The 54,301-nt window shown below is 70.6% G+C and carries 60 protein-coding genes and 1 pseudogene (2 of these 61 running past the window's edge); 25 read left to right on the forward strand and 36 right to left on the reverse strand.

Annotation, left to right across the window (positions count from 1 at the left end):
* The 3 genes in view from arsB to IEY69_RS02780 are tightly spaced (at most 41 nt apart) and all read right to left on the reverse strand, a layout consistent with a single transcriptional unit that may run on beyond the window.
* A protein-coding gene (gene arsB, locus IEY69_RS02770) for an arsenical efflux pump membrane protein ArsB (protein WP_189071610.1) crosses the window boundary here: on the reverse strand, nt 1–854 show its 5' portion. It extends 433 nt beyond the left edge of the window; the window shows 854 of its 1,287 coding nt (coding positions 1–854); the start codon lies at nt 852–854; the stop codon falls past the left edge of the window.
* A 41-nt stretch (nt 855–895) separates the two neighbouring features.
* The gene (locus IEY69_RS02775) at nt 896–2,158 is read right to left on the reverse strand and encodes a hypothetical protein (protein ID WP_189071611.1); all 1,263 of its coding nucleotides are present in this window, start codon (nt 2,156–2,158) and stop codon (nt 896–898) included.
* Nucleotides 2,155–2,820 carry an ABC transporter ATP-binding protein gene (locus tag IEY69_RS02780; RefSeq protein ID WP_189071612.1) on the reverse strand — a complete coding sequence of 222 codons (666 nt, stop codon included), beginning with the start codon at nt 2,818–2,820 and terminating at the stop codon, nt 2,155–2,157. The genes IEY69_RS02775 and IEY69_RS02780 overlap by 4 nt, the downstream gene beginning before the upstream one ends.
* A gap of 50 nt (nt 2,821–2,870) precedes the next feature.
* Here IEY69_RS02780 and IEY69_RS02785 point away from each other — a divergent pair, with 50 nt between their 5' ends.
* Complete coding sequence (locus IEY69_RS02785; RefSeq protein ID WP_189071613.1) at nt 2,871–3,947, forward strand: endonuclease/exonuclease/phosphatase family protein; 1,077 nt, start codon at nt 2,871–2,873, stop codon at nt 3,945–3,947.
* Between the two features lie 65 nt (nt 3,948–4,012).
* Here IEY69_RS02785 and IEY69_RS02790 read toward each other — a convergent pair whose 3' ends face one another.
* Nucleotides 4,013–4,432, reverse strand: a complete 420-nt coding sequence (locus IEY69_RS02790) for a hypothetical protein (protein WP_189071614.1) — start codon at nt 4,430–4,432, stop codon at nt 4,013–4,015.
* A gap of 244 nt (nt 4,433–4,676) precedes the next feature.
* Between IEY69_RS02790 and recO the strand changes: the two genes are divergently transcribed.
* The gene (gene recO, locus IEY69_RS02795; RefSeq protein ID WP_058976403.1) at nt 4,677–5,411 is read left to right on the forward strand and encodes a DNA repair protein RecO; all 735 of its coding nucleotides are present in this window, start codon (nt 4,677–4,679) and stop codon (nt 5,409–5,411) included.
* A 10-nt stretch (nt 5,412–5,421) separates the two neighbouring features.
* Here the strand turns inward: recO and IEY69_RS02800 are convergent, their stop codons facing one another.
* Nucleotides 5,422–6,135, reverse strand: coding sequence for a 16S rRNA (uracil(1498)-N(3))-methyltransferase (locus tag IEY69_RS02800; protein ID WP_189071615.1), 714 nt, complete (start codon nt 6,133–6,135; stop codon nt 5,422–5,424).
* Entirely contained in the window at nt 6,132–6,944 is an 813-nt protein-coding gene (locus IEY69_RS02805) for a 50S ribosomal protein L11 methyltransferase (protein ID WP_189071616.1), read from the reverse strand. Before IEY69_RS02805 ends, IEY69_RS02800 begins: the two co-directional genes overlap by 4 nt.
* A 79-nt stretch (nt 6,945–7,023) precedes the next feature.
* Between IEY69_RS02805 and proC the strand changes: the two genes are divergently transcribed.
* Entirely contained in the window at nt 7,024–7,815 is a 792-nt protein-coding gene (gene proC / locus IEY69_RS02810; protein ID WP_189071617.1) for a pyrroline-5-carboxylate reductase, read from the forward strand.
* A gap of 85 nt (nt 7,816–7,900) precedes the next feature.
* Here the strand turns inward: proC and bshC are convergent, their stop codons facing one another.
* On the reverse strand, nt 7,901–9,457 hold the full coding sequence (gene bshC / locus IEY69_RS02815; protein WP_189071618.1) for a bacillithiol biosynthesis cysteine-adding enzyme BshC: 1,557 nt from the start codon (nt 9,455–9,457) through the stop codon (nt 7,901–7,903).
* A gap of 160 nt (nt 9,458–9,617) precedes the next feature.
* The gene (locus tag IEY69_RS02820) at nt 9,618–10,292 is read right to left on the reverse strand and encodes a Crp/Fnr family transcriptional regulator (RefSeq protein WP_189071619.1); all 675 of its coding nucleotides are present in this window, start codon (nt 10,290–10,292) and stop codon (nt 9,618–9,620) included.
* 104 nt (nt 10,293–10,396) lie between these two features.
* On the opposite strand from IEY69_RS02820, the gene IEY69_RS02825 reads away from it, so the two are divergent.
* Entirely contained in the window at nt 10,397–11,146 is a 750-nt protein-coding gene (locus IEY69_RS02825; protein WP_189071620.1) for a WecB/TagA/CpsF family glycosyltransferase, read from the forward strand.
* A 71-nt stretch (nt 11,147–11,217) separates the two neighbouring features.
* Here the strand turns inward: IEY69_RS02825 and IEY69_RS02830 are convergent, their stop codons facing one another.
* From IEY69_RS02830 to IEY69_RS21660, 7 genes are all read right to left on the reverse strand, one after another.
* Nucleotides 11,218–13,281 (reverse strand): peptidoglycan D,D-transpeptidase FtsI family protein, encoded by a 2,064-nt coding sequence (locus IEY69_RS02830; RefSeq protein ID WP_229783575.1) that lies wholly within the window; start codon nt 13,279–13,281, stop codon nt 11,218–11,220.
* Nucleotides 13,278–13,814 carry a rod shape-determining protein MreD gene (gene mreD, locus IEY69_RS02835; RefSeq protein WP_229783576.1) on the reverse strand — a complete coding sequence of 179 codons (537 nt, stop codon included), beginning with the start codon at nt 13,812–13,814 and terminating at the stop codon, nt 13,278–13,280. The genes IEY69_RS02830 and mreD overlap by 4 nt, the downstream gene beginning before the upstream one ends.
* Nucleotides 13,811–14,593: a rod shape-determining protein MreC gene (locus IEY69_RS02840; RefSeq protein ID WP_229783578.1), complete on the reverse strand. Its 783-nt coding sequence runs from the start codon at nt 14,591–14,593 to the stop codon at nt 13,811–13,813. Before IEY69_RS02840 ends, mreD begins: the two co-directional genes overlap by 4 nt.
* The gene (locus tag IEY69_RS02845; RefSeq protein WP_373290972.1) at nt 14,590–15,207 is read right to left on the reverse strand and encodes a Maf family nucleotide pyrophosphatase; all 618 of its coding nucleotides are present in this window, start codon (nt 15,205–15,207) and stop codon (nt 14,590–14,592) included. The genes IEY69_RS02840 and IEY69_RS02845 overlap by 4 nt, the downstream gene beginning before the upstream one ends.
* Nucleotides 15,208–15,885, reverse strand: coding sequence for a deoxyribose-phosphate aldolase (deoC, locus tag IEY69_RS02850; protein ID WP_189071621.1), 678 nt, complete (start codon nt 15,883–15,885; stop codon nt 15,208–15,210).
* A 172-nt stretch (nt 15,886–16,057) separates the two neighbouring features.
* Entirely contained in the window at nt 16,058–16,555 is a 498-nt protein-coding gene (locus IEY69_RS02855) for a hypothetical protein (protein WP_189071622.1), read from the reverse strand.
* A 233-nt stretch (nt 16,556–16,788) separates the two neighbouring features.
* Nucleotides 16,789–17,079 (reverse strand): hypothetical protein, encoded by a 291-nt coding sequence (locus tag IEY69_RS21660; protein ID WP_229783579.1) that lies wholly within the window; start codon nt 17,077–17,079, stop codon nt 16,789–16,791.
* A 240-nt stretch (nt 17,080–17,319) separates the two neighbouring features.
* On the opposite strand from IEY69_RS21660, the gene IEY69_RS02865 reads away from it, so the two are divergent.
* From IEY69_RS02865 to IEY69_RS02900, 8 genes are all read left to right on the forward strand, one after another.
* Entirely contained in the window at nt 17,320–17,805 is a 486-nt protein-coding gene (locus IEY69_RS02865; RefSeq protein WP_189071623.1) for a DUF4442 domain-containing protein, read from the forward strand.
* Nucleotides 17,806–17,924: 119 nt separating this feature from the next.
* Nucleotides 17,925–18,344, forward strand: coding sequence for a methylmalonyl-CoA epimerase (gene mce / locus IEY69_RS02870; RefSeq protein WP_189071624.1), 420 nt, complete (start codon nt 17,925–17,927; stop codon nt 18,342–18,344).
* A complete protein-coding gene (locus tag IEY69_RS02875; RefSeq protein ID WP_373290974.1) occupies nt 18,341–18,718 on the forward strand; it encodes a VanZ family protein in 378 nt (125 codons plus the stop codon). The genes mce and IEY69_RS02875 overlap by 4 nt, the downstream gene beginning before the upstream one ends.
* Before the next feature lie 54 nt (nt 18,719–18,772).
* Nucleotides 18,773–19,717, forward strand: coding sequence for an AAA family ATPase (locus IEY69_RS02880; protein WP_189071625.1), 945 nt, complete (start codon nt 18,773–18,775; stop codon nt 19,715–19,717).
* Nucleotides 19,717–22,569 carry a transglutaminaseTgpA domain-containing protein gene (locus tag IEY69_RS02885; RefSeq protein WP_189071626.1) on the forward strand — a complete coding sequence of 951 codons (2,853 nt, stop codon included), beginning with the start codon at nt 19,717–19,719 and terminating at the stop codon, nt 22,567–22,569. Before IEY69_RS02880 ends, IEY69_RS02885 begins: the two co-directional genes overlap by 1 nt.
* Nucleotides 22,570–22,588: 19 nt before the next feature.
* Nucleotides 22,589–23,083 carry a hypothetical protein gene (locus IEY69_RS02890; RefSeq protein WP_189071627.1) on the forward strand — a complete coding sequence of 165 codons (495 nt, stop codon included), beginning with the start codon at nt 22,589–22,591 and terminating at the stop codon, nt 23,081–23,083.
* Between the two features lies 1 nt (nt 23,084).
* Nucleotides 23,085–23,498, forward strand: a complete 414-nt coding sequence (locus IEY69_RS02895) for a hypothetical protein (RefSeq protein WP_189071628.1) — start codon at nt 23,085–23,087, stop codon at nt 23,496–23,498.
* Nucleotide 23,499: 1 nt separating this feature from the next.
* Nucleotides 23,500–23,799, forward strand: coding sequence for a hypothetical protein (locus tag IEY69_RS02900; protein ID WP_189071629.1), 300 nt, complete (start codon nt 23,500–23,502; stop codon nt 23,797–23,799).
* A gap of 283 nt (nt 23,800–24,082) precedes the next feature.
* Here IEY69_RS02900 and IEY69_RS02905 read toward each other — a convergent pair whose 3' ends face one another.
* Nucleotides 24,083–24,697 (reverse strand): pyroglutamyl-peptidase I, encoded by a 615-nt coding sequence (locus IEY69_RS02905; RefSeq protein ID WP_189071630.1) that lies wholly within the window; start codon nt 24,695–24,697, stop codon nt 24,083–24,085.
* Between the two features lie 42 nt (nt 24,698–24,739).
* Between IEY69_RS02905 and IEY69_RS02910 the strand changes: the two genes are divergently transcribed.
* From IEY69_RS02910 to pdxH, 3 genes are all read left to right on the forward strand, one after another.
* The gene (locus IEY69_RS02910; RefSeq protein ID WP_189071631.1) at nt 24,740–25,198 is read left to right on the forward strand and encodes a hypothetical protein; all 459 of its coding nucleotides are present in this window, start codon (nt 24,740–24,742) and stop codon (nt 25,196–25,198) included.
* Nucleotides 25,199–25,261: 63 nt separating this feature from the next.
* Entirely contained in the window at nt 25,262–26,110 is an 849-nt protein-coding gene (locus tag IEY69_RS02915; RefSeq protein ID WP_189071632.1) for a DNA-formamidopyrimidine glycosylase, read from the forward strand.
* Nucleotides 26,107–26,751 carry a pyridoxamine 5'-phosphate oxidase gene (pdxH, locus tag IEY69_RS02920; protein ID WP_189071633.1) on the forward strand — a complete coding sequence of 215 codons (645 nt, stop codon included), beginning with the start codon at nt 26,107–26,109 and terminating at the stop codon, nt 26,749–26,751. The genes IEY69_RS02915 and pdxH overlap by 4 nt, the downstream gene beginning before the upstream one ends.
* Before the next feature lie 26 nt (nt 26,752–26,777).
* Here pdxH and IEY69_RS02925 read toward each other — a convergent pair whose 3' ends face one another.
* Together IEY69_RS02925 and IEY69_RS02930 are read right to left on the reverse strand one after the other, a co-directional pair.
* Nucleotides 26,778–28,265 carry an ATP cone domain-containing protein gene (locus IEY69_RS02925; RefSeq protein ID WP_189071634.1) on the reverse strand — a complete coding sequence of 496 codons (1,488 nt, stop codon included), beginning with the start codon at nt 28,263–28,265 and terminating at the stop codon, nt 26,778–26,780.
* An 88-nt stretch (nt 28,266–28,353) separates the two neighbouring features.
* Nucleotides 28,354–28,968, reverse strand: a complete 615-nt coding sequence (locus IEY69_RS02930; RefSeq protein ID WP_189071635.1) for a TetR/AcrR family transcriptional regulator — start codon at nt 28,966–28,968, stop codon at nt 28,354–28,356.
* Between the two features lie 179 nt (nt 28,969–29,147).
* Between IEY69_RS02930 and ppgK the strand changes: the two genes are divergently transcribed.
* Both ppgK and IEY69_RS02940 read left to right on the forward strand, forming a co-directional pair.
* A complete protein-coding gene (ppgK, locus tag IEY69_RS02935; protein WP_189071636.1) occupies nt 29,148–29,996 on the forward strand; it encodes a polyphosphate--glucose phosphotransferase in 849 nt (282 codons plus the stop codon).
* A 43-nt stretch (nt 29,997–30,039) separates the two neighbouring features.
* On the forward strand, nt 30,040–30,774 hold the full coding sequence (locus IEY69_RS02940) for a sporulation protein (protein ID WP_189071637.1): 735 nt from the start codon (nt 30,040–30,042) through the stop codon (nt 30,772–30,774).
* A gap of 56 nt (nt 30,775–30,830) precedes the next feature.
* On the opposite strand, the gene IEY69_RS02945 is transcribed toward IEY69_RS02940, so the two are convergent.
* The 8 genes and pseudogenes from IEY69_RS02945 to IEY69_RS02980 all read right to left on the reverse strand — a co-directional run bounded on the left by IEY69_RS02945 (nt 30,831) and on the right by IEY69_RS02980 (nt 37,995).
* A complete protein-coding gene (locus tag IEY69_RS02945; RefSeq protein WP_189071638.1) occupies nt 30,831–31,580 on the reverse strand; it encodes an ABC transporter ATP-binding protein in 750 nt (249 codons plus the stop codon).
* A complete protein-coding gene (locus IEY69_RS02950; protein WP_189072336.1) occupies nt 31,577–32,392 on the reverse strand; it encodes an ABC transporter permease in 816 nt (271 codons plus the stop codon). Before IEY69_RS02950 ends, IEY69_RS02945 begins: the two co-directional genes overlap by 4 nt.
* A 39-nt stretch (nt 32,393–32,431) precedes the next feature.
* The gene (locus tag IEY69_RS02955; RefSeq protein ID WP_189071639.1) at nt 32,432–33,382 is read right to left on the reverse strand and encodes an ABC transporter substrate-binding protein; all 951 of its coding nucleotides are present in this window, start codon (nt 33,380–33,382) and stop codon (nt 32,432–32,434) included.
* 97 nt (nt 33,383–33,479) lie between these two features.
* Nucleotides 33,480–34,646, reverse strand: coding sequence for a sulfate adenylyltransferase (sat, locus tag IEY69_RS02960; RefSeq protein WP_229783580.1), 1,167 nt, complete (start codon nt 34,644–34,646; stop codon nt 33,480–33,482).
* A gap of 102 nt (nt 34,647–34,748) precedes the next feature.
* Nucleotides 34,749–35,432 carry a phosphoadenylyl-sulfate reductase gene (locus tag IEY69_RS02965; RefSeq protein WP_189071640.1) on the reverse strand — a complete coding sequence of 228 codons (684 nt, stop codon included), beginning with the start codon at nt 35,430–35,432 and terminating at the stop codon, nt 34,749–34,751.
* Nucleotides 35,429–36,013, reverse strand: a pseudogene (gene cysC / locus IEY69_RS02970) (adenylyl-sulfate kinase); the annotation flags it as partial. The gene IEY69_RS02965 and the pseudogene cysC, both read right to left, overlap by 4 nt.
* The gene (locus IEY69_RS02975) at nt 35,962–37,533 is read right to left on the reverse strand and encodes a nitrite/sulfite reductase (RefSeq protein ID WP_189071642.1); all 1,572 of its coding nucleotides are present in this window, start codon (nt 37,531–37,533) and stop codon (nt 35,962–35,964) included. The pseudogene cysC and the gene IEY69_RS02975, both read right to left, overlap by 52 nt.
* Nucleotides 37,534–37,542: 9 nt before the next feature.
* Nucleotides 37,543–37,995: a DUF4395 domain-containing protein gene (locus IEY69_RS02980; protein WP_189071643.1), complete on the reverse strand. Its 453-nt coding sequence runs from the start codon at nt 37,993–37,995 to the stop codon at nt 37,543–37,545.
* 119 nt (nt 37,996–38,114) lie between these two features.
* On the opposite strand from IEY69_RS02980, the gene IEY69_RS02985 reads away from it, so the two are divergent.
* Nucleotides 38,115–38,645 carry a phosphoribosyltransferase family protein gene (locus IEY69_RS02985; protein WP_189071644.1) on the forward strand — a complete coding sequence of 177 codons (531 nt, stop codon included), beginning with the start codon at nt 38,115–38,117 and terminating at the stop codon, nt 38,643–38,645.
* 110 nt (nt 38,646–38,755) lie between these two features.
* Nucleotides 38,756–39,301, forward strand: coding sequence for a phosphoribosyltransferase family protein (locus IEY69_RS02990; protein WP_189071645.1), 546 nt, complete (start codon nt 38,756–38,758; stop codon nt 39,299–39,301).
* 264 nt (nt 39,302–39,565) lie between these two features.
* Here the strand turns inward: IEY69_RS02990 and IEY69_RS02995 are convergent, their stop codons facing one another.
* A complete protein-coding gene (locus tag IEY69_RS02995; protein WP_189071646.1) occupies nt 39,566–40,453 on the reverse strand; it encodes a complex I NDUFA9 subunit family protein in 888 nt (295 codons plus the stop codon).
* Nucleotides 40,450–41,343, reverse strand: coding sequence for a MerR family transcriptional regulator (locus tag IEY69_RS03000; RefSeq protein WP_229783581.1), 894 nt, complete (start codon nt 41,341–41,343; stop codon nt 40,450–40,452). Before IEY69_RS03000 ends, IEY69_RS02995 begins: the two co-directional genes overlap by 4 nt.
* 149 nt (nt 41,344–41,492) lie before the next feature.
* Here IEY69_RS03000 and IEY69_RS03005 point away from each other — a divergent pair, with 149 nt between their 5' ends.
* Nucleotides 41,493–42,404 carry a UbiA family prenyltransferase gene (locus IEY69_RS03005; protein ID WP_189071648.1) on the forward strand — a complete coding sequence of 304 codons (912 nt, stop codon included), beginning with the start codon at nt 41,493–41,495 and terminating at the stop codon, nt 42,402–42,404.
* A 1-nt stretch (nt 42,405) separates the two neighbouring features.
* On the forward strand, nt 42,406–43,770 hold the full coding sequence (locus IEY69_RS03010) for a phytoene desaturase family protein (protein ID WP_189071649.1): 1,365 nt from the start codon (nt 42,406–42,408) through the stop codon (nt 43,768–43,770).
* 3 nt (nt 43,771–43,773) lie between these two features.
* On the opposite strand, the gene IEY69_RS03015 is transcribed toward IEY69_RS03010, so the two are convergent.
* The 7 genes from IEY69_RS03015 to IEY69_RS03045 all read right to left on the reverse strand — a co-directional run bounded on the left by IEY69_RS03015 (nt 43,774) and on the right by IEY69_RS03045 (nt 51,319).
* A complete protein-coding gene (locus IEY69_RS03015) occupies nt 43,774–44,433 on the reverse strand; it encodes a hypothetical protein (protein WP_189071650.1) in 660 nt (219 codons plus the stop codon).
* 1 nt (nt 44,434) lies between these two features.
* Nucleotides 44,435–44,857: a hypothetical protein gene (locus tag IEY69_RS03020; RefSeq protein ID WP_189071651.1), complete on the reverse strand. Its 423-nt coding sequence runs from the start codon at nt 44,855–44,857 to the stop codon at nt 44,435–44,437.
* A gap of 61 nt (nt 44,858–44,918) precedes the next feature.
* Nucleotides 44,919–46,646 carry a S8 family serine peptidase gene (locus IEY69_RS03025; RefSeq protein WP_189071652.1) on the reverse strand — a complete coding sequence of 576 codons (1,728 nt, stop codon included), beginning with the start codon at nt 46,644–46,646 and terminating at the stop codon, nt 44,919–44,921.
* Nucleotides 46,647–47,133: 487 nt separating this feature from the next.
* Nucleotides 47,134–48,705 carry an L-glutamate gamma-semialdehyde dehydrogenase gene (pruA, locus tag IEY69_RS03030; RefSeq protein ID WP_189071653.1) on the reverse strand — a complete coding sequence of 524 codons (1,572 nt, stop codon included), beginning with the start codon at nt 48,703–48,705 and terminating at the stop codon, nt 47,134–47,136.
* A gap of 71 nt (nt 48,706–48,776) precedes the next feature.
* The gene (locus tag IEY69_RS03035; protein WP_189071654.1) at nt 48,777–49,709 is read right to left on the reverse strand and encodes a proline dehydrogenase family protein; all 933 of its coding nucleotides are present in this window, start codon (nt 49,707–49,709) and stop codon (nt 48,777–48,779) included.
* On the reverse strand, nt 49,706–50,365 hold the full coding sequence (locus tag IEY69_RS03040; protein ID WP_189071655.1) for a GntR family transcriptional regulator: 660 nt from the start codon (nt 50,363–50,365) through the stop codon (nt 49,706–49,708). Before IEY69_RS03040 ends, IEY69_RS03035 begins: the two co-directional genes overlap by 4 nt.
* 486 nt (nt 50,366–50,851) lie before the next feature.
* The gene (locus tag IEY69_RS03045) at nt 50,852–51,319 is read right to left on the reverse strand and encodes an MgtC/SapB family protein (protein WP_189071656.1); all 468 of its coding nucleotides are present in this window, start codon (nt 51,317–51,319) and stop codon (nt 50,852–50,854) included.
* Between the two features lie 242 nt (nt 51,320–51,561).
* Between IEY69_RS03045 and IEY69_RS03050 the strand changes: the two genes are divergently transcribed.
* Nucleotides 51,562–51,828 carry a cold-shock protein gene (locus IEY69_RS03050; protein ID WP_046842690.1) on the forward strand — a complete coding sequence of 89 codons (267 nt, stop codon included), beginning with the start codon at nt 51,562–51,564 and terminating at the stop codon, nt 51,826–51,828.
* 114 nt (nt 51,829–51,942) lie between these two features.
* Here IEY69_RS03050 and hpt read toward each other — a convergent pair whose 3' ends face one another.
* On the reverse strand, nt 51,943–52,470 hold the full coding sequence (hpt, locus tag IEY69_RS03055; RefSeq protein ID WP_189071657.1) for a hypoxanthine phosphoribosyltransferase: 528 nt from the start codon (nt 52,468–52,470) through the stop codon (nt 51,943–51,945).
* 59 nt (nt 52,471–52,529) lie between these two features.
* On the opposite strand from hpt, the gene trpC reads away from it, so the two are divergent.
* The 3 genes in view from trpC to IEY69_RS03070 are tightly spaced (at most 58 nt apart) and all read left to right on the forward strand, a layout consistent with a single transcriptional unit that may run on beyond the window.
* Entirely contained in the window at nt 52,530–53,330 is an 801-nt protein-coding gene (trpC, locus tag IEY69_RS03060) for an indole-3-glycerol phosphate synthase TrpC (RefSeq protein WP_189071658.1), read from the forward strand.
* Nucleotides 53,327–54,160, forward strand: coding sequence for an MBL fold metallo-hydrolase (locus IEY69_RS03065; RefSeq protein WP_189071659.1), 834 nt, complete (start codon nt 53,327–53,329; stop codon nt 54,158–54,160). The genes trpC and IEY69_RS03065 overlap by 4 nt, the downstream gene beginning before the upstream one ends.
* A 58-nt stretch (nt 54,161–54,218) precedes the next feature.
* Nucleotides 54,219–54,301 carry the 5' portion of a TVP38/TMEM64 family protein gene (locus IEY69_RS03070; protein ID WP_189071660.1) on the forward strand. 616 nt of this gene lie beyond the right edge of the window, so only the first 83 of its 699 coding nucleotides appear in the window; the start codon lies at nt 54,219–54,221; its stop codon lies off the right edge, out of view.

Genomic DNA, 54,301 nt, shown 5'->3' on the forward strand with positions numbered 1-54,301 from the left:
CTGAACGCCACCACGTTCCACGGTGCGGCGCGCAGCACCGCCCGCGTCCCCACGTGCGCGCTGCGCGCCGCGACCACCCACACCAGCCCCGCGCACACCGCCACCACCGCGCTGAGGGGCACGCCCACCCCCTCGGCCAGGAACGCCCCGGCCAGCAGCAGCGGCGTGACGAGGCACCCCGCCCGGAACACGCCCCACGACCGCACCGCGCTGCCCGGCGCGGGCAGATCCGCCACGTCATACCGGCGCGGCAGGGTCCGCCCGTAGAACAGCAGCAGCGTCCCCAGGCACGCCGCGACCACGACCAGATTCACCGGCAGCATCACGCCCGCGTACCCGCCGAAACTGATCCGGAAGGCGTCCGCCGCGATGATGTTCGTCAGGTTGCTGATCGTCAGCGGCAGACTCGCCGCGTCCACCACAAACCCCACCGCCAGCGCCAGCGTCAATGTCGCCGCGCGGCTCACGCGCAGCGCGCCCGCCAGTTCCAGCACGATCGGCGTGAGGATCAACACCCCACCGTCATTCGCGAACAGTGCCGCCACCACCGCGCACAACCCCACCAGCAGCGCCAGCAGCCGCCGACCACTCCCACCCCCCCAGCGCGCCACGTGCAGCGCCGCCCAGCGGAACAGCCCCGCCGCGTCCAGCAGCAGACTCAGGACGATCAGGCCCACCAGCGTCAACGTCGCGTTCCACGTCGCGCCCCAGAGGATCGGCAGGTCCGACAGGTGCACCACACCCGCCAGCAGCGCCACCACCGCGCCCAGCGTCGCGGCCCGCGCCGCCCCCAGCCCGCGCGGCTGCCACACCACCAGCGCCACGGTTCCCAGCACGATCAGCACCGCCCACATGACCGGCACTCTAGCCCCGGCGGCGGCCCCACATGCCCCGGTCAGCCGACCAGCGTCACCCAGCCCAGCGCCAGCAGGGCCAGCGGTGCCAGTCCCGCCACTCCGAAGCCCCCCAGCAGCGCCCCGACCACCCCCGGCGCGAGGGCCGCCGCGGACGAAAATTGACCCGCCAGTGCCGGGTCTCCCACCGACTCGCCCAGCGCCGAGCGCACCCCCAGTGCCGCCCACGGCGTCAGGAGCGCCGACAGCAGGACGGGCAACCCGCCGCCCGCCAGCAACGCGCCCAGCAGCGCGGCCCCGCCCAGCGTGAGCGCCGCCGGGAGGTGCCCCGCCAGCCGCGCCCGGCGGCCCGGCAACGGCGCGAACGGCAGCTGAGTCGGCGTCCGCAGACCCAGCGCCGGGACCAGCAGCAGACCCGCCAAGACCGGATGCCCCAGCGCCGCCCCCACCCCGGCCAGCGCCGCGCCCAGCACGCCCGCCAGCAGCCGAGAACGACGGCGCGTGAGCTGCAGCGCACCCCGCCACCATACCGCCCCCAGCGGAGACGCGCGGCGTAGGGTGGGTGCCCAGCGACGCGGCGGCTGCCGCCCATCGGCGTCCACCTCCGGCACGGGCAGCCCGAACCGGCGCGCCCCGGCCCGCACCGCCTCCACCTCCAGTTGCACGAGCAGGCGCGGAGGCAGATCGTCCGCGAGCGTCCGCGCCCACTGCCACCCGGCCCCCAGCAGGGCCAGCGCGGCCCCCACCGGCAGCAGGGCCGGGTGCAGCAGGCCCAGCAGCGGCAGCGCGGCCAGCGCCGTGACCGGCCACCCAGACCACCCGGCCAGTCGCCGGACGTGCCGCGCGGCGTGCAGCATCCGCCCGCCTGCCCCCAGCCACGGCAGGCTCAGCGCCAGCGGCCACAGCGGCGCACTCCAGGCCAGCAGGACCACACACAGCACCAGTCCGAGCAGCGTGCCGGGCCACAGGGCGCGGGCCAGCGCCGGAGCCAGCGTCCACGCCGGACGGACCGGACCCCGCAGCGCCGCCCACTCCAGCCCGCGCGGACTCAGCCCGGGCCGCGATCCCGTCAGGCCCAGCAGCAGCCACCCGCACGCCAGCGCCACCGGCAGCGCCCATGGCACGCCCACCGGCGCAGGCGGCAGCATGGGCCACACGCTGAGTGCCGCGACGCCCGCGCAGCCCAGCAGGAACGCCAGCATCAGCGGCACGCCGCCCAGCCGCCACGCGCCCCACGTCCACGCCAGGTCCCGCCGCGCCGACCGCCACCACCAGACCAGCCACGCACGGTCGGCGGGGGTCACGCGGGCTCCAGCGTCACGCGGCGGACCGGCAGCCCCGCGAGTTCCTCGCCGTGCGTCGTGACGATCAGCACCCCACCCGCCGCCGACCGCGCCTGGATCGCGTCCAGCAGCGCCGCGCGCGAGGTGGTGTCCAGCGTCCCGAACGGTTCGTCCAGCAGCGTCAGCGCGCAGCCCAGCCCCAGCGCGCCGCTCAGCGCGACCTTCTGCCGCGTGCCGCGCGACAGCTCGGCAGGCCACGCGTCCAGCCAGCGCGACAACCCCAGCGATGCCGCCAGGGCCAGCAGCGGCGCCGCCGGTCGGGACCACAGCGCCGCCAGGAACGCCAGGCCCTCCGCGACCGTCAGGTCGTCCGGCAGGGCCGCGTCCGTCGGCACCCACGCCGTGTCCGCCCGCGCGCCCCGCGAGCCCGGCGCGCCGCCCAGCACCCGCACCTCGCCCCCCGGTCGTTCCCCGGCCAGGACGCGCAGCAGGGTCGTCTTGCCCGCCCCGTTCGGCCCGCACAGGTGCAGCACCTCGCCCGGCTGCACGTACAGTTCCGGAACGCGCGCGAGGGGCCGCCCCGCGACCTCCAGCGTGAACGGCGGGGCGGCGAGGATCGGCGGAGTAGTGAGGGACATCGCGCCCAGGTACGACCCCACGCCGCTGCCCGTTCCAGACGGCACCCCCGGCCGCCTGTTGAACCCGGTGCAGGGTGCCGTATCCTGCACGCACCATGAACCGAATCCTGACGCGGTGGCTGCCGCGCCTCCTGGCTGGCGTGATCGTCCTCGTTGCCGTCCTGGCGGGCGTCGTGTACGCCCTGACCGACCACCCGAAACCCGTTCAGGCCGCCGACCTGACCTGCCCCGCCACGGCCCCGACCCTGAAGGCCGGGCAGGACGTGCGCGTCATGAACTGGAACGTGCAGTACCTCGCCGGGCGCGGGTACGTGTTCTTCTACGACACCCTCGCCGGGGACGGCCCCGACACCCGCCCCAGCCCCCAGAACATCGCCCGCACGCTCGACGAGGTCACCGCGGCCATCCGCCAGGAAAATCCCGACCTCGTCTTACTGCAGGAAGTCGACCGGGACAGCCGACGCACCGACTACGCCGACCAGCTGGCCCTGATCCAGGCGAAACTGAACGGCGCGTACCCCTGCTCGGCCACCACGTACTACCACCGCGCGACGTTCGTGCCGCACCCCAGCATCATGGGCAGGGTGGGCCTGAGCCTGTCCACGCTCAGCCGGTACCGCATGGACAGCGCCACCCGCTACCAGCTACCGCGCATCTGCGGGGACCCCGTCACGGTCGCGTTCAACTTCAAACGCGCCGTGCTGGGCGTGACCCTGCCCGTGCAGGGCGGCCAGCCCCTGAGTGCCTTCAACACCCACATGGACGCCTTCGCGCAGGGCTGCGACACCATGAGCAATCAGGTGGCGTTCATCGGTGACCTGCTCGGCCGCACGAGCGCCCCCTGGGTGATCGGCGGGGACTTCAACCTGCTGGGCACCCGCGCCGCGTACGACCGCCTGCGCGACCGTGAGAAGGCGTACTTCAACCCCGACACCGAACTCGCCCCCCTGACCGCCAAGTACGCGTCGTTCCCCAGCCCCGCGCAGATCGACAGCGGCAACCCCGCGTTCATCACCCACTACCCCAACGACCCCGCCGTCGGCAAACCCGACCGGACCATCGACTACTACTTCTACTCGCCGGGCCTGAACCACACCGCCGAACGCGTCCGGCAGGACGACCCCAAGATCAGCGACCACTACGCGCTGCTGACCACCCTCACCCTGCCCTGACCGCAGATCAGTCAAGGGGGCGGAGGTCGTGCACACCTCCGCCCCCGCTTTTCAGAGCGCGGCGTTCAGTGGTCGTCCGGGCCGTGCGGCTCGATGGGGAAGATGCGGTCCGCGAACGCCTCCAGCCCCCGCGCGCCCGCCCGGCCCTGACACGCCTCCGTGGGCGTGCACAGCGTCACGTACCGCGTCCGTCGCGCTGCGATCGTCACCCGGTACATCAACGCCTCCGAGCGACTGCGGGTGTAATGGCACAGGTCACAGTGCAGCGCGTTCTTCCCCTTCGGGTCGATCGGCGTGAACTCCGCCAGCTGATCCCCGTGCACCAGCGCCAGCCGCCCATCCGCGACCGGGTACAGCCCCAGCGTGGGCGGCGCGCCCGAATCCCGCTCGCCGAACAGTTCACGGTGCGTCTCGGGGAACAGTTCCCGCAGCAGGTCCTGCACGCTGTGCGCCTGCTCGCGGGCCTTGCGGTGCGGGTCATTCATGAGAGGCAGTGTAGGGCCACCCGCCGCGCCCGATGGTGGAAAGAGGCACAGCCCCGACGCGCACTCCAGCGCTATTCTCTGAAACAGTGATGCGGATTCCGTCTGTTCCGTCGGCCACCCGGAAAGTCACCGGGTGGCCCACTCCACGCCCGGAACCCGCTCTGCTCCTTCTCTGCGCTGCAGCTCTACGAGTCGCCTCCGCTCGGATGGAACGGTTCTGGCAAACCATTCCATCGGAGTCCGTATGAGGTCCCGAACCGCCAACCGCAGTGGCATCGTCATCCGGCGGCGCGTGACGCCCGCCGGGGACATCCTCGTCACGCTCCTGACCCCCCAGGGCAAACTCAAGGCCGTCGCGCGCGGCGGCGTGCGCGGGCCCCTGTCCAGCCGCCTGAACCTCTTCCATCACGTCGGCATGCAGGTGTACCAGGGACCGCAGAACGACCTCGCCAGCGTGCAGCAGGCCGTGCTGGAAGGCGCGCTGCCCACGCTGGCGCAGCCCGAACGGTATGCCTTCGCGCACCTGCTCGCCGAGTTCGCCGAGGCGCTGTACCAGGAAGGGGAATTCAGCGAGCAGGCCTTCGAGCTGTTCGCGGGCGCCCTGCGCGGCGTCGCCCACCAGCCGGACCCGGAATGGGTGGCGCTCGTCATGAGCTACAAACTCCTGGCCCTGGCGGGGTTCATCCCGCAGACGGCCCGCTGCGCCCGCTGCGCGCAGGACCACCCCACGCACCCCGACCCGCTCGGCGGCCAGCTCCTGTGCGGCAGTTGCGCGGCGCTGCCCGCCTACCCGGACCCCAGCCTGGACTTCCTGCGGAACGTCGCCCGCCGCACCGTCCGCGCCAGCATGGACGCCCCCCTGCCCGCCGAGCAGCGCCCCGCGCTGTGGCGCGCCCTGGAACGCTTCGTGACCGTGCAGATCGGCAGCGTCCACTCCTGGCGGCAACTCGTGCCCACCGGTACGGCCCTCAGCGCGTAGGGGAGAGGACCTACAGCCCCAGCGCGGCGATGGCCCCCAGCAGCGCCACCGGGGCCGTCTCCGCGCGGAGGATGCGCGGGCCGAGCGTGACGGCGTGCGCGCCGCCCTGCACGAGCGTCTGCACCTCGGCGTCGGTCAGGCCGCCTTCCGGGCCGGTGATGATCGTGACCGGGGCGTCCCAGGTGACGACGTCCGACACGCGGACCGCCGAGCCGGGCTGCGCGACGAGCGTCAGGCCGCCCGGCTGGAAGCGGGCCAGCGGCACCGGGGCCAGGACGGGGGGGACGACGGCGCGGCGGGACTGCTTCGCGGCCTCCTGCGCGACGCGGTTCAGGCGCACGAGTTTCTGGTCGCCGATCTCGCGGACGTCCGCGCGGGCGGTCACGAGCAGCTGGATCTGCGCGGCCCCCAGTTCGGTCGCCGCGCGCACCACGTCGGACAGTTTGTCGGCCTTCAGGAGCGCCACCGCGACGGTCAGGGGCCAGGGCGTCTCGGCGGCTCCCTCAATGGCGTCGCCCAGGTTCAGCACGGCGCGCACCTCGTTCAGTTCGGCGATCTCGGCCAGGGCCTCCGCGCCGCGCCCGTCGAACACGCGCACGGTGTCGCCCGCGTTCAGGCGCAGGACATGCAGGTGCCTCGCCTCGCCCGGCCCGAGGATCATCGTGTCCGTCAGGGCGTCCACCCGCAGGCGGTGCCGGGGCAGCCTCAAAGGGGCGTCGGTCATTCGCCCGCGCGGGCGGTCACGAGCGCCCACTCGCCATCCGTGCGGACCTGCACGTCCGTGAACCCCTCGCGGTCCAGCGCGCCTTGCACCAGCGGCAGCTTCCCGGTCAGGATCCCGGTCAGGATCAGCGGCCCGCCGGGGCGCAGGTGTCCCACGTACGCCCCGACCAGCAGGTCGTGCAGTTCCGCGTACAGGTTCGCCACGAGCACGTCGAACACCCCGTCCGCGACCACGTCACCCGGCAGGTCGTCGCCCAGCGTACCCACCATGAACGCCGTCCGGCCCTCCGGCACCGCGTTGTCCCGCGCGTTCTCCTCGGCAATCGGGATGGTGATCGGGTCGATGTCCACGCCCAGCGCGTACTCCGCGCCCAGCAGCGCCCCCGCGATCGCCAGCACTCCACTCCCGGTCCCGACGTCCAGGATGGTCTGCCCGTTCAGGTTCAGGTCCGACAGGGCCTCCACCGCCATGCGGGTCGTCGCGTGGTGCCCCGTCCCGAAGGCCATGCCCGGCTCGATGACCAGTCCCACCTGCGTAGCGGGAATCTCGGCGCGCAGCCACGGCGGCACGATCGTCACGCGGCCCGCCTGCACCGGGCGCAGGTTCGCCTTGAACTCCGCCAGCCAGTCCTGATCCGCCTCCTGCCGCCACTCGCCGTCCCGAATGGCGTCGGGCAGCTCGGTCTCCTCGTCGAAGTACGCGCGGATCAGCCCGGCGCGTTCCTCCAGACCGGTCGCCCCGGCCTCCCACAGCAGGTCGAGGTGATCCTCGCGCGTCTCGAACGTTCCCGGAAGGTGATACACCAGCATCCATCCAGTGTACCCGCGTGCCCCGCACGTCTGCACGCCGGGCCCGCCCCGCGCGGGGACCGCACCTATACTGGCGCGCATGAAGCTCGCGATCGTCGGCGTCGGCAAACTCGGACTGGCCCTGCTGGAGGGCGTCACCGCCCAGGGCGTCCTGCCCCCCGCAGAGATCGGCCTGCTCGACGCGAACGCCGCCCGCGCGCAGGACATCGCCGCCCGCACCGGCGCCCGCGTCATCACGCAGGCGGACCTGGGCCGCGCCGAACGCATCCTGATCAGCCTGCAACCCCGCGTGTTCCCCGAAGCGGCCGAGTGGCTCGCGCAGCCCAACGCCGGGTACATCAGCACCATGGCCGGTGTGTCCGTCGCCGCCCTGACGCGCCGCCTGGGCACCAAGCGCGTCGTGCGGGTCATGCCGAACCTCGCCGCGACCATCGGCCACAGCCAGACCGCCATCACCGGCCCCAGGGAAGCCGGGGACGCCGGGGACCTCGCGTTCGCACACCAGCTGTTCGACGCGGTCGGCGACGCGTACGACCTCCCCGAACACCTGTTCAACGCCTTCACCGGCATGAGCGCCAGCGGTCCCGCCTACGTCGCCGTCGTCGCCGAGGCCCTCGCGGACGGCGGCGTCCGCATGGGCCTCCCGCGCCCCCTCGCGAACGAACTCGCCGCGAAACTCCTGATCGCCACCGGCGAACTCGTCCAGCGCCGCGCCCACCCCGCCCTCCTGAAGGACGAGGTCGCCAGCCCCGGCGGCACCACCATCGCCGGACTCGCCGCCCTCGAAGCCGCCGGCGTGCGCGGCGGCCTCATCGAAGCGGTCGTGCAGGCCACCCGGCGCGGCACCGAACTCGGCAAAGACCAGGACTGAACGCTGCTGTCAAAGGGTCAATGGGTCAAAGGGTCTAAGTGGATGGCCTCCCTTAGACCCTTCGACTGTTAGACCCTTGACCCCGTCAGGGAATGTCGAGTTCGCCCTGCCATCCGGCGGGGAGGTTCAGGAGTTGCTTCAGGGGCGTGTCGCCGTGTTTGAGGAGGTACGTGAGGAAGTTCATCTCGCGTTCCTGCGGGGTGCCGTTGGGGAGGAGATGGGCTTTCAGGCGCGTGAGCTGGCCGCTGCGGTCGTTCTCGGCGCGGGCGAGGGCCTGCGTGGCGAGGCGTTGCAGGTGCGCGACGCGGGCGACGGTGCGGGTGCGGGTGCGCGCGGCGGCGCCGATCAGGGTGGGGTCGAGGTCCGCGATCTCAGCGGTGAGGGCGTCCAGGCGGGTGGTCAGGTCGTCCAGTCGCGCGGTGGTGACGGCCCCGGCGTGGCGTTCGGCGGCCAGGGCGCGGCCCAGCACGCCGTCGGGGTCCGCCTGGACCTGCGCGGCGGTGGCGTTCAGTCGCTTCAGCAGGCGCGTGACGTTCGGTTCGCGCCACGTGACGCTCAGGCGGGGCCACAGCAGCGGCTGCCGCAGGCCGTGCAGGGGGTACACGTCCCGCAGTTGAGCGCCGTACGCGATCTCGCCGGGGCCGACGACGAACGCCAGGGTGGGCAGCAGGGCGTCCTGCACGGCGGGGCGCAGGCCAGCGGCAGGGGTCAGGCGGGTGGGGTTGGCATCCAGCAGCGCGAGTAGGTCCGCGCGGGTGTACCGGCGGGTGGCCGTGACGAACGCCTGCCCGTCCACGCGCAGCAGGCGGCGCTGCCCGTCGTCCTCCTCGATGAAGAGGTTCGTGGCGCCGTCCGGGCGGCGCAGCTGCGGCTCGAACCCGTCGGCGATCAGCCGTGCGGCAGCCGCCTCGATGGCCAGCGAGGACGCCAGCGGGTCGTCCAGTTCCCGCGCGAGGGTCGGGGCCATCAATCGCGCCAGGGCCGGGTGCATCGGGTCAAGGACCAGCAGGCCCGCGCCGCCCAGCAGCCCGTGGATCAGCCGGGCGAACACGTCGGCGTAACTGCCGCCCACCTGCGCGGCCCGGTCGAAGCGGGCGCGGACGGCAGCGACGTGCTCGGCCGGGGCGTCGAAGGCGTCCAGCAGCGCGTGCACCTGCGCCGTCCACTCGGGCCGCCAGGGCACGCGGCCCACCGGAACGCCCTCCGGGACATCCAGGGTCAGGCGCAGCAGGCGTTCGCTGGCGTCCAGCAGGGACGTGCCCGCCACCTCGGCGGCGTCGTGGTCCTGGCTGGCGATCCAGTACACCGCGACGATCGGGGCGTCCTCGGTGTCCAGCTGCCGTGCCAGCAGCGCCGCGTCCGCGCCCTTGTGCACGGAGTAGGCCGGGCCGGTCAGGGCGCCCGCCTGCTGCCCGGTCACGACCACGCGGGACGCCGGGTGCGCCAGCCGCGTCAGCGTGGCCTCCACGGTGGGGGTCAGGGTGCCCAGGTCGCGGTGGTAGGCGCGCAGCGCGTCCGCGAGGGCCACGCGGTCGATGTCGGGCCGGGTCTCGCCCAGCGCGGTCTCCAGCGCCCCTGCGGGCAGACGCACGTAGTCCAGCAGCCCACCGTTCCTGTATTCCGCCCCTGCGTTTCGCGCCATTCCCCTTCCTTCCCGGTGCCCGCCGCTCGTGTCGGCCCGGCCCGATGCCGCGCGTGTGGCGGGCTCACCTGTTCTGGCTGAGTTCACCCATGAACACCGCAGCGGACGTCACACTACACCAGAACCTAAAGCGGAACCCAGCCTGCGCGGACACGGCCGCTCAGCGCAGCGGCTCCTGAGTCGCCCGTTCCAGCCCCGCGCGGTCCGTCAGGATGATCCGCCGGTACCCCAGGTCCAGCAGCCCCCGCGACCGGAAATCCCCCAGCAGCTTCGTGATCGTCTCGCGGGTGCTGCCCACCACGTGCGCCAGATCCTGATGCGACACCCGGTCCCGCAGGGCCAGCGACCCGCCCTCCGGCCAGGGCCCCTCCCGCTCGGCGAGGTTCAGCAGGGCCAGCGCCAGCCGCTGGGACACCTCCAGGAACACCAGTCCCGACAGGCGCTCCTGCACGCCGCGCGTCTGGCGCGTGATCTGCTCGGTCAGGCCCACCGCCACGGCCGGTTGCGCCTGCGTCAGTCGGGTCAGGGCGTCCCGGCCCAGCAGCAGCGCCTCGGTGTCGTCCATCGCCTCGGCGTACATGCCGCAGCGTTCGCCCGGCAGCAGCGCCGCCGCGCCCAGCAGCGATCCCGCACCGTGCACGTCCAGCGTCACCTCACGCGCGCCCGATCCCAGGCGGTACAGGCGCACCGACCCACGCAGCAGCACGAACAGGGTTTCCGCGGCGTCCTCCGGGTGGAACAGCAGCTCGCCCCGGCCCCAGCGCCCCACGCGCCCCGCGGCCGTCACCTGCGCCTGCACGTCCGCAGGAAGGGCACCGAAAGCACCGGGTAACATGCCACGCAGTATGCCCCACACGGGCCGGATGCGCGCAAGCCCCCGCCTGCCCATCCTTCGGAGGACGCGCCGCCGGACAGGGGTGCATTACAATTCACGCCAGCATGACCACCCCCACTCCACGCCAGCGCCTCACGCTGTTCGACCTGCCGCTGGACGTCGTGACGCTCGACGAGACCCTGGACCGCCTGGGCGACCTGATCTACCGCCAGCCCCGCGCGCCGCACACCGTCGTGACCCTGAACCCCGAGTTCATCGTGCAGTCCCGCACCCAGCCGGACTTCGTGAACGCCATGCAGGTCGCCGACCTCGTCACCGCCGACGGCGTCGGGATCGTCTGGGCCGCGCGGCAACTGACGAACACCGAGGTGCCCCGCGCGCCCGGCTTCGACATCGTCCAGGGCCTCATGCAGCGGCACGGCGCGGACCTGCGCGTGTTCTTCCTGGGTGCCAAGCCCGGCGTGGCCGAAGTCGCCGCGCAGAACGCCGCCCGCGACTACGGCATCCAGGTCGCCGGGGTCCACCACGGCTACTTCGACCTGCCCGAGGACCAGCGCGTCGCGGAACTCGTGCGCGACAGCGGCGCTGACCTGCTGCTGACCGCCATGGGCGCCGGCCGTCAGGAGACCTTCAACCAGTACTGGCGGCAGGTCATCAACACGCCCGTCATGATCGGCTGCGGCGGCGTCATCGACGTGCTGGCCGGAAACGCCGACCTCGCCCCCGCCTGGACGCGCCGCCTGGGCGTCGAGTGGATCTGGCGCGTCGGCCTGGACCGCAAACGCTGGAACCGCGCGCCAAGGCTCGCACAGTTCGTCCGCATGGTGCGCGCCGAGAAGAAACGCCTCAAATAACGCCAACCGACATGGTGGGGGAGGTGCGGGAATGACTCCATGCACCTCCCCCTCTTGTGTCCTGGCGGGTGTCAGGGCGTCTGAACGTCGGGCCTGGCCTTCGCCCGTTCCGCGCGGACCTTGTACACCTGATGCATCTGCTCGAGCTCACCTGTGCAGGGCTGCTGCTCTGCCAGCGGCTTCGCGCTCAGCTGCTCGTCCAGCGTGACGCACCACCGCGCCGCGAACATCCGCTTCGCCGCCCGCAGCGCGGGTCCCGATCCTTCGCCACCGAACTGGAAGAATGTCACCACCGCGAAGGTCGGCGTGCCGTCCTTCCCGATCGGTCCGTACCCCTCGTACCACGCGTGCGTGTACGCGTACCCCTGCCGGGAACTCGTGCCGTTCTCCGCCGTGCCGGTCTTGCCCCCTGTCCGCACCGGGAAGCGGTCCGGGCCGATCTCATGCTGCGCGGTGCCGTACCGGGTTCCGGCGGTGGTGCCGCTCATGCCATCCTTCACGAACTTGAACGCGTCCACCTTACCGTTGTACACGACGCTCGTGGCGGGCTTCAGCGGCTGCCGTTCGCCACCCACGCTGCGCAGCACGGTCAACGGGCGCTGCTGCCCGTCGTTCACGATGGTACTCATCACCCATGCCACCTGCGCGGGCGTGACCTGCACGCTCCCCTGACCGATACTCATGTTCAGGGCGTACCCGGGATACCAGGGATCCTGCGCCGTGCGGTAATCGTCCGGGCTGCGCATCTCGCCCAGCTTCTCCCCGACGATCTCTAGCCCGGTGGGGCGCAGGTACCCCAGCTCCTTCATGCGCTGCACCAGCGTCCGCCCATACCGCTCCGGGCCGGCCGTCGCGGCTGAATGGTAGTACCACGGATTACACGAGTACGAGATCGCCAGCTTCCCGTCCACCGTGCCCAGGGGGAATCCTGCCCAGTTCTTGCGGGGCGCCCGCCCGAAGTAATAGACCGGATTGCACGCCAACGAGAAGTTCCCCCAGCGTTCCTCCTGCATGAGGGTCGTGGCGATCTTGAACACGCTGCCCGGCGCGTACGCCTGCACCACCCGGTTCGCCGTCACGGCGTCCAGTGCGGCCAGCGGCCGGTTCGGGTCGATCGCCCAGTTCTTCGCCTTCGGGTCCGGCCCGGGCACCCGCGAGAACCAGTTGGGATCGTACGTGGGGGCGCTCGCCAGGGCCAGCACCTCGTTCGTGCGGGGGTCCAGCGCGATCACCGCGCCCCGCGCGTACGGCTCGGGCGCTTTGCCGTGCTTGGCGCGGCCCCGGTTCACGTCCGCCAGTCCCTCGCGCAGCGCCTGCTCAGCCGTGCGTTGCAGGAGCGAGTCGATGGACAGCACCACGTCCTTGCCCTTCACGCCCGGGTCGATCACCCGTTCCGTCTGCGGTTTCCCGGCGGCCGTCACCTCGCGGCGGCGCAGGCCGTTCTCGCCTTCCAGGGTCTTCTGGAGGCTGTACTCCAGCCCGGAGCGGCCCACCAGGTCCCCCTGCGTGTACCCGTCCTCCTTGATCTGCGTGTCGGACGCTTCCTGCACGTACCCCAGCAGGTGCGCGGCCATCTTGCCCTGCGGGTACACCCGTTCGACCCGCTCGCGCAGCTCCAGGCTGGGGACCAGCACCGTGTACTCGTACAGAGCCGCCAGCCGCTCCTGCGAGACGTTGCGCGCCAGGATCGTCGCCGGTTCCCGCTCGTAGTCCGGTTCGCGCGGCTGACCGTTCACCAGTACGTCCCCCCCAATCCCTGCGAGGTACACGATCTTGTCCCACCCGGGAATGGGCTTCTCGCGGTCGGACTTCCGGAGGCGGCCGGTATACACGAGGTCCACCGCGAGGCGGTTCGTGGCGAGCAGCACGCCGTCCTGCGTGCGGATCTCGCCGCGCAGGGCGCGCAGCACCTCGTCCCGCTGGTAGTTGCTGGCCGAGCGGACCGCGAACTGATCGTGCAGCGACACCTGCAGGTAGTACAGCCGCGCGCCCAGCAGCGCCAGCGCCACCGTGAACCCCAGCGCCATCTGATGCACCCGCGCCGCCCCACGCGCCGGGCGTGCCGACGAGACGCCCCCCCCGGCGCGGCGACGGACCCGCTCCCGGCGTTCCCACAGGCGGTCGGCGCGGCTCACGACAGCTGCTCCTCGACCGTCACGCGCGGCCCGAACGCCCACGCGACCAGCCGCTCCCACACCGGCGCGATTACGAAGGAGCCCACGAACACCAGCGGCGGCGTCACGCGCAACGTCTCCGGCGTGACCAGCGGCTCACGCAACCAGTACGTCAGGAACAGGAACACCAGCCACTGCCCCACCACGCCCAGCAGCACACCCAGCAGCGCCTGCAGCAGACCCGAATCCGACAGGTACCGCCGCGCCCACACGACTAGCAGCGCCGCGCCCGACAGGCCCGCCGCGTGCAGGCCCAGCATTCCGCCGCCCAGCACGTCCTGCATGAACCCCAGCCCGTACGCGGCCAGCAGCGCCCCCACCGGCGACAACCGCGCCGCGAGCCCCACCGCCGTCAGCAGGAACAGGTCCGGGGCCGGCACACCCACCGGATCCAGCAGCCGCGACAGCAGCCCCTGAGCGGCAATCAGGACCAGCAGGTACGCGATCAGCTGCGCCCAGCGCACATGGCCGCGCCGAGCGACCGGGCGGATCACAGGCCCTCCAGAATCGTCACGTCTTCCACCACACCTACATCCACGGCGGGCTTCACGATTACCGTGCGGCTGATGTCATTCGGTCCCATCGGCAGCACCTCCTCCACGCGCCCCACCGGAATCCCGACCGGGAACACGCCCCCCTGACTGTTCGTCACGAGCACGTCCCCCACCTTGATGGGAACACCCCGCGAGAACTCCGCCCGCAAGCGGTCCGGCGGCGTGCCGTGCGCCACGCCCCGCCCCCCACGGTTCCCCTGCAGCGTCACGCCCACCGCACTCTCCGGATCGACCAGCGCGAGCACCGTGGACTGACCGGGCGCGACATCCACCACCTGCCCTACCAATCCCGCCGGGACCGTCACGGGCATGTGCACCCGTACGCCGTCCCGCGAACCGCGATTCAGTTCCAGCCGCGCCTGAAGGGGGCTGGGGTCCACGCCGATCACCTGCGCGAGCGCCAGCGCGTTCGGCGCCTGCGTCGTCGTGATGACCAGCACCTGCTTGAGCCGCCCGACCTCACGCGACAGCAGTTCCGTCCGCTGCTTCAGAAGGTCGTTCTCCTTCTGCAACGCCTTCACCTGCGCCGCCTGATCCCGGTCCTGCAGGAGCGTCACGTACGCCCGGCGCACGTTGTCCGCCGCCGTCACCGACAGGCGCGTGACCGGCGCCACCCCGGCCCGCAACGCGACCGGCGCGACCACCTGAAAGCGCGTCAGGACCATGCTGACAAACAGCAGGCCCGCGAACACACCCAGAATCAACCGCCAGCCCTTCACTCGGCCCCGGCCCCCAGCGTGCCCCACACGGGCACCCCCGCCCCGCGCAGCAGGCGCGTCACGACACTCAGCGGGAAGCCCACGACGTTCGAGTACTCACCCTCCAGCCGCTCCACGAGCGCCATGCCCAGCCCCTGAATGCCGTACCCGCCCGCCTTGTCCAGCCCCTCGCCGGACGCCGCGTAGAACGCGATCTCCTGCGGCAGAAGGGTGCGGAACGTGACCGCCGTGCGCGCCACCTCCACCATCTCCGATCCGCCTGACAGCACCGCGACGCCCGTATACACCTCGTGCGTGCGGCCCGACAGGCGACGCAGGAACACCTCGTTCTCGTGCGCGGACTCCGGCTTGCCCAGCAACGCCGCGCCCGCCGCGACCACGGTATCTGCCGCGATCACCACAGACCCCTGCGCCGTGCGCGCCACCGCGCGGCCCTTCAGCAGCGCCAGTTCCGCCGCCAGCCGCGCCGGGTCCGCCTCGCGGCTGTCCTCCGGCTCGCCACTGACCTGCACGGTGAACGGCACGCCCAGCCCGGTCAGCAGTTCCCGCCGACGCGGACTGCCCGACGCGAGCACCACCGGCACGCCCGGCGTGCCAGTTTCAACGGGGGTCACTCAGTACCCCTCGCCCATCCGCTCGCCCGCCACCAGCGCCACGCCACCCGACGTGCCCAGGCGCGACGCCCCGGCCTCAATCATGGCCCGCGCGTCATCCGGCGTACGCACGCCACCCGCCGCCTTGATCTGCACGCGCTCCTGCGCGCCCAGCCCCGCGATCACCTCAGCCATCAGACGCACGTCGTCCAGCGTCGCGCCGCCCGTGCCGAAGCCCGTGCTCGTTTTCACGAAGTCCGCCCCGGCCCGCACCACCGCCGCCGTCGCCTCCCGCTTCTGCTCATCGGTCAGGAAGCACGTCTCGATGATCACCTTCAGCACCGCGTCCGGAATCGCACGGCGCACCGCGCGCACATCCGCCTCCACCGCCTCCCATTCATTCGCCAGCGCCGCGCCGATGTGAATCACCATATCCACCTCGTCCGCACCCGCCTCCACACTCAGCCGCGCCTCCACCGCCTTCTGCTCGCTGCTCACCGCACCCAGCGGAAACCCACACACGGTCGCCACCTTCACGTCCGACCCCGCCAGTTCCGCCTTCGCCAGCGGAATGAACACCGGATTCAGGCACACCGCGAAGAACGAATTTTCACGCGCCTCGGCGCACAATTTCACGATGTCCGCGCGGGTGGCGGTGGGCTTCAGGAGGGTATGGTCAATGAACGAAGACAGCTTCACGCCCCCCAGAATACCCCCCCCAGCCTAAGAAAGATTGACCCGAAAGGAGGAGAGGGGACGGTGGAGACCAACTGCGAGAAGTTGAGGCAGGCGCGGACTGGCTATTTTCGTTGCCAAAGCAAAGAATCCACCGTGTGGCGGACTCTTTGGGGGTAAAGTTACCCGAAAAGAACTAACCTTCGTCGTTTTTAAGTTGTTCGATTAATTCTTCTTGACTGGCTTTAAAGTAATATCCCCACCAGGAATCACTTAGGTTATCATAGTTTCCAAATCCACCTGGATCGATTCCGTATAGTTCTTCAATAATTCCGCTAGCACGTCCTTCGTGAATTCTTCCATAGATTAGTTCCCTATAAAGCATTAAGAATTCTAAAAATTTGCCAATATTAGAATTGATCTTCCAGACAGGAGTGTCAAGAGCTGGATCATATACGTAGACTCCTTCATCGAATTTATCTATGTATATATAAATACCATGTTGACCACCTATGCTAAGTCCAAGCCTAAACAGCTCTGGGCGATGGATGTTAAAATGGGAAAGTGATGGGGTCGACTCCCAAGAGAGTCTAGAAGGCAGTCCGATATCACATAGGTATTTATCTGTGCTTGGCGAGAACTCAACATCACAATACTTCTCAAGATAGGGTTGCCAATATTCCTGAGCATTCATTTGTATCACCTATCGCAGGCAGAGAAAGCCCATGCTAACGCATTTTGGAAAGCTGATTTTGCGCCTTCTCGAGAAGCTGCACGGGCAGCAAAACTGCCGCCTTTATCATATGCGATGTAGTAATCCACAGGTACGCCCTTAGGAAGCTTTGAAGCGAGTTCCGTGCTACAGTTGCCATATGTGCAGGGGCTCAATTCTGAATAAACAGAAGTTACCCTTTTAAGAAGCTCTTTTTATTGAAGATCCCGCAAGCCAATTTGTTCTGCGTGATTAATTCCTAGCGGAACACCGGGCTTACTCACATAGATCAAAGGTTTTTGCTGACCTTCTGTGAAGAAGACTGCAAGATTGCGATTCGGATTTGCCCCAATACCAAGTCTATTTCGTTCCATTATCGCCCACTGACTAGCGCCAGTTCCGTATGGAACGGGGCCAGTGCTTCCTGCATAACCCTGGTTATGCACCAACCACCCGTCATTCCCCACGTAGTAAGTATGGGCCTCACTGACGGTGAGGTTGAACATCTCGCGCGTCTGCTACACGGTGGTGACGTTCGCGACCAGGCCGGTGGTGCCGTCGGCCTGCTTGATCCTATCGCCAATCTTCAGGTGCCTCGCGCCCACCCAGTTCGGGCTCAGGTTGCTTTGGTCTTCCGGCGCGGGTGTGAGTTGAGCATCCGTGTGGGAGGGGTGCCGTGTGCCCTCCCCTCTGCTTATACTTGAACTCAGTTCAATTTCTGAGTTCTCTCTCTGGAGGTTTCACCCATGACCCAAGCTGCCACCCTGCCCGCTTTCGCCGCCGCCGCTGTGAAGAAGGCCCTGCATGACATTCCCATGAACGCCACGGTCGGCGTGCAGATCACGGACGTGGGCGTGGGCTGGGCGACCGGGGAGGCGCCGGATACCGCGCCGTTCCGCAACCACCTGGGCACCATTCACGCGGGCGTGCAGTTCCTGCTGGCCGAGGCGGTGAGTGGCGCGGCGTTCGCGGGGGCGTTCGCGGCGCAGCTGGTGGGCGCGGTGCCGCTGATCGAGAAGTTGGAGACGCACTACGTGAACCGCGCCGTGGGTGACCTGACCGCGCGGGCGGAGGCGGCGGACGCGGCGCAGGTCGCGGCGGCCCACGCGGAGTTCGCGGCGGATGGCCGCGCGCGACTGGTCATCAACGTGACCGTGCAGGATGGTGAGGGCAAGGACGTGATGCGCGCCGTCGCGCACTGGTACCTCCGCGCCCGCCCGCAGGCGAAGTGATCGGGGAGTGGTGAGAAGGAAGTGGTGAGTGGACCGTGGCCTGCCTCCGATCCACTCCCCACTTCCCACTCCCTCCTGACCACCTCCCGCGCGCCGCGCAGTTGCTCTACCCTGCTCTCATGACTGTGTTGCTGCTGGATCACGTGGCGATCGCGACTCCTGATCTGGAGGCGGGTTCCGCGCCGTACGTGGCGCTGGGCCTGCACCCGGAGGGGCCGGATGAGGTGGTGGAGGGTCAGGGCGTGCGCGTCCGGGCGTTCCAGGTGGGGGAAACCCTGATCGAGCTGCTGATGCCCACGCGGGAGGACAGTCCGATCGCGGGGTTCCTGGCGCGCAAGGGGCCGGGGCTGCATCACACGGCGTACCGCGTGGCGGACCTGGACGCCGAGATGGCGCGCCTGCGTGCGGATGGGGCGCGGTTTCTGAGTGACACGCCTGCGCCGGGCCGGGCGGGGTCGCGCGTGGCGTTCCTGCACCCGAAGTGGGGCGAGGGGACCCTGATCGAACTCGTGGAGCACCCGCAGGGTGGGCACGCTTGAGCGTCCGCCGGGCGAGGCCGTTGTGGTGGGTGCCGTCCCTGGTGATCATGGGGGTGATCTGGTGGCTGAGCAGCGCGCCGCAGACGCCGGGGCCGTCGCTGGAGCACCCGAAGGACTGGATCGCGCATTTCGTGGCGTACCTGTCGCTGGCGTTCTGTCTGGGCCGCGCGACGGGGCGGCGGGGGCTGGCGCTGGTGCTCGCCGCGTGGTTCGGCGCGCTGGACGAGGTGCATCAGTCGTTCGTGCCGCCGCGTGAGGCGGGCGTGCAGGACTGGCTGTTCGACGTGGCGGGCGCGTACGTGGGCGTGCGGCTCGCGGTGCGCCGCGCCCCAGAGGCGGTGCCCCGGGGGGACGGGGTGGTTCATCCGGCGTGAAGCTCGCGTGGGCCGTCGCAGTTCTGTCAGGGTTGACCCGGTAGGCTCGGGGTCATGACCGCACCGATCCTTCCGCCCGCGCACGCCAGTCACGTGGCGGCGCTGCACGCGGCCCTCACGCAGCTGGACGGGGTGATTCTCGGAAAGGGCCCGCAGATCCGGCTGGCGGTCGCGTGCCTGCTCGCGCGCGGGCACCTGCTCATCGAGGACCAGCCCGGCGTGGGCAAGACGACGCTGGCGCAGGCCCTGGCGCGCACGTGCGGGCTGCACTTCCGCCGGGTGCAGTTCACAGCGGACCTCCTCCCGGCCGACCTGACGGGCGTGAGCGTCTGGGACGCCCCCAGCAGCGCGTTCCGCTTCGTGGAGGGGCCGGTGTTCAGCGAGCTGCTCCTCGCAGACGAGATCAACCGCGCCACGCCCCGCACGCAGGGCGCCCTGCTGGAAGCCATGGAGGAACGGCAGGTCTCCGAGGGCGGCGTGACCCGGCCCCTGCCGGAGCCGTTCTTCGTGATCGCCACGCAGAACCCGGCGGCGTTCGTGGGCACCAGCCCACTGCCGGAAGCGCAGCTGGACCGGTTCCTGATGACCGTCACGCTGGGGTACCCGGACCCGCGCGCCGAGCGGCAGCTGCTGGAGACGGGGGGACGCAGCGCCACGGTCCGCGACCTGCCGCCCGTGCTGAACGCCGCCACGCTGATCGCCATGCAGGCCGAGGTGGATGCCGTGCACGCGGCGGGCCCGCTGCTGGACTACCTGCAGCTGCTGGCCCGCGCGACCCGTGACCACCCGGCGCTGAGTGCCGGGCTCAGTCCGCGCGGCCTGCTGGCCCTGCTGGCGGGTGCGCGCGCCTGGGCGTACCTGCACGGCCGGGCCATGGTGCTGCCCGAGGACGTGCAGGCCGTGTTCGGGCCGCTGGCCGCTCACCGCCTGACCGCCCGCGCGGGCGCCAGCGTGCCGGACGTGATCGCGCGGCTGCTGCGCGACACCCCCATTCCCTGATGAGCGCCCCGCGCGAACCCCGCACGGCGCTGCAGGCGTGGCCGACCGGCTTCGGCGGCGCGTTCCTGCTGCTGATCCTGCTGACATTGATTGGCTGCGTGAACTACGCGCTGAGCCTCGGGTACGGTCTGACGTTCCTGCTTGCCGGCGTGTGGGTGCTGTCCGCCGCGCAGGCCCTGCGTGCGGCACGCGAACTGACCGTGACCGTGCAGGTACCCGGACCGGTCGAGGCGGGACAGGACTTGCCCGTCACCCTGCGCGCCCGTGGGGGGCGGGGCGGTGTGCTGCGCGTCACCCTCGCATCCACGCAGGGTGGGGCCGCCGGGAGCGTTGCCCTGGACGGCAGCGGTGAACTGACCCTGGCGCTGCCCACCCGCACGCGCGGCCCGCTGGACGTCACGGTCGCCCTGCGCGCCCTGGACCGCCTGGGCCTGTGGCACGTGAACCTCCCCAGCCCGGATCCGCTGACCGTCCTGGTGCATCCCGCCCCGGAGGAGCCCGCGCCGCCGCCCCCCACCCGCACGCGCCCCGGGCAGGGCGAGGGTGCAGGCCGCGCGCCCGGCGACGAGGAATTCGCGGGGCTCAGACCATACCAGTCCGGGGATTCGCCGCGGCAGGTGTCGTGGCGGCACGTGGCCCGCACCGGCCAGTTGCTGACCCGCGAGACGGACGCCGCGCAGGGCAGCGCCCGGCACCTCGACTGGACCGACACCACCGGCGACCCGGAGTCGCGCGTCTCCCGCCTGAGTGCCTGGGTGCACGCCCTGACCGCACGCGGCGAGGCCTACGCCCTGCACCTGCCCACCGAGCAGGTCCCGCTCGGCGCGGGAGAGGCGCAGCGGCAGGCGGCCCTGAACGCCCTGGCGCTGCAGCCCCCCCTGCCCCCGCCCGCCCCGCCGCTGAAGGTGGCCGCCGCCCCACTGAGCGGCCCGGCGCTGCTGTGGACGCTGCTGGCCCTGACGGTCACCCTCGCGCCGGGGGTTATGCGGCAGCCGTGGTGGCTGAGCGTCCTGATCGCCGCCTTGCTGGGGCATTCGCTGCTGCGCGCCCGGTCCGCGCGGGTCACGCCACTGCCCACGTGGCTGCTGGCGCTGCTGGCCGTCGCGGGCGGCGCGGCCCTGAACGCCACGTACGGCACGCTGCTGGGCCGCGACGCGGGCACCGCGTTCCTGGCCCTGCTGGCCGCGCTGAAAACCGCCGAGAGTCACGCCCGGCGCGACCAGGCGGTCCTGACACTGCTGGGGCTGTTCGTGACCAGCACCGGGTTCTTCTTCAGCCAGGGTCCGGTCACGGCCCTGTACACGCTGCTGTGCGCCGCGCTGCTGCTCACGGCCGCCACCACCCGCCTCGGCACCCCGCCCCCCCTGACCCGCGCCGAGCTGGGCGCACGCCTGCGCCGCACGGGCCGCCTGCTGGCACTGGCCGCCCCGCTGACCCTGGCGCTGTTCGTGCTGTTCCCCCGCCCGGACGGCCCGCTGTGGCAGCTGCCCGTGCAGGGGCAGAACCTGACCGGCCTTAGCAGCGAGGTCAGCGCCGGGACGTTCACGAACCTCGCGCAGAACCCGGCCGTGGCCTTCCGCGCGGACTTCCGCGGCCCGGTCCCGCCGCCCGCAGAGCGCTACTGGCGCGGCCCGGTCCTCGAGAACTTCGACGGGGTCACGTGGCGGCAGGTGCGCGGCAACGCCCCCATGCCCAGCGTGGAGGCGACCGGGGAACCCCTCACGTACGACCTGACCCTGGAACCCAGCGGGACGCCCTGGCTGCTCGCGCTGGACGCCGTGGTCCGCGTCCCGCAGGGGTCCGTGATCACGGGCGCCTTTCAGGCCGCCACCTTCCGGCCGGTCGCCACGCGCCGCCGCGTGACGCTGGTCAGCCAGCCCGCCCTGCTGGGCCGCCGGGAGAGTCAGGACCGCCTGCGCTTCGACACGCTGCTGCCCCGCGGTCAGAACCCGCGCACCCTGGCCCTCGCGCAGCCGTGGCAGGCCCTCCCGCCCGCCGCACGCGTGCAGGCGGCGCTGGACCACCTGCGGCAGGGGGGCTTCACGTACACCCTGAGCCCCCCGCTGCTGCCCGAGGAGAACCGCACGGACGCGTTCCTGTTCCGCAGCCGTCAGGGATTCTGCGAGCACTACGCCAGTGCCTTCGCGGTCCTGATGCGCGCCGCCGGCCTGAGCGCCCGCGTCGTCACCGGGTACCTGGGCGGCGAACTGAACCCCGACGGGAACTACCTGATCGTCCGGCAGCAGGACGCGCACGCCTGGACGGAAGTCTGGCTGCCCGGCCAGGGCTGGGTGCGGGTGGACCCCACCGCCGTCATCGCCCCGGCCCGCGTGAACACGGACCTGCGCACCGCCCTGACCCGGCCGACCGCGAGTGTCGCCCAGTCCAGGGGCACCCTGGACCGCCTGCGGCTGCGGCTGGACGCCTGGCAGAACCGCTGGAACTCCGTGGTCGTCGAATACGACGGCGAGCAGCAGACGGCGCTCCTGTCGCGGCTGGGCGTGCAGGGCGGCGCGCAGACCCTGTGGTGGCTGGTCGTGCCCGCCCTGATCCTGACGCTGCTGCCCGCGTACGCCTGGGCGCGCCGCGCCGCGCGGCCCACCGATCCGGCGCAGCGGCTGTGGCAGGACCTGACCCGCAGCCTGGGGGCCAGCCTGCACCCCGGCGAGACGCCCGGCGCGTTCACGCAGCGGCAGGCCGAACTGCACCCGCACCTCGCGCCGCTGCTGAGCGAGGCGGCGCGCGCCTACCACGCGGCCCGGTACGCGCCCGGTTCACCCGACGCGGCCCTGCGGGACCTGCGCGCGGCCGTGAAGGCGGTGCGGGGCATGCGTCACCGCGCGCGGCGTTGACCTCACGTAGCATGAGAGGGTGAATGTCCTGAAAGCGGTCCTGTCCGCCATTGCCGGGTGTGCCGCCGCCCTGATCGCGTACAGCGCCTTCTACGTGCGCGGCGACCTGGGCGGCGTCATGAGCTACCTGCGCGCCCGGGGCGCGCTACGCCGCCTGCGCGACGGCGGCACCCCCGAGCAGATCAGCGCCGCGCAGGCGCAGCTTCACGCGCTGGGGCAGCAGGTGGGCGACCCGGTCCTCGCCGGGCAGCTGATCCCGCTGGCCCTGCTGATCGGCACGCTGATCGCCGCCCTGGTCTGGTGGACGTTCACGCGCCGCCAGCAGGGCGCGCCCCGCACCGACATCCAGGAGCGCATGGTCTACCGCCTCGCGCACCGCCTGGGCGGCCGCTTCACCCTGGAGGACCTGAGCACCCGCAGTCCCCTGACCGACGAGCAGGCCCGCGCCGTCACCGCCCGCCTGCTGGACCTGGGCCGGCTGACCCGCGACGGCGACACTTACCGGCTGAACTGACATGGACGACCCCGCCACCCTGTCGGCCCTGCTGAGCCGCGTGAACCACGACCCCCAGGAGGGACTCCAGGCGGCCCTGGACGCCGTGGACGGTCAGCCGCACCCGCGCGTCGCGGGCATCGCCGCGCACCTGACCGCTACCAAACGCGACCTTTGGACCCGCATCGCCCGCGCCACCGGCACGCCCGCACCCCCCGACGACGCGGGCCTGCACACCCTGCTGCACTGGGAGGCAGCCGCCGCCGCCGCGCTGAGCGCCGCGCACCTGACCGTCACCGTGCCGCCCACCGATCCCGGCACCGCCGGCGGGGAACCCCCCATGACGGTCGCCGCGCTGCTGCGCCTGAACGCCGCCCTGACCACCGGGCGCGCCGCGCAGATCCGCCGACTGGGCCAGCAGCCGCGCCTCGCCTGACATGCCCCGCGAACGCCCGTTCCTCACCGACGCCGCCCCCGAGGGCACGCGGGGCAGCGGGGCGGTCCCGGACGCCCTGTTCGACCTCGCAGTGAACCGCGCGGCGGCCGCGCTGCGCGGCCTGCGCCCCGCCCGGCCCGACGCGGCGCTGGCCGCGTGGCACGCCCGCACCCGCTTCGCCCGCCGCGTGCCGCTGGACGCCGTGCAGGCCGCGCTGGCCCTGCATCCCGGTCAGGGCGAGGTGCACTGGGCGGGCGGCCCGGGAGGCGGCTGGCAGCCGGGCCGGGCGCCGTTTCCCTGACAGCAGCATTCAGGAGTATTGAGGGTCACCTTCAATACTCCTGAACGAGCGGAGCGAGCACCTGACAACACCAGCGGTTGGAAGTGGAATTGAAGGGCGTGGTGTTGGCCCTTCAATGGAACTGGAAACCGCTGTGACATCGGTGCTCAGGGTGTGGTGGGTCTCCCTCGATCCGTCTGAACCGTGCAGTCCGAGCAGCTGAAAGGGCCGTGGTCGGAAGCGAAGCCAAGAGGCGGGGGCAGCTGAGAACCGTGGTGAGCCCGCCCCGGAAGCGGAGGCTGCGCTACTGGATGGCGGCGCGGGCGGCCACCTCGACCGCGCGCGTCAGTTCCGTCTGCGGCAGGTACGGCACGGGCCGCGGCTCGGCCAGCGCGACCTCCGCGTTCGCGGGGAGGTGCAGGAACCCGCAGGGCACCTCCTCCCGCCCGGAGGTTCCCAGGACGTGCAGCGCGTGGAACATGACGGTGTTGCACACGTACGTGCCTGCCGTGTCGCTGATCGCGCCGGGAACACCGGCGTCCCGCCACGCGCGCAGCATGGCGCGCAGCGGCAGCGTGCTCAGGCACGCGGCGGGAGCGTCCGGCGCGACCGGCTGATCCTGGTACTGGCGGCCCGCGTTGTCCGGAATGCGGTAGTCCATGACGTTCACCGCTACGCGCTCCAGCGTCACCTGCGGCCGCCCGCTCGCCAGGCCGGTCAGCAGCACGGCGTCCGGTGTCAGCCAGTCCAGCAGGGAATCGAGCCGCTCGCGCGCCGCGCCGGGTTCCACGGGCAGCAGCGCGCCCTCGATCACGTACCCGCCCAGCGTGCGGCCGTGCAGCGCCTGCGCCGCCAGCGCGCTGGGGTTCACGGGATGCGTGTGGAAGGGCTCGAAGCCGGTCAGCAGCAGGGTGGGCATCCCCCGCAGCGTAGCGTGCGCGGACAGCGGTACGCTGCGGGTATGCGCCGCCTTGTCCTGACCGCCCTGCTGGCCCTCACTCCATCCGCCCTGGCCGCCACGCAGTACGCCGTGCTGAAGGGCGTGACCGTGCAGGGCGGCGTCGCCACCCTGACCCTGGACTACGTGGACGTGTACGGCGACACCGACGCCGACGCCCGCCGGGTCGTCGCGCTGGGAGACTACCCGGACGCGCAGGCGTACTTCGACGCGAACCCCGGCGGGCTGTACGTGCGGAACGTCAACCCCATGCTGCGGACCCTGAAGACCGACGCGCGGACCCTCTTCCACCTGTCCTGCCTGGACCGTCCGGGCGGCGTGCAGGTGGTGCCGCTCGCGACGTTCGTGTCCGCCTGGACGGGCCGCGCCCCGCAGGGCTGCTGGCCGTTCAGCGAGAAGGTCGTCGCGCTGCATCTGAGCGGCAGCCGCGTGTTGAAGGTCGAGCAGGTGTATTTCCCCTGACGCCGGGTCACCTGAAACGAACGCCGCAGTCTGAGCGGCGGGCGGCGCCTATGCTGCGGCGGTATGCCTGAACTGCCGGAAGTGGAGACCACCCGCCGCAAGATCGAGCCGCTGCTGCTGGGCCGCACGATCCTGGAGGTGCAGCACGACGCGCCCCACAAGTACCGCGACACGCACCTCGCCGCGGGGAGGCGCGTGACCGGCCTGTCCCGGCGCGGGAAGTACCTGATGCTGCACCTCGCCGCCGCGGACGCCGCCCACGACCATGGCGTGGACGACCCGCACGACCTGGAATTCATCGTGCACCTGGGCATGACCGGTGGCTTCCGGCTGGAGGGCGGCAAGCACACCCGCGTGACCCTGCGCACCGACGCGGGGGACCTGTACTTCGACGACCCGCGCCGCTTCGGGAAGATGGCGGTCGTGCGGCCGGGCGCGTACGCGGGCATGCCCACCCTGGCCGCCATGGGCCCCGAACCCCTCTCGGACGACTTCCGGGAGGAGGACTTCGCCGCGCTGGCCGCGCAGGCAGGTGCCGTGAAACCCTGGCTGCTGTCCCAGAAACCCGTCAGCGGCGTGGGGAACATCTACGCCGACGAGAGCCTCTGGATGGCCGGACTGCACCCCGCCCAGACCCGCCTGACCCGCGACGAGGCCGGGCGGCTGTACCACGCGATCCGGGACGTGATGGGCCGCGCCGTCGAGGCCGGCGGCAGCAGCCTCGGGAAAGGGGAGGGCAACTACCGCCAGCATGACGGCCTGTCGGGCCTGTTCCAGCACGCGCACAACGTGTACGGCAAGGGCGGCGAACCCTGCCCCCGCTGCGGCACCCCCATCGAGAAGAGCGTCGTCGCGCAGCGCGGCACGCACCACTGCCCGCAGTGCCAGCCGCTGCGCCGGGACACCGAATGACCGACCTGACCGGACTGCGCCTGTCCTACACGCGCGCCGAACTGCGCCGCGCCGACCTGAACCCGGACCCGCTGGCGCAGTTCCATGGCTGGTTGCAGGAGGCCATCGAGGCGAATCTGCGCGAACCGTACGCCCTGAGCCTCGCCACCGCCGACGGGCAGGGGCGGCCCAGCGTGCGGACCGTACTGCTGCGCGGCGCGACCCCGGCGGGCCTGACGTTCTACACGAACTACGACTCGCACAAGGGACGCGACCTGAGCGGCAACCCGCAGGCGGAACTGCTGTTCCACTGGCCGGAACTGGAACGGCAGGTGCGCGCCTACGGCCCGGTGACCCGCGTCCCGGACGCGGAGAGCGACGCGTACTTCCACGCCCGACCGCGCGAGTCCCAGCTGGCCGCGCACGCCAGCGACCCGCAGAGCGCCCCCACCCCTGGCCGGGAGGCGCTGGAGGCGACCTTCGCGGCCCTGCACGAGCGCTACCCGGAGGGCAGCGAGGTGCCCCGACCCGCGTTCTGGGGCGGGTTCCGTGTACAGGTGCAGGAGTGGGAGTTCTGGCAGGGCCGCGCCAACCGCCTGCACGACCGCTTCACGTACAGGCGACAGGACGGCGGGTGGGAGGTTCAGCGGCTGATGCCCTGACTCCCCTCACCTGCTGAGCAGCGGTATCAGGGGCCGCCGAAGGTCAGGTCCGCGTGATCCTCCCCCAGCAGCGCGCGCCGCTCGGTGTCGGTCATGGCGACCATCACGCGGCGCAGCACCACGTCCACGGCCTGCTCGGCACTCTCGTCCAGCGTCAGGCCGTTCAGCAGCGGCACGTCGTACTGCCGCGCCAGCGTCTCCAGCTCGTCCTGCATGGCGCGGATCTCCCGGAAGTACCCCATGTAGCGGTGCAGGGGGCGGCTGGCGGCGGTTTCCGTATCGCGGCTCTCGAAGTGGCGGCGGTGCTCGTCCGCGTCGGGCAGCGTGACCAGCATGGGCACCACGATCGCCCCCTGGAACGCGTCCGCGCGGATGTACCCGGGGACCAGGTGCACGCCCTCCAACACCAGGCTGCTGCCCTCCTGCACACTGCGCTGCACGACGGCCGTCAGGCCCACGTTCACCTGCTGCACCTGATCCCGGAATCCCGCGATCAGCGCGGCGCGGTCCGGGTGTTCGGGGCGGGGCGCGCCGGGGGGCAGCAGGGCCTCCCAGGCGCTGAAGGTGCTGGCGTGCAACGTGGGCAGCAGCGCGGGGGAGACCATGGCGCGCATGACCTCGCGGATGGAATCGGTGCTGACCACCCGCGCGATGCCCAGGCGGTAGGCGATCTCGGCGGCCAGGAAGCTCTTGCCGGTGCCGCTCACGCCGCCCAGCAGCACGATCACCGGGCGCGGCGGGCGGCGGATGACGCGCAGCAGGCGGTAGCGGGCGCCGACGTCCGGGCCGACCTCGTCGCGCAGCAGGGACTCGACCTTCTGCCGGATCTCGTGGCGGGGAATTACGCGGTCCTCGCGGCCCCGCAGGTCCCGCTGGGTGACGCGCGCCACCTTGCGGGCCACGTCCGGCGTGACGCCCGCCGCGAGCATGCTCTGCACCAGGATGCCCTTACTGAACGGGCTGGGCGCACTGGAATCCCCGCCGAGCACGCCCAGCTTCCCGCGGTTGTGCCGCAGGTACCGGTAGGTGAGGCGCAGGTGCTCGCCGTACCGTTCGGCCAGCGCGGCTTCGGTGCGGTTGTCGATCTCCTCGGCGCTCAGGGTCGTGACGCCCTGCTGCCGCATCCGGACGTCCACGACGCTGGCGGTCGCGTAGGCGTCCTTGCCGGACAGCCCGGCGTCCTCCAGCGTGCGGGCGAGCACGCCGCGGCTGAACGGCAGGTCGCCCTTCTTGGCGGTCACGAAGATGTCCTGGAAGGCAGGGGTCTGCGCCTGCGCGGCCTGCGCGACCTCCGCGCCCGCCACGTCGCGGGCCACCTCGACCATCAGCGCCTTGAGTTCCGCCGGGCTGACCAGCGTCCGCCGCGCCAGCCGTAACTGCTGCTCCACGCGCCGGGACACGGCCGACGCGACGGGGGCCGACGCCCCGGCATTCACCAGGGATTCGACCAGCAGGCCGCGACTGAACGGGAAGGTGTGCCGGGCCGAGCCCACCCGCAGTTCCGGGTGCGTCACGCCCGCACCGGCCACAGGGAGGAGCGAGTCATCCTGGCAGTGTAATGCGTCCGGCGAAATCCGGTGTGAACAGGTGTCCGGCCAGCCGTCAGGAGCGAGGGTCCCGTTTCACCGCGCCTTCCAGCAGCAGGTTGAGGGCCAGGCGCATCTCCTCCTGCAGGGGCCGCTCGGTGCCGTACGCGCTCCAGCGCAGCGCGACCATCAGGTACGTGTCCGCGATCAGGTTGCTGATGCGCTGCAGTGACAGGTCGGTGCGCATCAGGCCCGCCTGGTGCATGGGCCGCAGGATCAGTTCGATGACCTTGCTCAGTGGCAGCGCCTGGTACGCGGTGCGGGCCCGCTCGGGGTTGGGGTTCATGACCTCGTAGGCCAGCGGGGGGAACAGGTCGCGTTCGCGGGTGTTCTCGTCGGCGAGGCGGTCCCAGATCTCGTACAGCACCGTCAGGGGCGCGGCGCCGTCGTGCAGGCGGGTCTCGGCGTGGTCCCGCAGGCGGTTCATGACCTCGCTGCCGTAGTCGAGCAGGACCGCTTCCTTGTAGGGGTAGTAGTTGAAGAACGTGCCGCGTGAGACGTTGCTGGCCCGGGCGATGTCGGTCGCGGTGGTCGTCTGGAACCCGCCGCGTTTGAACAGGTCAATGGCGACGTTGTAGATGCGGGCGCGGCGGCGCTCCTTCTGGCGTTCGCGCAGCGAGGTTGAATCCATGATTCCCCAGGGTATAGCGTTTTCAGTACAAAATTGCACCCCGTCCAATGGGGTTGTCGGGCTCCGACCGCAGCGGACCTTCATGCAGCGGTGGAGGAACGAACCGTCACCGCCCCCGGCGTGCGCCGCGATCAGCCGCCTGAGGTCCGCGCCGGAGCCGGTGCGGTACGCTGGAGCCCATGAGCGTGATCCTGGGCATCGACATCGGCGGGAGCGGCATCAAGGGCGCGCCCGTGGACACCCGCACCGGTAAACTCATGGCTGAACGCCGGCGCATCCCCACCCCGGAAGGCGCCGCGCCGGACGCCATCAGGGCGGTCGTCACCGAGCTCGTGCAGCACTTTGGACTGGACGGCCCGGTCGGCGTGACCTTCCCCGGCATCGTGCAGCGCGGCCACACCCTCTCCGCCGCGAACGTCCACCCGGACTGGGTGGGCCTGAACGCCGACGCGCTGTTCACCGAGGCGACCGGGCACGAGGTGCACCTGATCAACGACGCGGACGCCGCCGGGCTCGCCGAGGCCCGCTTCGGGGCCGGGCAGGGCGAGGACGGCACCGTGCTCGTCCTGACCTTCGGCACCGGGATCGGCAGCGCCCTGATCCACCGCGGCACCCTCATCCCGAACACCGAACTGGGCCACCTGTGGCTGCGCGACAAACACGCCGAGACCTGGGCCTCGGACCGCGCCCGCGAACGCGACGACCTGAACTGGAAGCAGTGGAGCAAACGCGCCTGCACGTACCTGCAGCACCTGGAACTGCTGTTCAGCCCGGACCTGTTCATCATCGGCGGCGGCATCAGCAAGAAGGCCGAGAAGTGGCAGGGGCACCTGAAGCTGGACCGCAGCCGCGTCGTTCCCGCCCGGCTGCTGAACGAGGCCGGGATCATCGGGGCCGCCATGATGGCCGCCGGCACCGCCCCTGACCTCGACGCTGCCCCCAGCGAAACCGCTCCCAGCGAAGACGCCCCGAAGCCCGCGAAGGCCAGACCGGCCAGGAAGGCCCCGGCCCGCCCGCGCAAGGCCTGAGAGATCCGGGAACCCACTCGGCTGCCGCACCGTATGCTGAATCATGGGATTCCTGAAGAAGATGATGGCCGCCATCGGAGTGGGCGGCGCCCGTGTCGACGCCCAGGTTCACAACCCCGCCGTGCGCATCGGCGACACCGTCACCGGGGTCGTGATCGTGCAGGGAGGCAGCCTCGACCAGCGGATCGAGCGCGTGAACCTCGGGATTGCCACCCGGTACAAGAGTGACGACAGCTACGTGTCGCACCAGCTGAGCAAGTACCCGGTGATTCCCACCTTCGAGCTGCGCGCCGGGGAACGCCGCGAGTTCCCGTTCAGCATTCCCGTCGAACCCGGCACGCCCCTCTCGCTGCCCGGCACGCAGCTGTGGCTCGCCACCGACATGGACATCGCGGGCGCGATGGACCCCGGAGATCAGGACCACCTTCAGATCCTGCCCAGCCGCGAGATGGAGGTGCTGTTCCAGGGGGCGCAGCGCCTAGGCTTCCAGCTGGGCAGCAGCGAGATCGAATACCACCACGGCCGCATCGTGCAAGAGATCAGCTTCCGCCCCCCGCACGGCCAGTACCGCATCTCCGAGGTCGAGATGATGATCTTCCCGCAGGGCGGCGGGCTGGACGTCATCCTCGAAGTGGACCGCCGCGCCACGGGCCTGTCCAGCCTGTTCACCAGCGAGTTCGAACAGCGCGGCCGCTGGCACCTGAGCGCCGCCACCCTGAGTGCCGGTCCGGACGCCGTGGCCCGCGAACTCGAGGCCCGCATCCGCGCGCTGCTGTAAGCCAACAGAGGGCCGCCCCCATCACCACACCGGGGGGCGGCCCTCTGCCGGTCCGGTTATTCGCCCAGCAGGGCCTTGAGGTCGTCCACGCTCGTCTGCGCAGCGGGCGCGTCCAGGGCCACCTGACCGCCGCGCAGGGCCACGACCCGCTGACCCAGGTGCAGCGCTTCCTCCAACTGGTGCGTGACGAACACGACCGTCACGCCCGACTGCCGCCAGAGCGTGAGCAGTTCCCCGGAGAGCGTGGTGCGGGTCGCGTGGTCCAGCGCGCTGAACGGCTCGTCCAGCAGCAGCAGGCCCGGGCGCGTGACCAGGGCGCGCGCCAGCGCCACACGCTGCCGCTGCCCGCCACTCAACTCGTGTGGGCGGCGGGATTCGAAGCCGCTCAGGTTCACCTGCCGCAGCGCCTCCAGCACGCGGGCGGACCGTTCGGCGCGCGGCACGCCCCGCAGCCCGAAGGCGACATTCCCGGCGACCGTCAGCCAGGGAAACAGCGCCGCCTCCTGCTGCACCAGCGTCAGGCGGGGGTGCGGGCCGCGCACGACCTCGCCCCCCAGCCGGATCTGGCCCGACTGGGGTTTCAGGAACCCGGCCAGCAGGCTCAGCAGGGTGCTCTTGCCGCTGCCGGACGGCCCGACCACGCACAGGAACTCACCGGCCGCGACGTCCAGCGTCAGCGGACCCACGCCGGCCGCCTGATGACGCCGGGCGGGGTAGTGGTACTTCACGCCGTCCAGGGCGAGGGGCGCGCCGCCACGTTCGGCGACCAGGGGAGCGGTGGCGGCGCGGTTCATCGTGGTGGTCATTGTGGCACCTCCAGGCCGTAGTCACGGCGGACGCGGCCTTCGGCGGCGCGCAGCAGCGAGTCGAACAGGCCACCGATCACGCCGATGATGATGATGGTTGCCAGGACCAGCGCCACGTTCGCGGTGTTCCGCCCGATTTCCAGCTGCTCGCCCAAGCTGGCCGCTCCGGCGATCAGGAGTTCCCCGCCGACTAGGGCGCGCCAGGAGAAGCTCCAGGCGGTGCGCAGCCCGGTCAGGATGCTGGGCACGCTGGCGGGCAGCAGCACCCGCAGCATCAGGCCCAGCGAGCCCGCACCCAGCGTGCGGCCCGCCACGCGCAGTGCCGGGGGAACGTTCAGCAGCGCGCCGGACACCGCCAGCGCCACCGGAATGAAGCCTTCCAGGATGACCACGAACAGCACGGCGCGTTCGTTCAGGCCCAGGAACAGGATCGCGAACGGCACGAACGCGATGCTCGGCACGCTCTGGATGCCGGTCAGGTACGCGCCCAGCGTGGTCCGCAGCGGCCGCCACGCGCCCATCAGCAGGCCCACGACAACGCCCAGCAGCACGGCGATCACGTACCCGGTCAGGACGCGGCGCAGGCTTCCGCCGATGGCGGACAGCAGCTTGCCGTCCTGCGGCCCGGTGCCCCACAGGCCGTAGCTGATCTCGGTCCACACGGCTTTCGGGCCGGGGAACACGTAGGGCGGATACAGCTTGAGCACGTCGGTGACCAGCCACCACGCGCCCAGGATGACGATCAGGCCAACGAGCTGCGTGACCAGGGTCTGCCAGCGGCTCTGGCCCCGCGCGGCGCGGGTGGGTTGCATGTCAGGGGAGAGGGTCGTCACGTCAGGTCCTTTCCGGGGTCACTTGCGGATGAACGGCGCGAGGTCCGGCGCGCTGCGGGCGTACCCGGCTTCCACGTTCAGCTTCGCGTATTCGGTCAGCGCGGCCAGGTCGAGGTTGGTCGTGAAGCGCGTCCGGGCGAAGGCCCGTTGCAGGACGCGCGGGTCGAGTTTCGTGCCCGTCGCTTTCAGCAGCTGGTTGTTCACGGCGGTCTGCGCGGCGACCGGGCTCTTGTTGATGAACGCCACGGCGTCGGTGTGCGCCTTCAGGAACGCGGCGACGAGCTGCGGGTTGGCCTGCGCGAACTTCGCGTTCACGATCACGACGGTCGTGGGGTACTTCCCGTCGCGCCAGACGGTCTTCTCGCTGCCGATGACCTTGTGCCCCTGCGCTTCCAGGGCTGCGCCCCAGGGTTCCGGGACCAGCGTGGCGTCCACGCGTTTGGCGGCGAAGGCGGCCAGCACGTCGGCGGGCGCGATGGGCGTGATCGTGACCGTCCCGCCGTCCGCCTTGGGCTTCAGGTTGTTCTCGTTCAGGATGTGGCGCAGGCTGATGTCCTGCGTGTTCCCCAGGCTGGGGACCGCGACGATCTTCCCGCCCAGATCCTTGTACGACTTGATGCCGCTGTCCTTGCGCACGACGAGCACCGCGCCCGCCTCGCTGGCTCCCGCCAGGAACTGCACGGGCATGCCGCGCCCGGCCGCGTTGATGGCCGGTCCCGGCCCCACGTAGGCGATGTCGATCTGACCGGCGGCGAACGCCTCGGTCAGGGTGGTGCCGGAGACGAACTCCCTGGCGTCGAGCTTCACCTTGCCCAGGGCTTTCTGGAAGGTGCCGCGCTCCAGGCCCACCAGGGCCGGCGCGTGCGTGAGGTTGGGGAAGAAGCCCAGGCGCACGGTCTGGGCGTCCTGGGCGGCGGCGGTGGTCAGCAGGGTCAACGTCAGCAGGGTGGGTAGGGTGAATCGGGTCATGAGCCCTCCAGTGTGGGATGCTGCATTTCAATGGGGACGGCGGGTCAGCTCATGTGACAGCCCCCGCCGTCCCTTCAGATTTCCTTCAGTTCGTGGCTTACGCCTTGTCGGCGTACGCGGCGCGGAGCACCTCGGCCACCTCGGGCCGGGTGAACTCGGCGGGCAGGTTCTCCCCGGCGCGCAGCTTCTCGCGGACCTTCGTGCCGCTCAGCACGAGGTGGTGCGAGCCGTCGTGTGGGCAGGTGCGGGGGCTGACCAGCTGCCCGCAGGAGTTGCAGTAGAAGGTGTGCTCGAACTTCAGGATCTGGATGCCCAGTTCCTCCGGCGTGTACGCGCTGAAGATCTCCTGCGCGTCGTACGTGCCGTAGTAGCTGCCGACGCCCGCGTGGTCGCGTCCCACGATGAAGTGCGTCACGCCGTAGTTGCGCCGCGACAGAGCGTGCAGGATCGCCTCGCGCGGCCCGGCGTAGCGCATGGCGGCCGGGTACACGCTCAGCAGCGTGCGGGCCTGCGGGTAGTACTTCTCCAGCAGCACCTCGTACGCCTGCACGCGGGTGGCGGCCGGCACGTCGTCGCCCTTGGTGGTCCCCACCAGCGGGTGCAGCAGCAGTCCGTCCACGAGTTCCAGCGCCACCTTCTGCAGGTACTCGTGCGCCCGGTGGATGGGGTTGCGGGTCTGGAACGCCACCGTGGAGCGCCAGCCACGCGCCTCGATCACCTCGCGCACCTCGGCCGGCGTGCGGTGGTGGCGGGGGAAGTGCCCACGGGGCACCTCGAACAGCGCGACCGGCCCGGCCAGGTTGAAGTCACCCTGCGCGTACAGCGCGGCCACGCCGGGGTGCGTCTCGTCCTCGGTGCGGTACACCTCCCGCGCCTCCCAGGCCTTGCGGGCGGTGTACGCCTCCTGCACGTCCACCCAGCCGACGTCCTGCCCGTCGAAGGTCAGGACCACGCGGCCACTCAGGTCGGCATGCGCGGCGTCAACGGGCAGCGTGATGGGGATGCTCCAGGGCGTGCCGTCCGCGAGGCGCAGCCGCTCGATGACCGAGAGGTAGTCCGCTTCCCCCACGAAGCCGGTCAGGGGGGAGTACGCGCCGGTGGCGAGCATCTCCAGGTCGGCCAGGGTGCGTTCGCTGATGCTCAGGCGCGGCAGCGCGGCGAGTTCCGCCGGGTCGAAGTCGTGTCCGGCGCGGCGCACGCCGTTGACCAGGGCGCCGCCGAGGGGGCTGGGGAGGGTGGAGGTGGTGGGGAGCAGGATCGTCATGGGTCGGACCTCTTGATGAAAAGACTCAACTATTCGGGGCAGGAAAAGCCGCTCAGGGTTCAGGCGGCGGCAGGTGTGACGGGCAAGGTCAACAGAGGCGCATCACAACTTCCCGTCCCCGGCCCACAGGCCACACTCGGTCTTGCCCTTGCCAGCCCAGCGGCCCGCGCGGGCGTCCTCACCGGGCCGCACGGCACGCGTACACGTCCAGCAGCCCACGCTCAGGAAGCCGTCCCAGTACAGCGGATTCACCGGCAGGTCCTGCTCGCGCGCATAGGTTTCCAGCCTCTCGCGCGTCCAGTGGGCCAGCGGGTTCACCTTCACCCGCGCGCCGTCCTCGACGAACGGAATGTCCGCGCGGGTGCTCGCCTGATCGCGGCTGCGGGCGTTCAGCAGCGCCGACGGGGCCCGCTCGCGCAGGTACGCCTGGAGGGGCGCGACCTTCCGCACCGCGCAGCAGGCGTCCGGGTCGGCCGCGTACAGGGCCGGGTCGGTCTGCCCGTCCTCGGGGGTCGCGCCGTCGTTCAGGGTCACGAACGTCAGTTCCGGATAGCGGGCGGCCAGCCGGTCACGGGTCGCCAGCGTCTCGGGGAAGTGGTACCCGGTGTCCACGAACACCACCTCGCCCCGGTACCCGGCCTTCACGGCCAGATCGAGCAGCACCACGCCGTTCAGGTTGAACGCGCTGGGCATCAGGACATCCGGGTGCGCCTCCAGCGTCCAGCGGATCACGTCCAGCGGGTCGCTGTCCGGCGTGAAGTCGGGTCGGGGCGAGAGGATCGTCATACCTTCAGGGCCTCCAGCAGCTGCCGCACGCCGTCCTCGACGCTGATGCGGTCCGTGCGAAGGTGCAGGTCCGGGGTCTCGGGGGCCTCGTAGGGGTCGCTGACGCCGGTGAAGTGCGGGATCTCCCCGGCGATGGCCTTCAGGTACAGGCCCTTCACGTCCCGCGCGGTCACGACGTCCAGCGGGGCGTCCACGAAGACCTCCAGTGCGTTCGGCAGGCTGTCCAGCACCTCGCGGCGCGTGTCGGCGTACGGGCTGATCGCGCTGACCAGAACCGTCACGCCGTGCCTGGCGAGCAGGCCCGCCACGAAGCCGATTCGGCGCACGTTCGTGTCCCGGTCGGCCTTCGAGAAGCCCAGGCCCTTGCTGAGGTTCTCTCGGACCGCGTCACCGTCCAGCAGTTCCACGGCCACGCCGCGCGCCAGGAGTTCCGCGTGCAGGGCGCTCGCCAGGGTGCTTTTCCCGGCGCCACTGAGGCCGGTCAGCCACACCACGCGGCCCGTCCCCACGGCCTGCTTGGCCACGGCGGTCACGCGGTGACCGCCTCGCGCGCGCCCAGCACGGCGTCCGGCGCGAAGTGCTCGTGCCCGGTGCGGTCGGCGTACTCCACGAAGCTCTCGCCCGGCTGCTTGTTCGCCTGGAACTCGGCCAGCACGGCCGCCGCGTACTCGTTCAGGCGTTCGGCGGGCACCGCGCCCTTCAGTTTCGTGCCGGTGCGCTGCGCCTGCCCGATGCTCCCGGCCAGGTGCACGTTGAAGACCTCGTGCACGGTGCCGTCCTTGTCGGTCTTGTTGGCGCCCATGAAGCCCAGGTCGGCCACCTGGTAGCGCGTGCAGGCGTTGCTGCACCCGGTCAGGTTGATCGTGAACGGCACGTCCATCGCCATCGTCAGCGGTTCGAGGTGATCGACCAGATCGGCGGTGCGGGCTTTGGTCTCGGTCAGCGCGAGGCGGCAGAACTGGTTGCCGGTGCAGGCGATGGTCGTGCCCCGGATGGTCGCCTTCGGCGCGAGTTCGATGGCGGCCAGTTCGGCACTCAGGGCCTCGACGTCTTCGGTGGCGACGTGCGGGATCACCATGTTCTGGAACGCGGTGGTGCGTAGCACGCCCTTGCCGTAGCGGTCGGCCAGATCGGCCAGCGCGCGGGCCTTGGCGGGGTCGATGCGGCCCACGGTGGTCGCCACGACCACGTAGTTCAGGCCGTCCGCCTGCGGCTGCACGCCCAGCACGTCGTTCCCGCCGAATCGCGCGACGGGCGCGGCGGGGCCGTCCTGCAATTTGCGGCCCAGGTAGTCGGTCTCGACGATCTCGCGGAACTTCTCGACGCCCAGATCCTTGATCAGGAACTTCAGGCGGCTCTTCTTGCGGTTCTGACGGTAGCCGTGGTCGCGGTACGCGGCGGTGATGGCCTGCCCGACCTCCACGACCTCCTCGGGGCGGATGAACACGCCCAGCCGCCTGGACAGGTGCGCCACGGCGCCCAGGCCGCCGCCCACCCACACGTCGAAGCCGACCTCACCGTTCACGCGGTGCGCGAGGAAGCCGATGTCGTTGATCATGTGGATGCCTTCGAGTTCCGGCACCGCCGTGATGCTCATCTTGAACTTGCGCGGCAGGTCCTGGAAATCAGGGTTCCCGGTCAGGGTGCCTTCCATGGCGTGGGCCAGGGGGCGCACGTCGATGATCTCGCGGGCGTCCAGGCCTGCCAGGGGGCTGGCGATCACGGCGCGCACGGTGTCGCCGCACGCGCCCTTGGGGTGCAGGCCCAGCGGTTCCAGCCGCTCGAAGATGCGAGGGATGTCCTGAATGGTCAGCCAGTGGAACTGGAACGCCTGACGGTCGGTGACGTCCAGGAAGCCCCGGCCGTACTCCTCGGCGATGTTCGCCACCTCGCGCATGGTCGCGCTGGAGAACTCGGCGGCGGGCACGCGGACGCGCATCATCAGGAAGCCGTCCTCCTGCGGGCGCTGCGGGTAGACTCCGGCCCACTTGAGCAGGTCGATCCGTTCGGGGTCGATGAAGCCCTGCTCGGCGTACTGGGGGATCAGGTCGAAAATCTGGAAGGGCGGAACGGCTTTTTTCAGGGCTTCGATGTCACTCATGGTCGGTCCTTAGCGCTTGAGCAGCTGGTAGCGGAGGCGGCGGTACTGGAAGTACATGACGCAGCCCACGCAGATCTTCTGGGAGAGGTTCAGGGCGGCCAGCGCGATCACGGTCACGCCCAGCACCGCCCCGACGATGGGCAGACCCGCCAGTGTAAAGCTCGCGGAGGCCAGCAGGAAGCCGCCGCCCACGCCCTGCGCGAAGTGATGCGCGCGGGGGTCCTCGTCCACGACCTCGGGCTTCAGGCCCAGGGCAGGCCCCAGCAGGCGGTACGCGGCGCGCATGGGGGAGAGGTCGGGCATGACGGCCCCGATCAGCATGGCCGCGCCCAGCACCAGCGTCAGCGCCGGGACGGTCAGGATCACGGCCAGCAGAGTCACGAAGACCACCGTGACCTGATTGAACTTCAGCGCACTCAGGTCGGTGCGCGCGGGCGTGCGGGTGGGGGCGGAGGCAATCATTGACAAAAAAGGTAAACCTTTATGGCGTACAAAACAAGTCAACTATCCAGACAGGTGCGCCACCCCCACCGGTCACCCGTCCCTCACCCCGCTCCGCGCCGCGCGTTACACTGCGTCAAGTGGACACGTTCAAGGTTCAGATCGGTCGCGTGACCCGCGACCTGCCCATCGTGCCGGTCTCCCCGGACATCAAGGTCGCCCTGTTCAACATGCTCGGCGACACCGACGTCACCGAGGAAGCCGGGCGCGAACTCGCCCGGAAGCTCCCCGCCGACATCGACGTGCTCGTCACGCCCGAAGTCAAGGCGCTGAGCCTCGCGCACGTCATCAGCCGCGAAAGCGGCAAGCCGTACATCGTCATCCGCAAGACGCAGAAGCCCTACATGGTCGACCCGGTCGCCCGCGAGGTCGTCAGCATCACCACCGGCAAACCGCAACTGCTGGTCCTCGACGGCTTCGACGTGCAGAAGATCAAGGGCCGCAAGGTCGCCATCGTGGACGACGTGGTCTCCAGCGGCGGCACCCTGCACTCCATCCGCCAGATCATCGAGGAAGTCGGCGGGGAAGTCGCGGCGGTCGTCGCCGTGTTCACCGAAGGGCAGGAACGCCCCGAGGTCACGGCTCTGGGCCACCTGCCCCTCTTCAAGTAAACGGTTAACGCAGCGTGCCCCCCTCCCCGGCAGAGGGGGGTCTGCCTTGCCGTCCGGCCGGACCGACCCCACCGCGCCCTCCGGCGGACGAACGTGCGTTAGCCTGAGCCATGACCACAGCCCCGCAGGAACTGACCGTCACCATCGGCGACGTGAGCCGCACCCTCCCCACCGTCCGCGCGGGCGGCATGGGCCGCGTGCCCCTGGTGGAATTCATCGGCGACAGCGAATTCACGAACGCCGCCGCACAGGCCATGGTCGCCCTGATCCCAGAAGGCACGGAGGTCCTGCTGACCGTCGTCACGAACGCCCTGCCCCTCACTCACGAACTGAGTGACCGTTCGGGCCTGCCGTACGTGTGCGCCCGCAAGAAACGCCGCACGTACATGCAGCAGCCCCTCATTCAGGACGTGCCCAGCATGACCCTGGGCGTCGCCGAGACCCTCTGGCTGGACGGCCCGCACGCCGAGCGCCTGAAAGGCAAACGCGTGACCATAGTGCAGGACGTCGTCGCCAGTGGCGGCACCGCGCAGGCCCTCGCCCGGCTGGTCGAGCGGGCGGGCGGCACCGTCGCCGGGTACCTCGCCGCGTTCCGCCAGGGCACGCCCCCCATGGAGGTCACGGCCCTGCAGAACCTGCCCCGCACCCTCAGCTGATACGGGATTCAAGTGACTCCACGTCGTCCGGAGTCGCCCGGTGGCCCCCGCACCCTTCCGCCCTGTCGCTCCACTGCTGCGCAGCTCTGCGAGTCTCTCCCTCTCTGCTCCGCAGCTCTTCGAGTCCCACAAGGGGAGAGGGGACAACGGAAAGCGACCACGTTGAAGGCGAGTCAATGTAGTCCCGTGTGACTCAGGGGCAAAGGGCGCGCCCCGCCGGGCTGAGCGGCGGGGCGCGCAGTTCGGCGCGGGTTACTTCTTCGCTTACTTCTTCAGTGCGGCCTGCACGATCTGCGGCAGGTGATCCTGAAGGCGCAGCATCGGCAGGTCGAAGGTGCTGCGGGCCGGTTCGTTCGGCGCGGTGTTGCCTTCCTTGAGCATCGCGTACTGATCACGGGTGATGGGGGGTTTGGGCAGCACCTGCATCAGCGGTACGGCGAGGTTCATCAGCGGCAGCGGCACCGGCACGATGGGTTTGCGTTTCCCGAGCGCCCCGAGTTCCAGGTCCAGCAGCTGCCGGAACGTGAACTCCTCCGGCCCGGTCAGGGCGAACGTACCGTGCAGGCCGGTGCGGCTCCCTGCGGCGCGAGCGAAGGCCTGCGCGACGTCCTGCACGCTGACCGGTCGGAACGGGAACGACCCGTCTCCGATCTGCGGCACGACCGGCGCCGTGGACACGAGTTCCCGCAGGACCCGCCCGAAGAAGTCGTCTCCGACGCCGAAGATCAGGCTGGGCTGGAAGATCGTCCAGTCCAGCCCGCTGGCCCGCACGAGCGCTTCGGCGCGGGCCTTGCTGCTGGAGTACCGGCTGCCGCTGTCCTCGCGGGCGCCCAGGGCACTCATGTGCACGTAGCGCGCGCCGCGCGGCGTGGCAGCCAGGACGTTGCGGGTCCCCTCGACATGCACCCGCTCGAAGGTCTGATCCCCGGCCTCCGCGATGATGCCCACCAGGTGCACGACGACCTCCGGGTCGGCCTGCCCCGCCGCGCGCTGCACGCTGCCCGGATCGGTGACGTCCAGCGTCACGCCGCGCGCGCCGCCCACCGGCTCGCCCCGGCGACTCCCGGCCCACACGTCATGACCGTCCTGCACGAGGTGTTTCACGACTGCCTTCCCGACGAAGCCACTTGCTCCGGTCACCAGTATCTTCACGTGGAACCTCCCTCGCCGCGGTGCAGCTGCGCGGCGATCAGTTGAGCGGCGCGTGGGGCGTCCGGCCCGGCGTACACGCCGCCGAACTCGGCGGCCAGTTCAGGCTGGGCGTTGGGCAGCGCACCGCCCACGAACAGCGGCACACCCAGCCCGTCCAGATCGCGGATGTGCTCGCGGGTCGGCCTGAGCGCCCAGTCGCCGTTCAGGGCCAGCAGCACCGCCCGTGCACCCTGCTGCCGAGTGAACACCGCCAGGTCGCCCAGCGGGACGTTCGCGCCCAGGTAGGCGACCCGCACGCCCCGGCGGCGCAGGGCCAGGGTGAGCATCATCAGGCCCAGTTCGTGCTCCTCGCCGGGCGCGCAGGCGGCCACGACCAGCGGCCCGAAGCCCTCCTGCACGCCTGCCACGTCCATCAGGTGCGACAGGCGCGCGCGCAGGAACGCGCTGGCCTGATGCTCGTGCGCGACCGTGATCTCGCCGCGCTCCCAGCGCGCCCCGATGTCGGCCAGGGTCGGGGAGATCACCTGCGTGAGCACGTCCTCGACTGGCAGCTGGGCGTGCACCTGCCCCAGGAGGGTCGCCGCCTGATCCATCTCGGACGACACGAGCGCCCGCGTCAGCTGACGCGACCACTCGGCGGCGTCCTGCGGGTCGGGATCGGCTGGGGTGGGATCCAGGTCGCGCTGCGTGAGTTCCGCCGCGCGGCTGGCTGGCACCCCGGCATTCAGGTGCGCCTGCATGCGTTGAATGGCGGCCACGTCATGCGGGGAGTACAGGCGGTACCCGTTCGCACTGCGCTCGGGGCGCGGGAAGCCGTAACGGCGCTCCCACTGCCGCAGGGTCGTGGCGGGTACGCCGGTCTGGGCCTCCACCTCGGAGGCAGTGAACATGGCGGTCTGAGATCGCCCGGCGAGAGGGTTCATCAAACCCTATTCTGCGCGGCCCGGTCCTCACGAAACGTAAGGATTCCGGCGAAACCGGGCGACCGGGCGGGGCAGATGCCATGCGGGCCGCCCGCTATGCTGACAGGGTTGCCCGCATGACCGACCACGCCGCCCCCACCGACACCCCGACCGCCGCGCCCAACGCCCGCCTGCCCCTGGGCCGCGCGCTGGTGGTGTCCCGCCCGGCGCTGTGGGTGAACACCGTCGGCACGCTGGTGACCGGCGTGTGGCTCACGGGCCGCCTGTTCACCCTGGACGCCGGGGTGCTGGCCCTGCTGGCGTACCTGACCCTGCCGTTCAACCTGCTGATCTACGGCCTGAACGACCTGTGGGACCAGGAGGAGGACGCCCGCTCCTCCCGCAAGGGCGGCTGGCAGGGCGCCCGGTTGCAGGCGCAGGAGGCCGCGCCGCTGCTGCGCGCCACGCTGTGGTGGAACCTTCCCGCGCTGGCCGCGCTGAGCGTCCTGCTGCCCGCGCCAGCCACGCTGCTGCTGCTGGCGTCCGCGCTGCTGTTCGCCGCGTACAGTCTGCCCCCGCTGCGCCTGAAAGCCCGCCCGTTCCTGGACGGCCTGAGCAACGTCGCCTACGCCCTGCCGCTGGCGCTGCCCGCGCTGGCCCTGGGCAGCCCGGTGCCGTGGTGGCCGCTGCTGGCCCTCATGAGCTATTCGGTCGGGAAGCACGCCTTCGACGCCGCGCAGGACATCCCCGCCGACCGCGCCGCCGGAACCCGCACGGTCGCCACCACCCTCGGCGCGCGCGGCACGGCCGCCTACGCCCTGACGTGGTTCTTCCTCGCCTCGGCGCTGCTGCTGCCCGCGTCGAAACTGACCGCGCTGGCCCTGCTCCTCACCTGCGGCAGCATGGCCCTGCGCCTTCTGCTGCACCCCACGCCGGAACAGGCCGCGCGGCTGTACCCCCTGAGCATCGTCACCCCCTGGATCGTCGGCGCGGTCGCCGGGGTGCAACTGGTGTACCTGCTGGCGCGCGGCCAGTGGACCGGGTTCTGAGTTGACCCGCAGCGTCGGCACCCGGACGGTTGGCATTCTGGGCGGCGGGATCGCCGGACTGGCCCTCGCGGCCCGCCTCGCGCACCGGGGTCACGCGGTCACCGTGTACGACCGGGATCGGGCCGGTGGGAAGCTGCGCCGCCTCACCCTGGCGAGCGAGAGCGTGGACACCGGGCCCAGCCTGTTCACGTTCCCGCAGGTGTGGCGCGCGTACCTGCGCGGCCTGAACGAACCCGACCCGCTGAACCTGCGCCCGCTGCCCGGCGGGCTGGGCGTGCACCACACCCCGCACGGTCCGGTACCGCTCCCGGTGCCGCCCGGCCACCCGCTGCACCCGCACTGGCAGCGCTACCTTCGGGCCGCTGCGCCGCTCGCGCTGGTCCTGGGCGTGCTGCTGACCACCCCGCCGCGCCTGCGCGACCCACTGTTCCGACAGGCGGCCGCCGCGCTGCTGCGCGTGCAGGGCCCGCACCTGACCGCGCAGGGCTGGCTGGCCGCGCAGAAGCTGCCGCCCGCGCTGACCCACGCCCTGGCCACGCACGCCCTGAATGCCGGACTGCCCCCAGGGGTCGCGCCGCCGCTGTACGCGCTGATCCCGGCACTGGTCGGCGCGGACGTGTTCCGCCCGGCGGACGGCATGGAGGCGCTGCTGGACGCCCTGCTGACCTTCGGGCAGACGCGCGGCGTGCAGCTGCGCGAGCACACCCCGGTCACGCGACTGGACGGGCAGACCCTTACCCTCGCGGACGGCGAGACGGCGCGGCACGACCTGATCGTCAGTGCCCTCGACCCGCACCGGCTGGCCGCGCTGCGGGGCCGCCCAATTCCCTCGCCCGTCGCGCGGCGCACCGTCAGCGGCGTCGGCATGTACGCCGTCCTGCCGCGACCCGCCCCACTCCCCGCCACGAGCGTCCTGGCGCCCGGCAGTTTCGCGGCGTTCCACGCGCACGTCCGGCGCGGCGTGCTGCCCCCGGACACCCTCACCCTGGTGCACGCGCACGGGCGGCAGCTGAGCGTCCTGCTCGCCACGCCCGCCACCGGCGAGGCACTGACCCTGGACCACCCCTGGGTGCAGGCACAACTACGCCGGACCGAGGAGACCCTGCACGCCCCCGACCTGGTGCGGAACGCGCTGGACGTTGCCACCCTCGCCCCCGACCACTACGCGCAGGGCGGGCACCCCGGCGGCGCCCTGTACGGCCCGGGCCTCCCCGCGTGGCGCGGCGGCCCGCTGCACCCCCAACCGTACCGCCTGCGCGCCGGCCTGTGGCAGGTCGGCACCGGCGTCCACCCCGGCGGCGGCATTCCTGCCCTCCTGGGCGGCGTGCAGATCGTTGACCGACTGCTGCAAGAGGCGGGCTGGTAGGGGTCAGGGAACTGGGGGCTCCGGCAGATGCTCCAGAATCAGCAGGGCGTCACTGTAGAACCGCCCGTCCTCTGCATCAGTGGTTGTGAAGAAGGCCGCCTCCAGCCAGTCCCGCAGCGCGGCGCGCGGCCATTCCGGCGGTGGCGTGCCGTTCAGGAGCAGCACCTCGGCCAGCACGAGAGCGCGGTTCGGATGAGCCCACCAGCGGGCCAGCAGCGCTGATCGGGTCAGTCCTACCTGCTCCATCAGACCCCACCGCAGCGCCAGATCGGCGTACCACGGGACGTGCCAGAGCAGGTGGTTCCAGTACGACAGGAAGAAGGTCTCCAGCGCGGCCTCCTGCGGCCCGGTCAGGCGGTACCCCCGCTCGCGGGCGTAGGCCAGCCGGGAGGCAACGGGATCGAGTTCGATGTCATCGGTCACGAGCAGTTCCAGCAGGCGCGGCAGGAAGGAACGGAAGTCGTCCCAGGTGCCCACCGTGAACAGCGCGTCGCACAGGTACGAGCGCAGGAGTCCCGGTGGCAGCTCGCGCAGTGGCCGCTCCAGGAGCGCGGTGACCTCGCCGGGCTGAAGTTCATACGGTTCGTGCCGGATGACCGTCGGTCTGGGGACCGTCCCGAACGCGGTGTACAGTCCGGCGATCGCGTCCTGAAGCTCACTCATGTCAGGGCACCCGCAGCGTCGCGGTGTTCGACACGAGGGTCAGCCGGGTGCCGCCGTCCTGCGCCTGGATGTGCGCCGTCATGAGGTACGTCCCGGCGGGCAGCCGCGCGGCGCGGACGGGGGAGAGGTCGAGGGTGAACGCCCCCCATGCGCCCCGCGCGGTGTTCACGCCCAAACCCACCTCGGCGCACAGGGTCCCGCGATTCGGGTACCCGAGGAGGGCGCGGCCCTGCCGGTCGAAGATGGTGTACCGCACCTGACACAGCCCGGTCAGCAGCGAGCGGCCCGGCGAGTCCAGACCCTTCACGCGCAGGGTGACGCGGGGTTGCGTGGTGCTTAGGGTGCCCGGCAGGAACAGCTGCGCGGGCGCGTGCTCTGGCGCACCCGACAACAGCAGGGGAAGCAAGAGGGCCGCTCGTCGCATGGGCTCAGGCTAACGAACAGCACCCCCTCCGTGTGGAAGGGGTGCCGGGTACGTGGATGGGTTACTGGCCGGTGATGGCTTTCAGGGGGTCGACCAGACCGAACCCGAAGTTGTTGTCCTTCCCGGCGGTGCCGAGGTCCTTGGCGGTGCTGGTCAGCAGGCTGAGCAGCTGGGTGTTCGTCAGGGTGGGCTTGGCGGCCCAGACGACCGCGGCGGCGGCGCTGACGTGGGGGGTGGCCATGCTGGTGCCGTTGTAGGACTCGTAGTCGGCGCTGGTGACGGCGGCGGTACCGGTGGTGGGCAGCTTGGTCAGCAGGGCCTGGCCGTCCGCCTGGAGGATGCCGACGACGGGCACGGTGTAGCTGTTGGTGAGGGTCATGCCCAGGGCGCCCGCGGCGTTGTTGTAGATCATGACGGCCTTGGCGCCGCTGGCGACGGCGTTGGCGGTCTTCTCCTCGAAGGAGCAGGTGCCGCGGGCGATCAGGGCGATGTTCCCGGCCAGGGCGGCGTTGCGGGTCGTGGTGCCGCAGAACTCGTTGTTGGTGCCGCCTGCCGCGACGATGTTCCCGGTGAAGCTGCCCTTGCCGGTCAGGTCGGCGGCTTTCACCTCGGTGAAGTTCACGCCGCCGCCGGAGGCGAGCGCCTGGCTGCCCTGGCCCAGGGGCACGGTGCTGATGACGTCCACGCCGGGCCCGACCAGGTCGACCTGCGTGCCGAAGTTGCTGAAGTCCGCCTTGGCGAGGTTGCTGTCCACGGCGCCGATGCCGACCACTTCGGTGTACGCGGCGGGGTAGGAGACGGCGGCGCCGTCGTTGCCGGTCGCGGCGATGGTCAGGGCGCCCTTGTTCCAGACGCTGGTGTAGGCGCGCTGCTCGGTCTGGCTCTTGCTGCCGCCGCCCAGGGAGAGGCTGATGACGACCTTGTTCTCGGTGCCGCCCTGGCTCTTGAGCTGCGCGGCGCACCAGTTCACGCCGTTGATGATGCCGCTGCTGCTGCCGGAGCCGGTGTTGCCCAGTACGCGGGCCATGTACAGGTTCACGCCGGTGGCGACGCCGACCACGCCGTTGGCATCCATGCCGCTCAGGGTGCCGCTGGCGCCGGTGCCCGCACCCAGCTGCGCGAAGATCGTGCCGGACACGTGCGTGCCGTGGTGGGACACGTCGTTCAGGGCGTAGGGGTCGTTGCGGTTGGCTTCGGTGGTGACGAAGTTCTTGAAGCCCTTGAGTTTCCGCTGGAATTCGGGGTGGTTGCCGTCGATGCCGGTGTCGCCGACGCACACGGCGACGCCGGTGCCGGTGTAGCCACTGGCGCGGAGGTTCTGGACGCGCAGTGCGTTGTCACCCCAGGTGAACTCGCCGTTGGGGGCGTACAGCGCCTGCGCGGTGAGGCCCTGGGCGCTCAGGCCGGTGCTGACCTTGCTGTCGGTGGCGCCACCCTTGAAGCCCTGCGCGGTGCGGATGTAGTCGGGTTCGACGTACTCGACGCTGGGGTTGGCGCGCAGTTTGGCGAGCGCGGCGGCGTCGAGTTTCACGGCGGCGGCGCTGATGTCCACCCACTGGCTGGTCATGATCCCGCCCGCGGCGGCAATGGCCTGGGCCTGCACGGCGGCCTGTTCCGTCACGCTCTGGCTGCTGAGATTGCCCTGCTTGAAGCCCACGAGGTACGCGCCAGCGACGGCGTCAGCGGGGGTGCTGGCCTCGGGGGCGGCGACGGGGGTGGCCGTCTGCTGGCTGCAGGCGGCGAGGCTCAGGGCGAGGGTGGCGGCCAGGATGGAACGGGTGTGCTTCATGAGGTCTCCAGGTGTGGCGGAAGGCGGCCTTCCGGCACGGTGCCGAAACGAGGTGGGTGAAGGTGCTGGCTCGACGCAGGGCCGGGTCAGTGCGGACGGTGAGCGTCGCTCGGTGTGATGAAGTTGAGGGGGATGTTAGTGCGCGGCCAAATCGCAATCATCGGCATGTCTAGGTTGCTCTGATGTCGGTCCAGAAAGGTGGAAAAGCAATGTCTAGATCGTTGATTCCCCGCTGTTTTGATCCGTGCTGTGGGCAGATGTGGCAACGGTCAGCTTGATTTCCCTGTACAGTATCTGTTCTCATCACCGGGTCAGTTGGGTATCAGATCGTGGCGATTGAAATGCTAGGCCTCAATATTGGTTGCATTTGCAAGTGACCCTGGCGTTCCGAGACATGACCGCCAATGCACCTGTCTGCGCGCCACCGTAAAAAAAGCCCCGGATTCGAATCCGGGGCCTCTGTTGTCCAACCGGACAGATCCGGCCTCTACCAGCGTTCCGTCACGGTCTTCAGCTGCATGAAGTTCGCCAGGTAGTCCGGGCCGCCCGCCTTGCTGTCCGTGCCGCTCATGTTGTACCCGCCGAACGGCTGCACCCCCACGATCGCCCCGGTGATCTTGCGGTTGAAGTACAGGTTCCCCACCTCGAACTCCGCGCGGGCCTGCTCCAGACGCTCCCGGCTGGCGCTGCACACGCCGCCCGTCAGGCCGTACTCGGTGCTGTTCGCGATATCCAGCGCGTCCTGCCAGTCCCGCGCGCGGATGACCGACACGACCGGCCCGAAGATCTCCTCCTGCGCCAGACGCGACTCGCGTTTCACGTCACCCACGATGGTCGGCTGCACGTAGTACCCCTGCTTCCCGTGCGCCTCGCCGGTCGCCGCGCCGCCCAGCAGCACCTTGCCCTCGTCGGGGGCGATCTCCAGGTAGCCTTTGATCTTGTCGAAGCTCATCTGGTTCACGACTGCCGTGACGTTCGCGTTCTCCTCACCCGTCCCGACCTTCAGGGCCCCGGCGCGCTCCACGAAGGCATTCACCACGTCGTCGTACACGCTGTCCACCACGATCAGGCGGCTCATGGCGCTGCACTTCTGCCCGTTGAACCCGAACGCGCCCTGCACCGCCGCCGTCACCGCCACGTCCAGATCGGCCGTTTCGTCCACGATCATGCCGTCCTTCCCGCCGAGTTCCATGATCACGCGCTTGATCCACTTCTGGCCGGGCTGCACCTTCGCCGCCACCTCGTTGATGTGCAGGCCCACCGCGCGGCTCCCCGTGAACGTGATGAAGCGCGTCTTCGCGTGCGTCGTCAGGTACTCGCCGATCTCCCTGCCCACGCCCGGCAGGAACTGGAGCACCCCGGCGGGCAGCCCGGCCTCCAGCATGATGTCCACCATGAACCCCGCGATCAGCCCCGCGTCCTCGGCGGGCTTCACGATCACGCAGTTCCCCACCACGATCGGCGCGGCGGCCATCCCGATGAAGATCGCGCACGGGAAGTTCCACGGGCTGATGCTCACGCCCACCCCCAGCGGGATACTCATCAGGCCGTTCTCCTCACCCTCGAACCACGTCGTCTCGCTGCTCCCGAAGCCCGAGTACTTCATGGCGCTACGCGCGTAGTACTCCAGGAAATCGATCGCCTCCGCCACCTCCACGTCAGCCTCGGCGTAGTTCTTCCCGACCTCGATGCTCATCAGCGCGCACGCCTCCAGGCGGCGACGCTTCAGGATCGCGGCCGCCTTCAGCAGCACCCGCGCGCGGGCGTCCATGTCCCACTTCTTCCAGCTCTCGAACGCCGCCCACGCGCCCTGCAGGGCACGCTCGGCATCCTCGATCGTCGCCTTCGCCGTCGTGCCCACCACTTCATTCGTGTCGCAGGGGTTCAGGCTGGTCAGCTTCTCCGCCGTGTCCACCCGCTCGCCATTGATGACCATGGGGTAGTACTTCCCGACCAGTTCCGCACGCACCTTCTTCAGCGCGTCCTGGTAGGCCTTGACGTTCTCTTCTTTCGTGAAATCGATGAAGCTCTGCGGGCGGTACTCCTGAACTTTGATCATGGGGTCTCCTGATTCGTGTGGTCTGCTCTGGACTGGGTTGAAAGGCGGACGGGTGGGGGGGACTGGAAGGGTCAGCCTTTGAGCATGCCGCGCAGCACGAACATGGCGTTGCGGGGCGTTTCGGCGATGCGGCGGCTGAAGTAGGGGTACCAGTCGCGGCCGTAGGGGATGTACGCGCGGACGCGGTACCCGGCGGCGGCGAGGTTGCGTTGCAGGTCGCGGCGGATGCCGTACAGCATCTGGAATTCGAAGGCGTCCTTGCTGATGCCGTGCGCGAGGGCGTACATCTGTACGTCGTGGATGATGCTCTCGTCGTGCGTGGCGACGTTCACGTAGTTCCCGGCCTGCATGTGGGCGTACACGAGGCGGCGGTACGCGGCGTCCACGTCGGCTTTCTGCGGGTACGCGACCGTTTCGGGTTCCAGGTACGCGCCCTTCACGATGCGGAGGTTGGGCTTCAGGTCGTCCAGGCTGGCGCGGTCTTCCTCGGTCCGGTACAGGTAGCTCTGGAGGACGGTGCCGACGTGCTGCCCGCCGAATTCGCCGACGAGGGTGCGGAACTGCGCGAGGGTCTGGTCGACGCGGGGGTGGTCTTCCATGTCGAGGCACACGAAGCCGCCGTATTCCTTGGCGCGGCGGATGATGCGCCGGGCGTTCGTGAGACCCAGGTCCTCACCGTCCACGGTTTTGCCCTGGCCGACGCTGGACAGCTTGATGCTGACGTAGGGGGTGATGCCGTCGGCGTGCGCGGCGTCGAGCATGGTGATGACGTTGTCGGCGAACTGCGTGCACTGCGCGGGGCTCTCGATGAATTCACCCAGCAGGTCGAGGTTCGCCATGATGCCGTCCTTGTTCAGGTCGTGCACGGCCTGGATGGCGGTCTGGGGGGTTTCCCCGGCGACGAAACGCTGGGCCATGCCCCAGCCGCGGGCGCGGACGGCGTTCTCGATGGCTTTCTGCCCGGCGACGGTCAGGACGACTTTGCGGTACAGCTGGTCGATCATGGGGTGCTCCTGGGTTGAAGGTCGTTCAGGACGAGGGCGGCGAAGGTACGGACGTGCGTGCGGGCGGCGTCCCGCGCGGCGTCGTGGTCACGGGCGAGAATGGCGTCCAGCAGCGCGGCGTGCTGCGCGTCGGTCTGCGGGTGGGCGTTGTACGTGCGGGTCTGGTGCTTGATCAGGGCGACGCGCTGTTCGAGGTCGCGGTTCAGGTCGCTCAGGGCGGCGTTGTGCGCGGCGTGCGTGATGGCGCGGTGGAACGCGAGGTCCAGTCGGGTCTGGGCGCGGTAGTCGCTGCCGGGCGCGGCGTGCAGCTCATTCAGGGCGGCGCGCAGGGCGTCGGCGTCGGCGGGCGTGTGATGCTGCGCGGCGAGGGCGGCGGCCAGTCCGTCGAGTTCCTCGCGGACGACGTAGGTGTCGCGGGCCTCGGCGGCACTCAGGGTGCGGACGCGCACGCCCTTGTTCGCCTCGGCGACGAGCAGGCCGTCCTGCGTGAGGCGCATCAGGGCCTCGCGGATGGGGGTGCGGGACACGCCGAGCTGCGCGCCGAGTTCCACCTCGCCCAGGCGTTCGCCGGGGGCGAGGTCGCCGTCCAGCACGGCGCGGCGCAGGTGGTCGTACACGCCGTCGCGGACCAGGGTGGGGCGCTCGAAGGAGGTCATCGTGGATATTGTATACAATCCTGGCGTTCTGACCAGCCCCCCCGGTCAGCCGGAACCCCTAATTGTCCGGGCAGGGTGCGCGGGCACACTGTGCAGGCACGATGGACACACCCAGTCGTCAGGCAATAGCCGGTCTGCCAGCACGCGGCGCCGATTCAGCCTCCACCGGTGCCGCGCCGCCGCGACGCCCGCCGCCCACAGGAACCCCAGGCCACCGACGGTCAGAACCAGCAGCCGCCCACGGCTCCCGCCCAGCACAGTCAGCAACAGAGGTACCTGTGTCACGAGCAGCAGCGTCAGGCCCAGGCCCACCAGCGGAACGGGGACCAGCCAGCGCGACTCGTCCCAGTCAATCCAGGGTCTGTCCTGTGATGCGCAGTAGGTGTTCCAGCGCAGCAGGCGGTGTCGGCAGCGGGGACAGTCGATCCAGGCCGAATCTGGGTGGGGGAGGCGTCGCATTGCAGCGCTATACGGTGTTCCCTCCGCTCAGGTTTCCCCATCAGTGCGGCCCCTCTCCAGATGGTGCAGGGGCCGCAGGACGAACAGGAATAGCAGGGTGATGCCCAGTGCAAACACGTATAGGTGGAGTCCGCAGGCGACGCCCACCCCTGAACTGGCCAGCAGGCTGGCAGCGGTGGTCAGGCCGCGCGTCTGGCCGTCCTGACCACCCGAGAAGATGGTTCCGGCCCCCAGGAAACTCACGCCGCTGACCACGGCGGCCAGCAGGCCGATCAGGTCGAAGCGTACGGCTGCGTTCCCGTCCCCGAACTGAAGGATCAGTGCCTCGGCCAGGACGACGAACACGGCGGCGCTGATGCCGACCAGCATGTGGGTGCGCAGCCCGGCCCCGGCGCGGTGCGCCTGGCGTTCCCACCCGATCAGGCCGGTCAGCAGAGCGGCCACAGCCGGGCCGATCATCAGCTTCAGCTGCGCGAGGGTGTCAGTCCAGTCCATGCGTGGACCCTACGCGGCGTGTGGGTGCGGGCGCAATGGCCGCAGCTTCACGGTCGGCAGGGTGATGGGTTGGGGGGGTAAGCCAAGCGGCTGATAATGTGATTTATGGCACGTTTCGCGGTTTTTTGGCCTACTAAACTGCACCCATAGTTTCCCGAGTTCGCACAACGACTTAACGAGGGTGGGCGCACAGGGTCTTCACCGTGCGCCCACGCCTACATCTGGAAACTAAGGAGTGCATTATGGCAGTAGGTAAAGTGAAATGGTTCAACGCGGAAAAAGGCTACGGCTTCATTCAGACCGAAGGTAGCCCCGACGTGTTCGCGCACTTCAGCGCGATCCAGGCCAGCGGCTTCAAGAAGCTGAACGAAGGCGACGAAGTCGAGTTCGAGATCGAGGAAGGCCAGCGCGGCAAAGGCCCCCAGGCCAAGAACATCGTCGTGACCAAGGCGGCCCCCGTCAGCGATTACGGCGGCGGCGCCGGCGCCCGTCGCAACGACCGCTGGTAAGCACTCCCCTCCAGTAGGCGGGCACTCCGGAAACGGGGTGCCTCTTTTTCATGCCCCTGCCAGCAATGGTCAGGGGCGGACACCCGCAGGCTCCGCCCCCCGTTTCAGCAGACCTTACTCCTGGCTGGTGATGAACGGCAGGTTCCGGTCGAACTGCGCGCGGTCCAGGCCGTACCCGTACACGAACGCGTCGGGAATCGTGAATCCCAGGTACTCGACGGGAATCTCGACCTTGCGGCGGCTGGGCTTGCTGAGCAGCGCCGCGATCTTCAGCGTCTTCGGTCCGCGCCCTTCCAGGTAGTGCAGCAGGTAGTTCATGGTGATGCCGGTGTCCACGATGTCCTCCACGAGGATCACGTGGCGGTCACTGATGGGGAACTGCAGGTCCTTGACGATGCGGACCTCGCCGCTGCTCTGCTTGGCGTTCCCGTAGGAGCTGGCCTGCAGGAAGTCGATGGTGCAGGGCATGCCCAGCGCGCGGACGAGGTCGGTGTGGAACATGAACGCGCCGTTCAGGACGCAGATCAGGTGAGGTTCGATGCCCCGGTAGTCCTCGCGGATCTTCGCCGCGATTTCCTGAATGCGGGCCTGAACCTGCTGCTCGTTGATCTGAACGGGGCCGTTGCCGGGGGCGAGACTCATAGACACGCAGGCTAACACGCCTGCCCAGGGACTACCATGCCCGCGCTATCCTCACGCGGATGTCAGACGGACCCCGCCCCCCCGTGCCCCTGAACCTGGACCGCGTGCCGGGCGTGCTGGGCCGCATCGTGCACGAACGCGCCGCCGACTACGCCGGAGCCGACCCGACCCTGGGCGGCGCCCGCCCTCGCACCCACCGCTTCGAGGCGGCGCTGCGCCAGCCGGGCCTGTCCCTGATCGCGGAGGTCAAACGCGCCAGCCCCAGCCAGGGCGCCATCGCGCCGCTGGACCCGCTGGACGCCGCGCTCGCGTATCAGGCGGGCGGCGCGCGTGCGATCAGTGTCCTGACCGAACCCCGCCACTTCGACGGGACCGCGCAGGCCCTGCGGGATGTGGTGGGCGGCGTCGCGGTTCCCGCGCTGCGCAAGGACTTCGTGGTTCACCCCGCTATGCTGCGCGAGGCCGCCGAGTGGGGCGCGTCGGCGGCGCTGCTGATGGTCAGCGTGCTGCACGAGGCCACCGCCGAGTATCTGCACATGGCGCATCACCTGGGCCTGGACGCGCTGGTGGAGGTCCACGACGAGCGCGAACTGGATATCGCGCTGGAGGCCGGTGCGCCGATCATCGGCGTGAACAACCGCGACCTGACCACCCTGCACATCGACCTCGCGGTCAGTCCGCGCCTGATCCGCCGCGCGCGTGACGCGGGCTTCACGGGCGTGCTCGTCGCCGAGAGCGGCTACCGCACCCCGCAGGACCTGGGCAGTGTCCGTGAACTGGCGGACGCCGTGCTGGTCGGCAGCAGTCTGGCGGGTAGCGGGGACCTGACCCGCGCCGCCCGCGACCTGATGCGCGCGTGAACCCCGGCACTCCACACGCCTCCCTGACGTTCCTGGGCACCGGCGACAGCAAGGGCGTGCCGCGCTTCTGGTGCGACTGCCCCGTCTGCCAGGAGGCCCGCGCGGGAGGCGTGAACCGCCGGGGCCGCACCGCCACGCTGCTGCGCGTGCCGCTGACCGCTGGCGGCGAGGGCACCGCGCTGCTCGACGCCGGGCCGGACACGCACGCCGCGCTGGCCCGCCTGCCCGGCCCCCTGGTGCCGGACGTGGTGCTGATCACCCACGCGCACAACGACCACATCCTGGGCCTGGGCGACCTGCTCGACTACGTGCGGTACGCCAGTGGGAAACTGCGGATCTACGCCCCCCCGGAGGTCGTCCCCGCGCTCGCGGACCGCTTCCCGTACGCCTTCCGGGGCGGCTCCCCGGTGCAGCCCATCCCGGACGCGGGCGTGACCGTGGGGGACGTGACCCTGCGCCTCTTCCGGGTGCCGCACGGCGCGAACGGTGAGAGCCACGCCATCCGCCTCGACGCGCCCCACTGGCGGGCCGCCGTGATCACCGACGCCATCGACGTGCCCACGGACACCGCACAGGCGTGGCTCAGTGATCTGGACCTGCTCGTACTCGGCACCTCGTTCGAGGACGAGGGCGACGTCCCCCACCGCGGACGCAGCGTGTACGACGTCCGCGAAGCCCTGAACCTCCCGTGGGCGCGCTCGGCCCGGCGGGTGATCCTCACGCACCTGTCGCACGGCGTGGACGTCCGTCGCGCGCACCTCCTGCCGCCGGACTGGGCGTTCGCGCAGGACGATCTGCGAGTACCCCTGCCGTGTCCCGCACGAGTGTGAACACCATCCAACTTTCGCGGGGCGAAACTCACCCCGTCCACCCCTAGACTGTGCGCCGATGACTGCCGCGCGCCACTCCACCCGCTCCCTGCGCTGGCTGATCCTGGGCGGTGTCGTCGCCGTCCTGACCAGCGTGGCCCT

The sequence above is a fragment of the Deinococcus sedimenti genome (assembly GCF_014648135.1).
Classification (GTDB): domain Bacteria; phylum Deinococcota; class Deinococci; order Deinococcales; family Deinococcaceae; genus Deinococcus; species Deinococcus sedimenti.

Bases quoted from the DNA above. Each gene is read 5' to 3' on its own strand.
- IEY69_RS02785 (WP_189071613.1), top strand. From the start codon at position 2,871: ATGAACCGAATCCTGACGCGGTGGCTGCCGCGCCTCCTGGCTGGCGTG.
- IEY69_RS02790 (WP_189071614.1), bottom strand. From the start codon at position 4,432: ATGAATGACCCGCACCGCAAGGCCCGCGAGCAGGCGCACAGCGTGCAG.
- recO (WP_058976403.1), top strand. From the start codon at position 4,677: ATGAGGTCCCGAACCGCCAACCGCAGTGGCATCGTCATCCGGCGGCGC.
- IEY69_RS02800 (WP_189071615.1), bottom strand. From the start codon at position 6,135: ATGACCGACGCCCCTTTGAGGCTGCCCCGGCACCGCCTGCGGGTGGAC.
- IEY69_RS02805 (WP_189071616.1), bottom strand. From the start codon at position 6,944: ATGCTGGTGTATCACCTTCCGGGAACGTTCGAGACGCGCGAGGATCAC.
- proC (WP_189071617.1), top strand. From the start codon at position 7,024: ATGAAGCTCGCGATCGTCGGCGTCGGCAAACTCGGACTGGCCCTGCTG.
- bshC (WP_189071618.1), bottom strand. From the start codon at position 9,457: ATGGCGCGAAACGCAGGGGCGGAATACAGGAACGGTGGGCTGCTGGAC.
- IEY69_RS02820 (WP_189071619.1), bottom strand. From the start codon at position 10,292: ATGTTACCCGGTGCTTTCGGTGCCCTTCCTGCGGACGTGCAGGCGCAG.
- IEY69_RS02825 (WP_189071620.1), top strand. From the start codon at position 10,397: ATGACCACCCCCACTCCACGCCAGCGCCTCACGCTGTTCGACCTGCCG.
- IEY69_RS02855 (WP_189071622.1), bottom strand. From the start codon at position 16,555: ATGAATGCTCAGGAATATTGGCAACCCTATCTTGAGAAGTATTGTGAT.
- IEY69_RS21660 (WP_229783579.1), bottom strand. From the start codon at position 17,079: ATGTTCAACCTCACCGTCAGTGAGGCCCATACTTACTACGTGGGGAAT.
- IEY69_RS02865 (WP_189071623.1), top strand. From the start codon at position 17,320: ATGACCCAAGCTGCCACCCTGCCCGCTTTCGCCGCCGCCGCTGTGAAG.
- mce (WP_189071624.1), top strand. From the start codon at position 17,925: ATGACTGTGTTGCTGCTGGATCACGTGGCGATCGCGACTCCTGATCTG.
- IEY69_RS02880 (WP_189071625.1), top strand. From the start codon at position 18,773: ATGACCGCACCGATCCTTCCGCCCGCGCACGCCAGTCACGTGGCGGCG.
- IEY69_RS02885 (WP_189071626.1), top strand. From the start codon at position 19,717: ATGAGCGCCCCGCGCGAACCCCGCACGGCGCTGCAGGCGTGGCCGACC.
- IEY69_RS02895 (WP_189071628.1), top strand. From the start codon at position 23,085: ATGGACGACCCCGCCACCCTGTCGGCCCTGCTGAGCCGCGTGAACCAC.
- IEY69_RS02900 (WP_189071629.1), top strand. From the start codon at position 23,500: ATGCCCCGCGAACGCCCGTTCCTCACCGACGCCGCCCCCGAGGGCACG.
- IEY69_RS02905 (WP_189071630.1), bottom strand. From the start codon at position 24,697: ATGCCCACCCTGCTGCTGACCGGCTTCGAGCCCTTCCACACGCATCCC.
- IEY69_RS02910 (WP_189071631.1), top strand. From the start codon at position 24,740: ATGCGCCGCCTTGTCCTGACCGCCCTGCTGGCCCTCACTCCATCCGCC.
- IEY69_RS02915 (WP_189071632.1), top strand. From the start codon at position 25,262: ATGCCTGAACTGCCGGAAGTGGAGACCACCCGCCGCAAGATCGAGCCG.
- pdxH (WP_189071633.1), top strand. From the start codon at position 26,107: ATGACCGACCTGACCGGACTGCGCCTGTCCTACACGCGCGCCGAACTG.
- IEY69_RS02930 (WP_189071635.1), bottom strand. From the start codon at position 28,968: ATGGATTCAACCTCGCTGCGCGAACGCCAGAAGGAGCGCCGCCGCGCC.
- ppgK (WP_189071636.1), top strand. From the start codon at position 29,148: ATGAGCGTGATCCTGGGCATCGACATCGGCGGGAGCGGCATCAAGGGC.
- IEY69_RS02940 (WP_189071637.1), top strand. From the start codon at position 30,040: ATGGGATTCCTGAAGAAGATGATGGCCGCCATCGGAGTGGGCGGCGCC.
- IEY69_RS02945 (WP_189071638.1), bottom strand. From the start codon at position 31,580: ATGACCACCACGATGAACCGCGCCGCCACCGCTCCCCTGGTCGCCGAA.
- IEY69_RS02950 (WP_189072336.1), bottom strand. From the start codon at position 32,392: ATGCAACCCACCCGCGCCGCGCGGGGCCAGAGCCGCTGGCAGACCCTG.
- IEY69_RS02955 (WP_189071639.1), bottom strand. From the start codon at position 33,382: ATGACCCGATTCACCCTACCCACCCTGCTGACGTTGACCCTGCTGACC.
- sat (WP_229783580.1), bottom strand. From the start codon at position 34,646: ATGACGATCCTGCTCCCCACCACCTCCACCCTCCCCAGCCCCCTCGGC.
- IEY69_RS02965 (WP_189071640.1), bottom strand. From the start codon at position 35,432: ATGACGATCCTCTCGCCCCGACCCGACTTCACGCCGGACAGCGACCCG.
- IEY69_RS02975 (WP_189071642.1), bottom strand. From the start codon at position 37,533: ATGAGTGACATCGAAGCCCTGAAAAAAGCCGTTCCGCCCTTCCAGATT.
- IEY69_RS02980 (WP_189071643.1), bottom strand. From the start codon at position 37,995: ATGATTGCCTCCGCCCCCACCCGCACGCCCGCGCGCACCGACCTGAGT.
- IEY69_RS02990 (WP_189071645.1), top strand. From the start codon at position 38,756: ATGACCACAGCCCCGCAGGAACTGACCGTCACCATCGGCGACGTGAGC.
- IEY69_RS03000 (WP_229783581.1), bottom strand. From the start codon at position 41,343: ATGTTCACTGCCTCCGAGGTGGAGGCCCAGACCGGCGTACCCGCCACG.
- IEY69_RS03005 (WP_189071648.1), top strand. From the start codon at position 41,493: ATGACCGACCACGCCGCCCCCACCGACACCCCGACCGCCGCGCCCAAC.
- IEY69_RS03015 (WP_189071650.1), bottom strand. From the start codon at position 44,433: ATGAGTGAGCTTCAGGACGCGATCGCCGGACTGTACACCGCGTTCGGG.
- IEY69_RS03020 (WP_189071651.1), bottom strand. From the start codon at position 44,857: ATGCGACGAGCGGCCCTCTTGCTTCCCCTGCTGTTGTCGGGTGCGCCA.
- IEY69_RS03025 (WP_189071652.1), bottom strand. From the start codon at position 46,646: ATGAAGCACACCCGTTCCATCCTGGCCGCCACCCTCGCCCTGAGCCTC.
- pruA (WP_189071653.1), bottom strand. From the start codon at position 48,705: ATGATCAAAGTTCAGGAGTACCGCCCGCAGAGCTTCATCGATTTCACG.
- IEY69_RS03035 (WP_189071654.1), bottom strand. From the start codon at position 49,709: ATGATCGACCAGCTGTACCGCAAAGTCGTCCTGACCGTCGCCGGGCAG.
- IEY69_RS03040 (WP_189071655.1), bottom strand. From the start codon at position 50,365: ATGACCTCCTTCGAGCGCCCCACCCTGGTCCGCGACGGCGTGTACGAC.
- IEY69_RS03045 (WP_189071656.1), bottom strand. From the start codon at position 51,319: ATGGACTGGACTGACACCCTCGCGCAGCTGAAGCTGATGATCGGCCCG.
- IEY69_RS03050 (WP_046842690.1), top strand. From the start codon at position 51,562: ATGGCAGTAGGTAAAGTGAAATGGTTCAACGCGGAAAAAGGCTACGGC.
- hpt (WP_189071657.1), bottom strand. From the start codon at position 52,470: ATGAGTCTCGCCCCCGGCAACGGCCCCGTTCAGATCAACGAGCAGCAG.
- trpC (WP_189071658.1), top strand. From the start codon at position 52,530: ATGTCAGACGGACCCCGCCCCCCCGTGCCCCTGAACCTGGACCGCGTG.